Consider the following 57,671-nt stretch of genomic DNA (forward strand, 5'->3'; position numbering starts at 1 on the left):
GTCGTGATCGACCGTCGCCGTGGATACGCGGCCGTTCAAGAGATGGTTCGCGTACTGGAAATAAGTGTAGGTGAGTCGAAGATCGAGGTTCGCGAGCGCCTGTGCCGGGGGCGCCTCCGAGAGAAGGCCGTTCCGGTCCAGCCTCTTGATCCGGACCTCGAGCGTGTCGACGTCGTAGTCCTTTGGATTCAAGCCCTCCAGGGTGGCCGCGCGAAGGGCCTCCGCCAGCTCGTAGCTCTGCCGGTCCGGACCGCGGCCATCGCTCCACGCTGGCCGATAGGACCTCTTCCTATAAAATTCCGCTACGAGCGCCCAGTTGCGCGCCCGCTCGGATCCGTCCGACTTCGAAAATGAGAGCTCCCTCCGGTGCACGCGCTCCCGAATGAGATTGGCGACTTGGCCGAGCGGTGCCTGAGCTTCCCGGATTTTCAGCACGATCAGCGCGCAGATCCCGACGAGCAAAAGCGCCGCCACGAGCGACAGGACCGGTCGCTTCATCATGTTGCTCCCGTGGCATCCGCCCTGCGGGGTCGCCCCATCAGCGGAAGAAGGGCCAGGCAGACCAGTCCGAACGCCGCATCAAGGGCCAGGGTCACCGGGTAGCCCCAGCGCTGCAACGAGTGCCCCTGCCATGTGGACGTGTACGAGTAGACCAGGTTGCACATGGCCATGTAGGCGGTGAATTGGGTCGCGGCGACGGCTGGTGTGGTGACGTCCATGTAGATCGCGGTTCCCACTCCGTACATCAACCCCAGGAACACCGAATACGTCAGCGTCAGCGCCCAGAATACCGACACGAGATCCGCGGGCACGATCGGGCGGTGCGGCGCCTGCGGGCTGATCGGCATGATCCAGTGGAAGCGCTGCATCATGAACGCCATGACGAACGTCGCCACGGACATGCCGGTGATGAACAGGGCGAGCGTGCGGCGGCGGCCGAATCGATCGGAGAGCCAGCCTCCGAGAATACAGAAACCCGCCGCCAGGGAGGAGCTGCAGAGGCCGAGCACCCCGATCTGTCTGTCGGTGAGGCCCAGCTCGACCGCGAGATTGGACTGGAGCGAGAGCGAGAGCGCGTATCCGCCCATCGGGAGGAGAGCCAGGAAAATGGCGACGAACGCCGCGCGGCTCCCCGTGAAGGCGCGGCCCGTGTCGCGCACGAAGCGGCCGAGCTCGCTCCTGATGGCGGCGATGCGCGGACCGGTACGAACGGCCCGCGGCGGTCCGGGGGGTTCCCGCATGGGGACGGGCACGAGCAGGGTGACGAGCGCGATCGCCGCCGCGACGACGAGGAACGTGGTTCGAAACCCGATCAGAGGGGTGAGGAGCAGAACACCGGAGCCGCCGAGCGCGATGCCGACGTAGTTCCCCCCGTACATGAGCCCGTTGGCGAGGCCCCGCTCCTCGGCGCTGAGAACGTTCACGGCGAGCGCGTCGATGGCCACGTCCTGCGTCGCGCTAAACACGTTGTGGATCAGAATGACCGCGGTGAAGAGCCAGAGGTTGTTCTGAAAGCTCACCGGCATCGCCGCGAGAATGGTCACGACCATCATGGTCTGAGTCAGGAGGATCCACATGCGCCTCCGGCCCCATCGGTCGCTCGACAGCACGTCCACGAACGGACCGAACGCCCACTTGATCGCCCAGGGAATGTAGAGAATCCCGATGAACGACCCGATGGCGGCGGGCTCGAGCCCTTGGCGGCGCATCTGGGTCGCGACGGCAGTCCCCGTGAACCCGGAGGGCAGCCCCTCGGTGAGGTAGAGCAGGAAGAACGCGGCCAACCGTCCGCGCCGGGATGCCAAGAGATCGGGAAGGCGCATGGACCGCGAAACTGCGGGCCGTGCGGGGGGAAGTCAAGAGTGCGAGCTGCGGCGAAGGGACTAGATCAGCAGAGCGAGAGGCGCGGCTGCCAGCTTAGGAACCCTTCTTCAGCATCTCGATTTGCGCCCGCACGGCACCGGCGTGCTCACCCTGGGGGTCGAGCTCCAGGTAGCGCTCCCATGCCCGAATCGCGCCGGCGTTGTCCCCCAGAGTCGCGGCCACGACGCCGAGATTGAGCCACGCGTTCAGGTGGGTGGGCTTCTCGCGCGTCACGCGCTCCAGCTCCTTTCGCGCGATGTCATCCTGCCCGAGGCTGTGGATCGCGACCGCCATGTCGACGCGGACGTCCGCGTCCCCGGGCGATTTCTTGAGCGCGCGCTGGTAGTGGTCGATCGCCTTCTGCCACTGGCCGGAATCGAAGAGCAGATTGCCGAACCCGATATTCGCTTCGAGATCGTCGGGGTCCCTCGCGAGGGCCTGACGGTATTTCTGGACCATGGCGACCACTTGCGGCGGCATTTGTGGCGGCATCTGCCCGCCGCCCATCGCGGCGCCTCTCATGACATCGGACGGGCCCTTCGGCATTCCGCCTTGATCGCGTGGGCCGACCGCGCCATGGAGCGCGTAACCGACCGCCCCGCCGCAGGCGAGCCCGATCACGAGGAAGAGCCATGACGGGCCCGGCGACCCGCCCGGGGCCGTCTTTCGCGCACCGGGCAGCGCGCCGCCTCTCGTACCCTCGGGGCGCGATGAGGACGGCCCCGCCGCCGCAGGGGCGGCGACCAGATACGCTCCGCAGGCGTCACAGCGCGAAAATCCCGCGGGCAAACTCTCGCCGCAGCGGGGACAGGAAAACGTGTCCATCGAGGCAGGTGTCATGGGGCGGAGTCTACGCGCGCGCGGGGTCGAGTCAATACTTGACGCTGCATCCGTACGGTTGCGTCGCCGCGGTTTCGACCTTCTTCCCGGACATGGCCGAGTCCAGAGCCGCGACCAGATAGTTCTTAGCGGTGGCGATGTCGGCCTTGTCGGTCGACGGCGTATCGTCGATCGCCCCGTTGTAGACGATCGTTCCCTCCGGATCGATCACGAACATGTGGGGCGTGGTCTTCGCCCCGTACGCTTTTCCGGCGCTCCCCTTCGGGTCGAGCAGGAAGCGGGTCGGCGCCGCGCCCTTTGCCTCCAACAGCGTGTTGGCCTCCTGCCCGGTCACATACCCTTGCTTGCCCTGGGCCGAGGAGCAGATCGAGAGCCACACGACTCCCTTCTGGGTATAGGCCTTCTGCAGCTTCTGCATGTTTCCGCTGCCGTAGTGCTTGCCCACGAACGGACACTGGAAGTTCACCCATTCCAAAACGACGAACTTGCCCTTGAACGCCTCGAGCCGAACTACCTTGCCGTTGGAATCCTTCAGCTCGATCGGCGGCGCCTGCTTTCCGACGATCGCGGCTGCGTTCGCCGCGGAGGCCGACGCGAGAAGCACGATGCAGGCGAACGTTGCGAATCGAATCATGGACTCTCTCCTGTCTGATGAAGGTCCGGTGGAGCGGCGCCTGTGGTGCCCATATACCCCCGGGTCGTCCCCGGCGGTTCCTGCCCGGTACGACTCATGCCCGACGGAGCCTTGCCGCGATGCGCCAAAGGAGCACCAGGCCGACGCCCAGAAGGGCAAGCATCGCGACGTAGTAGGTCCTCGGGAGCGACCTTCGCTGCGGCTGCTTCGGTGCTGGTGCCGGGTCGCCAAGACTCACCGGGACGTCGACGCTCAGCGCGGTCCGCCGCGCCCTCGCCCCCACGCGATTGTCGAAGACAAGAACGCCGGTCAGGCGCTGCGGCGGCCGCTGCGCATTGGGGTCGGGCGTCATGGTGATCCGGCATCCGCCCGGGAAATGCTCGAAGCCATGGGGAGCCGCGAGGTCCACGACGAGCGGCTGGTCGACAAAGAAGTACGCCCCGCGTGACGAGAATCCGGCCGGCGTCCGAACCGAGAGAGAGATCGCGCGCGGCCCGGCCTCGGCGGAAAACGACCAGTCCGATAAGGTCCGAGACATTCGAGATCGGGTCTCGGCGAACAGGGACGCCGCGCGGCCGGGCCGCGGCGACCCCGACCGCACAGGGAGCGTGAGGTCGAGCTCCGCCGAGCCGGGGAGGCAGACGTCACTGCACTCGAGCCAGTCGAAGGTGCCCGCGATGGTGACGGAATCCGCGGCGATCCGGCTTGGCGGCGTAATGAGAATCGGGAGGAGAACCTCTCCCTCGTAGCCGTAGCTCATGACGGGTCCCGCCGGAATTCGCTCGGGTACCGGCCACTGGATCGGTCCCGCCGAAAAGCCGTCGGGCAGCCTCCACTTGATCCGGGGCGGCAGCCCGGCGTCGCCGGGATTCTTCCAGTACGTGTGCCAGCCCGCCCGCATCCTCATGACAAGGCCGACCGAGAACGGCCTGCCCGGCTGGATGTCGACCTCTTCGGACACGAGGACCACCTTGACGTTCCGGCTCGCGCCGGTCGGGCCGCCCCGCGCTGAAACCGCCACCGCGACCGCCACCGCGACCGCGACCGCGAGCAACCCGGCCACGAGGGCTCTCGACATCCATCGTGTCGATTTCAAGGGCGGGACCTCTTTCCGATCGCCATGCGCCGTGATGGTACATCACTGTCGCCGCTCCTCGCCCGGGCGCGCCGCGGGCAACCCCCATGAGCCACTACCCACGCCCGAACCGTCTTGCCGCGCTGACGCCGCTCGGCTAAACTTCGCGCATCGTCGACCAATCGCCACCCTTCCCTTCAAGCTGGATCGTCGCGCAGGTCTATGGCGCAAACGTGGAGCTCTGGGACGGGCACGCGATTCATGAGGCGATCCTGGCTCGCCACCTCAAGTCCGAGGCGGGGAGCCGGCACGCCAATCCGCTCGCGGTCGGCGATGAGGTCGAGGTCGAGCCGGGTGAGCCCGGCGGCCCCATGCGCGTTGTCTCGATCGCTCCCCGCCGTACGTTCCTGGAGCGCTCCACGGGCGATTCGCGGGGACGTACCCAGATTATCGCCGCCAACGCGACGCAGGCGGTGATCATCTCCTCGCTCGCCGAGCCGCCGTTTCGCCCGGGCCTGGTCGACCGCTGGGGGCTCTTGGCTCGCCGCGGAGGGCTCGTCCCGGTCCTCTGCCTCAACAAGGTCGACCTCGGCACCCACGAGGAGGCCGAGCGTGCGATCGCAGAGGCGGCGATCCCGCTCGAGGCGGTGACGGTGAGCGCGGAGAACGGCTCCGGGGTGGACCGGCTCTTGGAGCTCACGGCGGGGCGCGTATCGGTGTTCGTGGGGCATTCGGGGGTCGGGAAATCGTCGCTCTTGCGGCGTCTCATCCCGAACGCAGACGCCCTCGTCGGTACAGTCAGCGCGAAGAATCTGAAGGGACGGCACACGACGACCAGCTCGCGACTCTACCCGCTCCCGGGAGGCGGCATCGTGATCGATACGCCGGGCGTGCGGAGCGTTCAGCTCGGGCAAACCGACGTGGCCGAAGTGGCGGCGGTCTTCGACGAGATCGCGGAGGCGCCGCCGTGTCGCTTCCGGACCTGCACCCACCGCACGGAGCCCGGGTGCTCGATCCTGGCAGGCGTCCAGTCGGGCGTCGTTCCGAGCGCGATCTACGCGCGCTATCGAAAACTTCTCGAGGAGGCCGAGGTAAAGTGACGGACGTTGCCGACATCGAATCGCATCTTGGCGAGCTGATGATGGTGGGGCTGCCGGGCACCGAGTTGACATCGGAGCTCGCGGCGGACCTGCGCCGGATCCAGCCCTCCGGAGTGATCTTCTTCGCCCCCAACTTCCCCGACGCGGGCACGGCGGCGCGCTTCACAAGGGAAGTTCACGCGCGCGTCGGATCGGCGGACCTCCCGGCGCTCGTCGGCGTCGACGAAGAGGGCGGCATGGTTTCCCAGATTTCCGGCTTCTGGGAAGTTCCTCCGAGCGCCCGCGCGGTCGCGGCCTCGGGTGGGCCGCCGCTCGTCAAGGATCTCGCGCACCGCACGGCGCGCCGGCTTCTCGCGCTGGGCGTGAATCTGAATTTCGCCCCGGTCCTCGACATCCACTCCAACTCCGCGAATCCGGTGATCGGGATCCGCTCCTTCGGCACGACCGCATCGCAGGTGACCGCGTGCGGCCGGGCCGCGGTCGAGGGCATGCAGGCGGCGGGCGTCATCCCGGTCGTGAAGCACTTCCCCGGCCATGGGGACACGTCGGTCGATTCCCACATCGATCTGCCGCGGGTCGAGGTGCCGATCGCGACGCTCGCCCTTCGCGAGCTTCGCCCGTTCGAAGCCGCGATCCAGGCGAGCGTGCCGGTTGTGATGACCTGCCACGTCGTCGTCCCGGCGCTCGACCCGGATCCGGACCGGCCGGCGACGCTCTCGCGGCCCATCGTGACCGGGCTCCTCCGCGAGAAGATGGGGTTCGCGGGCGTCGTGGTCACGGACGCGCTGGAAATGGCGGCCGTCACCTCGCGAGGATCCTTCGGCGAGGTCGCGGTGCAGGCGATCGAGGCAGGATGTGACCTTCTTCTCTACTCCAAGCTCGCGCCGGGCCCCGACGAGGCGCTTCAGGCGATCCAAGCGGCGCTCGGCTCGGGACGGCTCACGCCGGAGCGGATCGGCGCCTCGATCGCGCGCATCCGTCGCCTCCGGTCGGGGGGCGCCGCGCGCCCGCGCGAGTGGAGCTCCGCTCTCGAGCGCGAGGCGCGCAATCTGATTCCCGAAGACGAATTGGAACGGGTCGCCGAGGGGGCGCTCCGGGTGCTTCGCCAGGGCGCGGGCGGTGTGCCGCTTCGCCCCCCGATCGACGTGCTCGAAGTGAACCGGCCCGAGTCGCGCGCCCCGATCGCCGACCTGATCCGCGCGCACGGCGTCACCGCGAAGGAATGGGGACCGGATCCGGCGACCTGGCCCCGGCGGATCGTGGGAAGCTCGCTCCTCACGGTGGCGGCCCGCGGTTCCTTGAGCGCGGAGCATGAGGATCTGGCGCGGAAGTGGCTTCAGCGCTTTCCCGAGACGGTAACCGTCGCTTCCCTGAACCCGCACGCGACGGACGGGTGGCCCGAGGCGCGGACGCTCCTCGTCACCTTCGACAACACGCTCGCCAGCCGTCGCGCGCTCGCGAAGCGCCTCTCCGTCTCCGCGGTGCCCGCGCGGAAATGAATCGGGCCCCCCGGCTTCCCGGGAGGCCCGTCTCGCTGTAACCGCGGATGCCGCCGATCGCGGCGCGCGGAGTCTTCCTTAGACCTTGTCCTTGCCCTTCGCGCAGCAGGCAACGCCCTTGTCGCCGGCGGCGATCGCCTTCGCGAACTGCGCCTGAACCTTGCTGCCCTCGCCCTTGTACGTGTTCTTGAATCCCGCCGCCGCGATCGCCTTGGCGATTTCCTTCTGGCTGACGTTCTTGTCGGCGATGATGTACGCGGTGTGGGTCGTGAGATCGACGTGCGCGCAAGCGACGCCGGCGTGTGCCATCGCGGCCTTCTGGACGCCCTCGATGCAGGCCTCGCAATGGGCCGTCGGCACCGCATAGCTGTAGATCGCCTGGTTCGCCTTCACGCCGCATTCCTTCGCGGCCGTGGCGTTCGTGTTCGTGTCCTTCGCGCTGCAGTGCGAGCCCGCGGAGGCGGACTTGGCGCCCTCCGACGAGCAGCTCTTTCCGCCGGCCCACGATGTGGCCGCGAGGCAGACGGCGAGGAGCGATAGGACGCTGATCTTGGCAAGGGTCTTCATGTCTTCATCTCTCCTTGTGCGGGTTCAACTGCGGTGTTGTCCGGCTGGCAAAAGGATACCCCGGCTCCGGCCTCCGGTGTCCAATCAATTCGAGTTCGCGCGGAGATGCTGGTTCTTATAAGTCTCGATGCCGTTGGCGAGTAGCTCGGCGAACTTGGCCTGGAACTGCGCGTCCCTGAGGATCGCGGCCTCCCGGGGGTTCGTGACGAACGCAGTCTCCACGAGCACCGAGGGAATCTCGGGCGCCTTGAGGACCACGAACCCGGCCTGCTTCACGCCGCGCGTCACGAGCCTCGAGTCGGCTCCCACCGCGTCGATCAGGACCTCCGCCAGCTCGCTGCTTCGCCGAATGGTGTCGTTCTGCCTCAGGTCGAAGAGAATCGAGAGGAGGTCGTCTCCCGTGTCGGGAGAGACGCCGCCCACGAGGTCGGCCGCGTTTTCCTTCTCCGCCACGTTGCGCGCCGCCTCGTCGGTCGCGCCGGTCAGGGAGAGGAAGTAGATCTCGGTACCCGTCGCGTCCCGATCCCGGCTCGCGTTGCAGTGGATGCTGATGAGGAGATCGGCCTGGTACCGGCGGGCGAGGTCGACGCGATTTCGAAGCGGGATGAAGTAGTCGCCGGAGCGCGTCAGGACGGCGCTCACGCCGGGCATGAGGTCGAGCTGGGCCTTGAGCTTCTTGGCGATCGAGAGGGTGATGTCGGCTTCCTGGAGCCTTCGGTGGCCGATGGCCCCGGGATCTTCGCCCCCATGCCCCGCGTCGATCGCGACGATCAACTTCTTCGACTGCTTGAGCTCCGTCACGCGCCGCGTGATCGCTTGCTCCACTTCCGGATTGACCGGCGCGGGAACGTCGATCACCAGCCGGTCGGGATTCCCGTCCACCGCGGCGAGGAAGAAGCCCAGCGGGGTCGTGGCGCGCTGGAGCCGGATCCGGATGGCGCAGCCCGAGTCCGAGACCGCCGGAAAGATGTCGGCCACGAGGCTATCGCCGACGAACTCGGTCGAGACGGCCGGCGATTTCCGGGTCATCGGGAGGTAGACCTCGAACGTCAGGGAATCGGCAAAGCGGTAGCGCGGTCCCCCGGCCGGGGGACCGGTCAGGTCGAAGACGAGCCGGGTGTGGTCGGGCGCGGTCCAGTAGCGTATCCGGGCCAGCTCCGGCGCCGGCCCCGACGGCTTCGAGGTCGTGGCGGCACGCCGGACCGGCGCGCTCGGCGCCAGCACGGCCGCGGCCACGATGCCCAAAACGATGAGGCCCGCCCGGGCCCCCGCCCGGCGGGGACCCGATCCGGGCCTCGGAGTTCGTTGCTCGCGCATGCCGCTCAACGGCGAGAGCTCATTCCTCAGGCTGAACCGCGATGAACTGGGTGCTGTCGCCCCGCTTGATCAGCAGGACGACCGGCTTCTTCGCGTTCTTGGTCCGGGCCTGCTCGAGCGCGTCATTGTATTCGAACACGTCCTTGACGGCCTTGTCGTTCACTTCCTTGATCACGTCGCCGCGCTGGAGCCCGGCGTCGTCGGCCCCGCTCCCGGGCGCCACCTCGACCACGACGACACCCTCCTTCTCACGGAGGTTGTTCTCCTTGGCGAAGTCGCCGTCCACGGGCTCGACGGCCATCCCGAGCCAGGTCGCAGGCGTCACTTCCTGCTTCCGCAGCACGTCATCGCCGGGCCGCTCGGCGAGCGTGACGTAGAGCTCGCGCGGCTGGCCGGCGCGGAGGATGTCGACTTTCACTCTCTTCTTCACGGGCGTGTCCGCGACGAGGAAGCGGAAGCGCTGCACGTCGTCCACGCGCTTGCCGTCGAAGGCGGTGATGACGTCCTTCACCTTGAAGCCCGCCTGCGAGGCCGGCGTGTCGTTCGAGACGCTGCCGACGAGAATGCCCTTCGAGTCCTTGATTCCCCACGTCTCCGCGAGCTCGGGCGTCAGCTCCTGCGGCATGATGCCGAGGTAGCCGCGGGTGACCTTGCCGCTCGCGATGAGCTGCTGCGAGATGTTCTTCGCCAGGTTGATCGGAATGGCGAACCCGATCCCCTCACCCGACGGGTTGATGGCGGTGTTGATCCCGATCGCCTCGCCCCGGATGTTGAGGAGCGGACCACCGCTGTTTCCGAAGTTGATCGATGCGTCGGTCTGGATGAAGTACTGATACGCGGGCGATCCGCCCACGATGGAGAGATTGCTGCGGCCCTTCGCGCTGATCACGCCCACCGTGAGGGTGCCGTCCAGCTCGCCCAGCGCGTTCCCGATCGCGATCGCCCAGTCGCCGATCCGGATCTCATCGGAGTCGCCCAGCGGGACCGAGGGCAGGGCGCCGGCGCCGTCGATCTTGATGATCGCGACGTCGGTGCTCGGATCGGCGCCGACGACCTTCGCCTTGAATTTGCGATGGTCGCTCAACGTGACCATGATATCGGACGCGTCGCGCACGACATGGTTGTTCGTGAGGATGTGCCCTTCCTTATCGATGATGAAGCCCGAGCCGCTGCTGGGGATCTTCATCTGCTGCGGCGCCTGCTGCTGTCCCCGCGGACCTTGAGGGGTCTCCGGGAAGAGGCGGCGGAAGAAGTCGCCGTACGGCCCCTCGAACTGATTTCCCTGGCCGGTTCCCGCGTCGACCCTCCGTTTGCTCTCGATGCTCACGACGCCAGGAAGCGTCCGGTCCGCGATCTGGGTGAACGGGCTTTCGAGCGCGGTGACGGCCTGCGTGCCGTTCTCCTTCGCGTTCGACTGGGGCGAGAGGTTCAGCTGGCCGGACAGGATGAATCCGACGACGATACCGACGATCAAGAGGCTCCCGGCCAGAAGCAGAACCTTGGCCGCACGTATTGTTTCCTTTGATTCCATTCTTCCCTCCACGAAATTCCACGGCGCCCCGACGTTACGGGGCCTATAAATCGATTGAGGCTGGCGTCCTTTGATCCGGGGCGGGGGCTTCCGCCGCTCCGCCTTGGCGCAGTCGCGCGAGCTCGGCTCGCTTCGTTTCGATCGCTTCCTCGACCGCGTCGATCCGGGTGCGGAGTCGAAGCGCCTCTTCGTCGGATTCGATCTCGGCCGCCGCGCTATTTCTCCAGAGCGTCAGGGCTCGCTCGCCGAGGCTGGCGAGCGCTTGGGATCGATCGCGACGCAGCGATATCAGATCGACGCGAATGACGCCGATCTGGACCGCGCGCTTGGCTCCCCGGCGCGTGCGATCGGAGACCGTGCGAACCTCGTCGGTCACCTTCGCCCAGAATCCGCTAGGACCAGCCATAAACCCTCGTCTGACAGGCACTTGTTGGAACCACTCTAGGAACCGCTCTTCAGGCCTGTCAAGCGGGTATTACCCGTTGATTCGAAGCAGGGTTCCGCGTGCTCCCGGCGGCCACTGTCTTGCGGCGGAGCCGAGCCCCCCTATACTGACGCTTCATGCCCCAACCAGGGTGCGCCTATTTCATCGCCGATGCTCATCTCGGCCAAGGGTCCGCAGACTCTAACCGAGCGCGAGAGCGCGACCTGCTGGCATTTTTCGACCGGGTGGCGTCGGAGCGGGCGGCCCTCTACGTGAACGGCGACCTGTTCGACTTCTGGTTCGAGTACGGCCACGCCATCCCGAAGCGCTTCGTGCGGGTGCTCCAGGCGTTGGGGGAGCTGCGGCGCCGGGCGGTCCCTGTTACGTATGTCGGCGGAAATCACGACTTCTGGATCGGGAACTACCTGGAGCGCGAGCTTGACGTCACGTTCGCCGACGAAGCGCTGACGCTGGAGCTCCAGGGACGCAGGATCTTCCTCGCCCACGGGGACGGCCTGGGTCCGGGCGACCACGGCTACAAGCTCTTGAAGCGCTTGCTTCGAAACCGGCTCGCCCGCGGCCTCTTCCGCTGGATCCACCCGGACGTGGGAATCCCTCTCGCCACCACCATATCGCACACGAGCCGCCACCACGCGCCCCGCGCCGCACAGACCGAGGCAGCGCTCGTGGAGCGGCTGGCGCGGCCCTGGTTCGGCCAGGGGTACGACGCGGTCGTCATGGGGCACTTTCACGTGCCGCTGCACCATCGGGGAGCCGACGGCGAATTTCTGATCCTGGGCGACTGGCTGGAGCGGAGGAGCTACGCCCGGCTCGAGGAGGGGAAGTTCTCTCTCTTAGAGTTCAAAGGGAGCGGCGCCTAGCGGGAGCGCGCGCTTCGGACGGCGCGGTCTAAAAGACGCCCGTGAGGGAGAAGAAGTGCGTCGTGCCGAGGTCGGAAGAGAGCGGCACGAGCGCGTAGTCGAAGTGGATCCAATCCTTCACGAGGCCGAGCCCGAAGCTCACGCTCTCGTCGTCGTAGCCGAACTTCCCCCCGACGCGAAGGGCCAAGCGATCGCGGTACGAGTACTCCGCCCCGGCGTGAACGTGGGTCTTGTCGTCCCTGGCCTTCCGGATCTCCGTGGTCAGGGTGCCGCGCCCCTGGAGGCTGGGAAGCTGTCGGCTCACCGCCGCGCCGGCCCGCCACGTGAGCGGGATCGGGAACGTCACCGAGATGAATTTCGCGTCGCTCCCAAGATTTTGTACCGCCGCGCCGAAGGAGACGCCCGTCTCGCCCAGCCGATACCTCGCTCCGACGTCGCCGGTGACCGCGGTGGCGTCCCACTGGTCGATCATCTCGCGGATATAGCGGACCGCCACGCCGGCATCGAGGCCCTCGTAGACGCGGGCGCCGTAGGCGCCGGTGACCGCGATGTCGTTGAATCCGTAGTGCCCCGTCAGGACCCCCGTGTCGTCGCGCCTCTCGAACTCGCTCGAGTAGAAGCCGGACATTCCCACCCCCAGTGCCCCCGGACCTAAGTGCCCCCCCACCGCCACGAATTCCTGGCGGAAGTCCTGGATCCACTCGTTGTGCATCGCCGTAACCTGGGTTCCCGAGATCGCGGCGAGGCCGGCCGGATTCCAATAGATCGCGGTCGGATCGTCTGCGAGGGCGACGTAGGCGCTCCCGAGCCCCATGGCGCGGGCTCCCACCCCGAGCTTTAGGAACGCAAATCCGGTCTCTCCCGGCGCCGCGAGCGCCGTTCCCGGCAGGGCAAGGATGAGGAGGGTTAGGGCGACCGCGGGCTCACGACGGCATCGGCGCATGAATCTCTCCTTGGGGCCGCTCATCGAACGACGGCCAGGCTCGCGAATTGGATTTCGGTTCCCTTGCTCGACCGCACTTCCACGCGGCAGAGGTACACACCGCTCGCGGCCGACCGGTGATCCCAGGGTACCGCGTGTTCGGCCGATCCGGCGAGATTTCCGGCGCCCACCGGCAACTCGGCGACCGTGGATCCCGTGGGGTCGAGGATGCGGATCGAGACCGACGTCGCCGCCTCGGCGAGCCGGTAGTGGATGGTCGTGGTCCCCGAGAGAGAGGGGTTTGGGTAACCGTACACCGCCGTTAGGTTTTGGGTCCCGCCGCCGGGGCCTGCCGGGCCCGTGGCCAGCACCGCATTCCGGGTCGCGGAGTTCCGGTACTGACTCCAGGCGAGCGCGGAGGCGGGGATCGCGATCGGGGTGTCCCGCACGGTAATCGTTGTTTGGGTCGGAGAGGCGTCGAACGACTCCATCCACTCCGCCGTTCCGTTCCCGTCGAGGTCGAGGAGCATCGGGGGCGAGCTCGCGCCGGTACTCCCCAGCTCCACGAACTCGCGGATCGGGGACCCGTCCGCGCGAAACGCGGGGCGGCGGCCGTCCGGGAGGATCGCGATCACGTCGCGGATCCCGTCGCCGTCCACGTCCGCGACGAGCGGCGGCCAGAATCCCGCGGTGTCGGCGGAGGCGAACGGAGCCGCGGCGCGCACCGGATACCCGGATCGAGGCGAGCCGCTGTAGTGGATTGCCGCGACACGGACATCATCCCCGGTCTGGAGCAGCTCCGGATAGCCGTCCTTCTCCAGGTCGCCGAGGGAGATCTCGGAGATCCGTCCCGATCCCTTGGGCGGCGTCGGCCACCCCGCGATCTCGGCGAAGCGGACATAGTCGGTCGGCGGATCGCCCGGACCGTGGGGGAGGAGGGTGAGCTGGATCGCGTGGAACGAGCCCAAACGATCGGCGAGCATGATCTCGAACTTGCCGTCCCGGTTCACGTCGGCGAGCACGGGAGCCGAGAGCGCGACTCCCGTATAGATCATGTAGTAGACGAAGTCATCCGGGGTCTTCGGCAGAGCGCTATCGTTCAGGATCTCCCAGTTCGCGATCGAGAGGCCGCTGGCCGCCCGGTCGCCGGAGCCAGTCGCGACGTTCGTGACGATCACCTCGGGGAGGCCATCCCCGTTCATATCGACGGCGGCCGGAGGTCCATCGGTCGAGCCGCCCATTGGGAGCGTGAATACCTGGCGAGAGCCGCCCGACACTTTGACCGCCCTTAGTGTGGACCCTCCCAATTGCGAAGGCGACGCCGTGGAGCCGGTCACGATTTCCATCGGGCCGTCGCCGTCCAGATCGACCAGGATCGGCTGGGCGCGCGTCGAGATCAGGGCGGACCCTGCGACGAGGATCCCGGTCGTGAGCGGGTCGCTGTCGCCGTCCATCACCTCAGTGCCGTTCGCGTGAAAGGCGTAGATCGCCCCGTTCAGTGTCTGGAACACGATCTCCGGACCGGCCACGCCGTCGATGTCCCCGACGCAGGGACTGGATGTCGGCGCGGACGCGGTCGTTGCGAACGCGGTCGGGATCGCGTCGCCGTCCAGGAAGTCGGTGCCGTCGGGCTCGAATACATAAATCGCCCCGGTATTGTTGAGGCGCTGCACCGGGACGATCAGCTCGAGCGTCCCGTTCCCGTCCAGATCGGCCGCGACGGTGGGCAGATTTCGGATGAGCGCGTTGCTCAGCGTCTTGGGCCATCCCGCCCGCGTATGGTCGAATGAAACGTTCAGCGTCATCACGCTATCGGGCACGCTGATCCCGGTAATGGAAATCCCCGTTCGCGCGTTGCCGTAGGCCGCGGTCGATGGCGTCGTGCTCGGTGTGACGTGATCCCGCCAGCCGGCACGCCACACATCGTCGGGGCTTCCCCCGCTCAGGCTCGTCGGCGGCACATCGAGATCCTCGATCCCGTCCGCCTCCACGACGTCGATTCCCTTCCGCTGCGTGTCGCCTTCCACGACATTGTCCGCGAGGCCGGCCTCGATCTTGGCGTCGTCGACGTGATAGATCAGGATGCCCGAGCCGCTCTGGTAGGTTCCGGCGTCGCACCCGGCGCCGCTCGGCGCCGTCATGTTCGCTGGGGTGAAGAAGTCGAACTCCGCGCCCGCGTAGCTGTCGGTGTAGAAGTCGAAACAGCCGTCCTGGTTCACGTCATCGAACGTAAACTTCCCGTTCTTGTCCGGATCGTGCTGGCGATTCTCGAGGAGGAAGTACTCGGACTGGGTGATCGGGATCTGCAAGATTCGCGGATCGCCTGTCACCGGGCGCTCCACCTCGCAGAGGGTCTGCGTTCCGTTGGCGGTCACCGGGGTCGGAGCGAGGAAGCCGAGCCAGAGTCGAGTCCACGCGCTGATCCCAGCCGGCACGAACCCGTTCGCGTTCCACACTCCGCCCGCCATGATGTCCCACGAGCCCAGCCCCTGCGAGTAGCCGCCTTCGTCGGGAGTGGTGTCGTAGAGATCCGGCATCGAGGATTGGCCCACGAGCCGGCCGAGCTGGTGGCCGAACTCATGGCAGAGAACGCCCGTCATCCCGAATGAGTATCCGTCCTGGCTCTCGGATTCGGGCACTTCCACCGCCTCCTTCAGCCGGTAGAAGACGCCGGGGCTGGTCGGGTCATTCGTCTTGATCCCGACCGCGCCGGTCGAATCGGGGAGGATCTGCTGGAAATCATCAGGCGTCACGAAGGCCGACCAGACCTGGGCCCGGCTGTTGTCGAGGACGTCCGCCTCCTGCCCCTGACCGCCATGGAAGATCACGACGGCCTGGTAGGGGCGGAAGTCGACGGTCGAGTCGGCCGCCGCGACCATGTCGCGAACCATGAAGACCAGCCGCTCCTGAAAGCGGTCGTCGTCCCCGTAGTAGCTCATCGGGTGCGGAAGCGTGAAGACCGAATCCCACAGGGTCGGCGTGATCGTGACCTGGCCATCCGACATCTGGTTCCAGTACTGATTCAGGAAGAAGAGCAGGCGGTCGTAGTAGGCGGTCGAGGAATCGATCGGCGTGTCCGTGAACGCCACGCGGATGGCCAGGACGTTGTAGCTCGCGGCGCCCAGGAGAGGCGCGCGGCTTTGGAGGGTCCGAAAGGTGGGCGGCGTCTGGCCGGCAGCGGTGGTGCTTGTGCGTCCGTAGCGAGGAGCTTGAGGGCCCTTCTTCCCCGGGACGGGCGGCGATGCGGCAACCGCGGAGGGCCCCATGAGAATAAGAAGAAGTAGGATGAGGGCCGGACGGAACGGAGGGCGCCGCGGCGGGGCCTGTCGCACCGGCTGAGTCTACCGGTCCCAGAGCGGAGCGGTCAACGAGAGCCGGTCAGCGTCCCCGATCTCTCCATCCGCCTTGATCCCTCTGCGAATTCCCCTGGTCCTGGCGATCCTGTCCGCGGTCCCGGCGATCCTGGCCGCTGTCCTGCTGATCCTGCCCGCGGTCCCGCTGTCCCCTGTCTCGGTCCTGTCCTTTGTCGCGCTCCTGCGGCTGCGGTCGTTCCCTTTCCTGTGGCCGGTCGCGCTCCTTGCCACGGTCCTGACCTTGGCCCCGGTCGCGACCCTGACCCTGATCTTGGCCCTGATCGCGTCCCTGCCCCCGATCCCGGTTCGGGCCCCTGCCGGGCTCCTGGGTTCTCCCGCGGTCCTTCTCTCCGCCGCGATCTTGCGGCTGCTCTCGCCCAACCCGAGCACGGTCTTTGCCGTCGCGCCGATCGGCGCCGGACGAAGGCCTTCCGCCACCCTCGCGCCGTTCCTTCTCCCACAACCTGAGCACCTCGTCCCTGCCCTGCCAGAGCCGGCCGGGGCGGCTGCGCCTCAGATCGCGGAACTCAGGCGGCTCGCGGCGATTCTTCATGTCGCGCGTTCGCACGGAACGCTGGCTCCGCTCGACGACGAACCGCGAGCGAAGGGTCGCTCCACCGTCGATCGATGACCAACGCTCCTTCCAGGCACGGTAGCGATTCGGCGCGGTGGGCCGGACCCAGTAGTAGTACCGCGGCCGGGCCGTCCTGACGCGCACGGGCGCGTACCGCACCCACGTGGCGTCGATCCGGATGTCGATCACGGGGCAAACGCTCAGATAGGGGTCGAAGCCGAACGCCGAGTAGTGGCAGTCGGCGCAGACGTAGCGCGGGTACTCCACGCGCCGGTCGATGTAGAAGTAGGTCTCGTTGGCGTCGGAATCGCCCTCGTTCTGTGAGGGAAGGATTCGCCGGTTGAGCCGCTCCATCCCGACGTACGGATCGCCGACGATGACCCCCGATTCCAGCTCGTCGTCCTGATCGCCGCGGTCGGCCGGCTCCGATTCGGGCGCGCCGCTCGTCAAATACCAGGGCAAATCCTGAAACGGGAACCTGCTCGCGACCGCGACAACGAATTCCATCCCAGGTGGCCCGTCGGCCACCAGGTCGTACGGGTCGTGCCGCTGCGGAATGATGTACGTGCGGCCCGCCTCGACGCGCATCGGATCGGCGGGCCCGTACGGGTAGACGAGGTGGATGTATCCCTCGGTGTCGATGTTGTAGACCAGTACGTAGGCATCCGCGTTGCTTCGGAAAAAGACGCGCATGCTCTCGCCCGGACGATAAACGCCGCCCTCTTCCTTGTTGATCCAGACGTCCGCCGTGAGTCCTTGGCCGCCTCCCGTCGCGCCACCTTCCGGCACGCGCGTCACGGCGCGCGCCGTCCCCGCCGGGACGAGCGCGAGGACGAGAAGAGCGAGGACGAACGCGCGCGGCCGCGTCACGGGGCCTTCCTCACGAGCTCGGGATTGTTCGGATCGATCTGGTACGCCCAGTCCATGTTCATGAGACTCGTGCTGCGCGAGACGACCTCGAACTTCGCGTAGTGGTTGTCCCTGGTCAGCACGATGTAGCTGTGCCCGGGAATGGCCTCCACGACGCCGTCCGCCGACCAGCCCGAAGGCGGCGCGAAGTCGACGTCCACGAGGGCGACGAACCCTGTGTCCTGAATCCTGGTGTCGGTAGGGACGTAGACGAGGAAGTGGCCGTTCGCCGCCGCGTAGTACATGTCGGTGCGCGTATCGGTGGACGGGCGCCGCGAGTAGGCTGAGAAGTCCCAGCCGCTCACCGTGCTGTCCGCGTTGTCGTTCGTAAGGTTGACGTTCACTCCTTCGGGCCGAGGCGTGTCGAATACGTTCTCGAAGCTAAGCTCCGGGCTCTCCTGGCCCGACCGATCCACTGCCGCGACGGCGTAGTAATACGTCGTCCCATTGATGACGCTTCTATCCTCGAAATGCGTGTCGCCGGTTGTGCCGATGAGCGTGAAGGTACCGGTCGGCGCGAAGTTCCGATAGACCTTGTAGTGGTCGATGTCCGATTCCTGATTGGCACGCCAGTACACGGTCACCAGCCCGTCGCCGGTCACGCTGTACACGCCGTCCACGCGGAACGGCGGCGAATCGGGCGCCACGAGCGTGTCGTTGCTGTGGCACCCCGCGGCTCCCAAAAGCCCCGCGATCGCGAGCACTTTACCCCAGGTTCCAACCACGAAGCCCACCTCCTTCGAGTCCGTCACTTCGTTCGATTCAAGTCCCCGCCGGCTGCAAGGCCCGACGGCGCACGACCTAGACCGCAAGCCGTGTGCCAAGGGTGGCGGCCCTGGAAGCATGGGCGTAAGTAGTTGCAAACAAATATCTTGATGGAGTGTTGCTTTGCGGCCGACCGGGGGCGGAAGAGGGCGTCGCCGAGACACTGTGACTAGGGCGCTACAGGGTCCTTGACGGCGCTTGAGCCCTCCCGCGGCGGCCACGGCCGAAGATGTCAATAGGTGTTCCGGGGCTCAAGGCGACCACCTTGCTTACCGATATATGGGGAAGTCATTTGCGAGGGGATTAGGAGGCGAAATCCGTCCATGAAGCGAATAATCCGAACACTCCTACCCTTGGCATGTCTCGCCTCGATTCTCCTCGCTGCTCCCGCCGAAGCGCAGATCGGGCTGACGGCGTCGGCGTCGCAGAGCCCGGCGACCGTACGTCCGGGACAAGCGAACGTCGCCTACTTCAGGCTTCAGATCAGCACCTCGGTAGGGAGTGGCACGCTCACCTCCCTCACGCTAACGAACGCTACGACCGGCCCCGGAGACCAGACGCAGCGCGACTCGGAGCTAGGGAGTCTCCGCCTCTACATCGATGACGGGGACCGAAATCCGGACCCGACCAAAGACACCCTCGTCCCAGTCGCGCCGACCGTCGTGGCGGGGAAGATCCGATTCGCTGGGTTGAACGTCCCGATTCAGGACGGAATATTCGGGGCCACCAACTACTTCCACGTGGTAGGGAACGTGCCGCTGCTCGTTAGAGACGGCGACGCACTGGACCTCATGATCCAGGCCGCGTCGGACATGACATTCCAGTCCGGGAACACCGCGGGGGGCACGTACCCTCTGAATCCGGCGGGCAACTTCCCGATCGACGGGATGGTCGCGGCCCAAATGACGGTCAACCCGGTCCCGGCCGGCACCGTCCTCGCGGGAACCCAGAACGCTCGCGTGCTCGAGCTGGTCCTGCCCGCTAACGGATACGAGGCGGACCAACTTCAAGACCTGAGGCTGCTCAATGAAGGGACTGCCGCGGCGGGCTCCGACATCACGAGCCTCCGCGCCTGGGTCGACGGCGGCGACGGCATCTTCGACCCCCAATCGGATCGGCTGCTTGGGTCCCTCGCATTCTCGAGCGGCCTCTGGCGCCTGACCGGGCTCACCGAGCCGGTTCCCGCAGGCGGGATCCGGCTCTTTTTCGGCGTCGATATCGGAGATCTGGCCTCGGAGGGTAGGACGATCCGGCTCAGCCTCCCGGCAACCAGTCCCTTCGGCGTCGGCATGATCAGCGCCAATGACGGGCCGATCGACGCGGTGGTCCGAAACCCCAACTTCCAAACGATCAGCGCTGCGGACCGCGTCACGCTCACGACGAGCGCCGTGGGAGCGTCGGTCGTCAATCCGGGCGATACCAAGGTCCAAATCCTGCATGTCCTCGCCAAGAACACCTACTCGACGGCCAAGACCCTCTCGACACTCACGGTCACGAACACCACATCCGGCTCCGGATCTCAGGATGATCGAGACGGGGAGATGAGCGTCACCCTGCGCGGCGACGGGAACAATAACGGGGTCCTCAACAACAGTCCGAGCCAAGACCCCATCCTCGCGACCGCTGTTTTTCATAACGGTAAGGCCACCTTCAGCGGGTTCGCATGGCCGTGGACCCCCGGCCAGACGCGGCACCTCTTCGTGACCGCCGACGTCTCCATGACGGGCGCGAAGGACCCGGACGTGCTGTCCCTCAACGTCTCGGGATCTCTTGACGTCGATTTCGGCGAGCCGACGCGCGTCGTGGCGGTCTGGCCACTTGATTCGGGCGCGCGCCTGACGGTCGACGGAATGCTCGCCGCCCAGGTAACCAATGTCGGGGCTCCGGTCGCGACGGTGGGGCCGGGCGACGGGCCAATTCTCGTGCTCGACGTGAAAGTGCCGCGGAACGGCTACGCCTTGGATCTCCTGGACAGCTTGATCGTGGAAAACCGCGGCGACGCGGTCACGAGCGACATCGCCGCGCTCCGGCTCTGGCGCGACGGGGGCGACGGCACCTTCTCGGCCGGATCTGGCGACGACCGGGACCTCGGCCCCCTGACGTTCTCCGGCGGCCGGTGGCGGAGCGCGCTCCTCGCCGATACGCTCGCGGGAGTCGACCCATCGGCCAGCCACTATTTCGTTGGCCTCACCGTCTCTGCGTCCCCCCGGGATTCCGCAACCGTCCGCCTCGCGATCCCGGTCGGCGGCATCGTGGTTCGCTCAACCAACGACGGACCCATCGACGCCCGGATCACGAATCCCCAAACCATTACGATCAGCAACGCTCCCATCCTCGTGACAATGCAGATCGATCCGGCTGCTAGCACGGTCGGGCAGCAGGTGGGCGTGCTCATGGTCGCGCGCAACGTCGGCGGCGAGTCGGTGAACGGCGTCGTGCCGACCGCGCTCGCCGCCTCCGGCGCCGGCGCGCTCACGCTCGCGAGCGGCCCGAGCCCCGCGTCCTTCAGCCTCGCTCCGGCCGCGTCGGACACGTTCCGTTGGACCTACACGGCTTCGGGCCCGGGCGACGTGATGCTCACCGGACACGCGCAGGGGATCGGAGCTACAAGCGGACTCGTCCGCCGATCCGTCGACGCGACGTCCAATACGCACCAGGTTTTCCAGAGCGTCTCGAGCATCGATTACACGGCCACCTCCTCGATGCCCGCGACGGTCAGCCGCGGCCAGACCGACGTGATTCCGCTGAGCCTGACGTTCACCAACAACGGTGGCGCGCAGGCGGCGTCAGTCCGATTGTCCGCGCTTCGGATTCGGGTCGAGGACGGGACCGGGGCCGGCATCGTCCCCTCCGATCTCTTGACCGCGGTCACCGTGGGCATGGGAACCACCGTCCTGCTCCGGAAAACCACGCTCGAGAATGCCGGCGCGGAAGTGCAGCTCACCCTCGCCTCACCGGTCACGGTGGATGCGGCTCAGAGCGCCACGTTGAGCCTGCGACTCGACATTTCCTCGTCGGCCACAGCGTCCGACTTTCGCGTGGTGATCTCGGACAGCACGTGGTTCGCGGCCAGCGACGTCAACAGCGGTGCGCCGGTGAACGCTCGGCTCCAAGGATCGACCTATCCGGTCCGGTCCGGGCTGGCGCGGCTGGTAAGCCCGGCGCTGAACCTGGACGTGGCGGCGGTGCCGGCCCCTCCCGCGCGAGTGGGACGCGGCCAGGCCGGCGTCCCGCTTCTGACCCTCCGTGTCGAGAACCCTGGGCAGACCGGGTTCACCTCGGACGTCCGGATCTCATCATTTGAGGTCACGGTGAGCGATACGAACGGCGTGGCCGTACCGCGGGCGTCGGACTACCTGGGTCGAATCCGCGTCAGAACCGCCCTGCAGACCCTTCTTAGTGACCGGATCGTCTATGCGACCGACGGCTCCACGCTTACGCTGGTCCTGAGCCCACCCCTTACCGTCCCGGTGAACACGCCCCTCGACGTCTTCTTGACCGGCGACGTCGCGACCAGCGCCCAATTGGGCGCGTTTCAGATCCTGCTCGGCGACTCCGCGACGTTCGCCGTCACCGACGCGAGCACCGGCGAGAGGGTACCGGCCCTTTACGCCACGCCTACGATCGTCGGGCCGACGATCACGGTCGAAGCCGCGGCCGACACGCTCGCGGCAAGCGGGACGCCTCGATTCCCGCCGCAGGTCACCGTCGGGAAACCCGATGTCGCGGCGCTCACGGCGAAGCTCCGTCATCCGGATGCTCCGGGCGCGGCGCGTATCCGCGTCGACTCGCTCTACGTGCAGTGCCGCGACGAGCTGCGGCGGCCGTTGACCCCGTCCGCCTATCTGGACGCGTTGCGGGTCCTATGGAACGGAGTCCAGATCGCCAGCGTTCCGAATCCACCCTCGACCGGCGGAACCGTGGGCGTGGCGCTCCCCAGCCCCGTGCTGGAGCCGGGCGACACCGACTCCCTGGACATCCGCGTCGACATCTCGGCGGCAGCGCCCGCCGGTTATATAGAGCTGGCTGTGTTCGCGGGCGGGATTCGCGCGGCGGACGCGAACACGGGCGTGGCGACGGCGGTCGTGCCCGAATCCGGCACGGAATTCCCGCTCACCTCAGGCTTGACGCATCTCGTAGCCCCGGCGCGCGACCTCGTCGTGGGCCTGGAAAGCCGCATGCCCGCGACGCTGGCAGCGGACGGCGACACCATCACGGTCGGAAGGCTCACGCTCCGCAACGTGGCGGCGGCAAGCTCCGACTCGATCTTCCTGGATCACCTGACCCTTCGCGCGGGCGATCGGGACTTCGGCACGGTCGCGTTCGGCGCGGCCGCCTCCGGCGCCGTCGCCTATGTCTCCGGCGTCCCTTGGGCGCAGAGCGCCGCGCTCACGGCGGATTCCACGCAGGCGACGCTCGTGGCCGGATCCCCGATCGGGGTTCCGCCGAGCGGGAGCGTCGTCGTGGAATTGCGCACGGTGCTCCGTCCAGGCGCCACGCCCCCGACGTTCCGCGTCGGCTGCGACGCCGCCGGGATCGGCGTGGTTCAGCCGTCCAGCGCCCTCCTCCAAGTCCAGGTTCAGCCCGCCCCCGGCTCAACCTTCCCGATGTGGACGGAGGCGGGTAGCTTCGGCGGGCTCACCCTAGGCGAGAGCTACTCGAACTACCCGAACCCGTTCGCGGGCGGCCGGCAATCGACCACCTTCGCCTTCTACCTGCGCCAGGCCGGCCGCGTGACGCTCCGGATCGTCACGCCGAGCGGCGACGGGGTGGCCACGCTCCTCGATAACGCGGCGCGTCCATCGGGAATGAACCAGAGCGACCTTTGGGATGGACGGAACGGTGTCGGGCGCGTGGTCCGAAACGGCGTCTACATCGCCGAGCTGACCGTCAAGTTCGACAGCGGCTCCCACGACCGGGTAATCCGAAAGGTCGCGGTCGTCCGATGATGTCCGCCCGACCGTCAGCCGCCCTCATCTGCGCCCTGGCGCTCATCGCGTGCGTCTCCCCCGCCCACGCCGCGGACGACGGCGGAACCCGATCGGTGTTCGCATCGGGCGCGGGCAATCGCGCCCTCGCCTTGGGAGGCGCGTTCGTCGGCCTCGCGGACGACGCGAGCGCGATGATCTGGAATCCGGCCGGCCTCGGCATCCGCCAAAGATTCGAGATCCTGGCCACCCACGCCGAGTACGCGGACCTGGGATCGCAGCAGGATTTCGTCGCTGTCGTGCTCCCGAACTGGCGCTGGGGCACGGCGGGCATCTCGATCCTCCACTTCGGCATCGGGGGCGTCGAGCAGCGCGACGATCGGAACCTCCTCCTCGACGGCGGCCTCTCCGATTCGCAGACCGAGATCGCGCTCGGCTTCGGACGCTCTCTGGGCGACGCCGTGAGCGTCGGGGGAACGGTGAAGCTCCAGCGTCAGAGCCTGGCGGGATTCAGCGGCAGCGGTCTGGGTCTCGACGCCGGCGTTCTCCTGCGCGCGGGCGCGCTGCTTCGCACCAACGCCGATTGGGCGAGTCGCCTGACGTGGGGACTCTCGGTGCGCAACCTGATCCCTCCCTCGATCCGCCTCGACCAGGAGAGCGTGCCCGACCCCGCCGTGCTCCGATCCGGAATCGGCTTTCGCGCGCCGGCCCCTGGCGGGCGGTCCGCGCTTGTCCTCCTCGACTTCGAGAAGTCCGCGGGCGTGGCGACGAAGCTTCATGCGGGGATGGAATTGCAGCTCCACCCGCTTCTCGGCATTCGCGGCGGGTTCAATTCGGGCCGGCTCACCGCGGGCACGGCCGTCGCCTGGCGCGGCTTCTCCGTGGACTACACCTACGAGGACGGCGACATCACGGGCGTCCATCGATTCGGAATCTCCCGGGCCCTGGGCATGACGGTGTCCGAGCAGCGGGAGGCGGCCTCGCAAGCGAAGGAAAAAGACCTCCAGGCAAGGCTCGACGATGCGTTCCAGAAACGGCAGGCGAAGCAGGTCGAGGATCTCCTGGCTCGCGTGCAAGCCTCCGAGGCCCGCGGCGAGTACGAGTCGGCGCTCGACCTGCTCGGGACGGTCGACCTTCTCTATCCCAATCATCCCCAGGCAGCGGCGCTCCAGGCGGCCGCCCTGCGCGGTCGAGGAAAGCAGCTCGAGGACGCGTCCGATTACGCCGCGGCCGCGCTCGTCTACGGTCGGGCTCTCGCGATCGCCCCAGGGGACTCCGCCGCGACCGCCGGCCAGCGCCGCTGCCGCGAGGCGGGCGACCGTCGGGCTGCTCGCACCGAGAGCATCCGCCGGAAGTTCGCCGAAGCTTCCGACGCGTTCGCGGCGGACTCGCTTCCGGCGGCGCGGATCGGCTTCGCCGGCATCCTTGCGGTCGACCCGAAGGACGCGGACGCCGCCCTCATGCTCCGCCGAACCGAGCAGGCGATCGCCCGCCGGGCTGCGAGCCTCATCAAGCAGGCACGGCAGAGTATCGAGGCCCAGCTTCCTGACGAGGCCGAGGGGCCCCTGGCCGAGGCGAGAAATCTGGATCCGCAGGCCGACGGGCTCCGAGACGCCGCCGCGGCGCTGGCACGTGCTAGGGCAGCCGCGGCCGGGGTCGCCGCGGTCGTGAAAACGGAGAAACCGCAGCCGCCCAGCCCGGAACAGGACCGCGAGGTGGAGGCCCTCTATCGGGGCGGCCAGACCGCGATGCAGGAGCGCCGGCTCGACGACGCGCTCCGCTACTGGGAGCTCGTCTGGTCCATCCGGCCCGGGTACAAGCGCGTCGACGAATACTTGAAGCGCGAGTACCTGATGCGCGGCATGGAATTCTTCGCGTCGGGAAAACTGGATGAAGCGGTGAGCTGCTGGCAGCGGGTGCTCCAGGTCGACCCCAAGGATTCACGCGCGGCCGGGTACATCGCGCGCGCCCGCACGCAGCAGGCCCGGACCCGAGAGATCCTGGGAGAGGGTCGATGACGCCGATTCTTCCGCGCCGGACGGTTTGGAGCATCCGCTGGATCGTCGCGTGCGCCGCGGTCGTGCTCACGACGCTCATCGTGCTCGGCGTGACCTCGTTCATGGAGAAGAGGACGCGAAACGTCCTCGCGCGGGAGATCGAGAGCCGCCTGATGCTCCAGGCTCGGAACCTCGCCCTCACGAGCTCGGGCGCCATCGTGACCGATTACCCCGAGCTGACCCTGGCGCCGCTCGCCCGGGAGATGCAGGCGCGCCAGCCCGAGCTGGCCCTCGTGGTGGTCCTGGACCGCCACGGCAACATCCAGGGCCACCCGGACGTCCGCCTCTTGAGCGGCCCCTACACACCGCCCCCGGGGCTCGTCCCCGTCCCGACCACGGCGCCCCTCGGGCCGCACGAATCGATCACGGGGAACCGGCAGATGCTGGTGGCGTCGGCTCCGATTCTCAATTCGCGCGGCGAGATCCTCGGCAGCGCCCTCGTGGGTCTCAACCGGGCCTACGTCGAGCAGGCGATGGGGCAGATCCGCAGGCAGCAGTTCCTGATCCTGGGAGCGTTTCTCCTCGCCGGGGCCGCGCTGTCGTTCGGGCTGATGTCGCTCCTCCTCCGGCCCATCGGAGCGCTCCGCACCGGCATCGAGCGGATCGGGCGCGGGGATCTGAGCACGCCGATTCGGCTCGCGAATCGGACCGAGTTCGGTCTCTTGGCGGAAGAGGTCAACAGCATGGCCTCCGCGCTGATGAAGGCGCAGACCGAGATGGTGGAGCGCGAGCGTCTCGCCCGCGAGATGGAGCTGGCGCAGCAGATCCAGCGCTCGATCCTTCCCTCGGGCCAGACCGTCGCCGGCGAGTTCGTGGTTCACGGCGGGCACTGGGCGGCGGCCGAGGTCGGAGGCGACTACTACGACGTGATCCCCCTCCCCGACGGGAAGATCGCGCTGGCCGTCGCGGACGTCTCGGGGAAGGGCCTCGCGGGCTGCCTCATCACGGCGATGATCTTCTCGCTCCTCCGGGCCCTGCGCTCGATCCATCACTCCCCGGCCGAGCTTCTCGCCGTCCTCGACGAGCGTCTCGGCGAGACGCTCCAGCGGGGAAGCTTCGTCACGATGTTCTACGGCGAGCTCGATTCCAAGACCGGACGATTGGTCTACTCCTCCGCGGGACACAATCCGATTCTGGTCTACCGGGGACAAACGCGCCGCACGGAGTGGCACCGGTCGAAGGGAATCCCGCTCGGAGCGATCCGGGGCGGAGCGATCCGCCGGACCCTCGAGGACCAAGTCATCGACCTCGCCCCGGGCGACTCCCTCGTCCAATTCACGGACGGGATCAACGAGACGAGCGATCCTCTCGGGCAGGAATTCGGATTCGACCGGATGGAGACGATCGTTTCGGTCGCGGGACCGTCGGGCGCGCGAGGGATTCTCGACCAGCTCCACCACGCGGTCGAGAAGTGGCGGGGCGACGGATTGCCCATGGACGACGAAACGGTGCTCGTCGTCAGCCGGGACCCCGGCGCCCGACCCGGCCCCGGAGCGTTCTCCGTGGACGGATCCACCCTCGCCCTTCCCGACGCGGAGCGTTTCGAGGCCGCGCGGAAGCGCGGCACGAGCATCCAGCTTCCCGCGACCCTGGACTCCCTCGTGGGGATCCGCGAGTGGCTGGACCGATCGGGCGCGGCGCGAGGTCTCTCGAGCGGCGGGGCCGACATGCTCGATCTGGTCCTCTACGAGGTGTGCGCGAACGTCGTGGAGCACGGATACGGAAAGGACCCTGCGCGGACGCTCGAGCTCTGGTGGCTGCCCGGCGCGGGTCTCGCGGCCGGTCCGGGTTCCGCGGCCGGTCCGGCCACGCGGGGTTGCTTCGTCCTCCGGGATGAGGGGCGCCCGTTCCGGCCCGACCGGGCGAAGAAGACGGACTACGAGGACCCCGCGGTTCGGAAACGCGGGCGTGGGTTCGGGCTCGACATCATCTACAGGACGATGAGCGCGGTCGTCTATCACCCCGGGACAAACGTGGGAAACATCACGGTCCTCGAGTGGGACCCGCTGAAGCTCGAGCAGCAGGACGAGGTGCCGAATGCGTAATCCGCTCAAGGCCCTCAAACAAGCGATCGCGGCGCCGGCGGCGCCGGCGGTAGACCCATCCGACGTCACGGTTCGCGCCTTCATGGAAATGAGCCACCTGCTCACGCTGCGTCAACCTCATGGGGCAATTGAAGACCACTCGGGCCTGCCTCTGGCTGGTTCCGGAGGGAGGCGCCAGCTTCCCGGTGCTCGTCAAGTCTCACGGGGTGGACGAGGCGCAGGCACGGCTTGTGATCGAGCAGGGCGCCGCGACGCTGATGGAGCGATCCCGCGCGAGGCCGAACCCGCTCGTGGTCGCGGACCTGGCTGCGGGGACGGACGGATCGATGCGAGACGTCGCCGACCGGGCTGGGCTCCGATTCTTCGCCCCGATCTGGGTTCGAGGAGAGATGCTCGGCATCCTCGCGCTCGGGGCGCGCTCGGACGGGGCCCCCTATTCCGACCACGACATCCGGGCCCTGCAGGCATCCCTCGCCATCGCCGGCGTCGCGATGCAGAACGAGAGGTTCTACGGGCGGCTCCTGGAGCGAAACCGCGAGCTCCGAATGGCCAACAATCGACTCAAAGAGTTGGATCGGTTGAAGTCCGAGTTCATCGCAAACGTGAACCACGAGCTTCGAACGCCCCTGACGGCCATCATCGCCTCCCTGGACTGCGTCGCCCGCGCCGAAGAGAGTGGCGTGACCGACGGCAACGCTTCCGGGCGCCAGCTGCTCCACTACGCCGGCAACCAATCGCGGAAACTGCTGTCGATGATCGAGAACCTGCTCACGTTCTCGGAGGCGGAGCAGGATTCCCTTCGCCCCGATTTCGTGACCGGAGACGTGGTCGCCGCGGTTTCCGACTACTACCTCGAGCGCGTCCCGGGCGTTTCGTCGGAATTGAGGGAATTCACCTGCGTGCGCGAAGCGAACGTATTGCAGGGGAAATTCGACGAGCAGCTCCTGAGGCAGATCCTGGACACCCTGATCGACAACGCGGTGAAGTTCACCGCGGCGGGCGCGCGGATCCAGCTCCGCGTGCGCCGGGTCGCGCAGGACGGTGGGGAGTGGATCGGGATCGACGTCGTCGATGACGGGCCCGGCATCCCGGCGGACCGGCTCTCCGCTCTCTTCGAGCCGTTCCAGCAGCTGGACGGCTCCATGACCCGTCTCGTCGGCGGCATGGGCTTGGGGCTTTCCCTCGCCCGGCGGCTCGCCGAGGGGCTCGGCGGTCACCTGACCGCAACGAGCGAGCCGGGCAAGGGTTGCATCTTCACGTTGCTACTGCCTGCGGTCGTACAGCTCGACGGCAATTCTGCCGATAGTCCAGATGGGAGGAGGCTCGCCATGACCAACGAATTGGAGATCTCGAAACCGGAGGATCGCGGTGAAGCGGTGCTTCTGCGGGTCAAGGGCCGCCTCGACGTCAAGACGTCTCCCATCCTGTTGCAGCGGGTCGCCGAGATCCAGGCTAACGGTCAGAATCTGGTGCTGAACCTGTCCGAGGTCTCGTTCATGGGCTCGAGCGGCATCGGCGCTTTGCTGGTGTTGGTGGAGCAGTTTCAGGAACAGGGCGGGAGCGTGCGGTTCGCCTCTCTCTCGCCCGCGGTCGACTCGGTCGTCAAGCTCTTGAACCTCGACCGGTTCTTGAGCATCGACGCGACCGAGACCGCATCGTTCGCGGCGCTCGGAGCCTGAGCGGAGACGATCCATGAGCACCGGAAATCGACAGATCGATTCGGGCACCCGCGCTCCGCGCGCCTCCACCAAGGGCGCGGAGGCGGCCTCGCGGCTCGCCGCGATTCAGGATCTCTCCGACGACGCGATCGTGGCCATCGACCTGGATGGAATCATCACCGGCTGGAGCCGCGGCGCCGAGCGGATCTACGGATATCCCGCGGAAGTGATCCTCGGCAATTCGATCTCCGTTCTGGTCCCGATGGACCGGCGCGACGAATGGCCCCAGATGATCACGAGCATCAAGCTTGGGGACCAGGTCCACCACCTGGAGACCGTCCGGCTCCGAAGCGACGGCGCTCCGATCGACGTGTCCCTCTCGGTCGCTCCCACGCGCGACGACGCGGGGCGCGTGACCGGCGGCGTGGCGATCGCGCGTGACATCACGGCGGTCCAGCAAGCGCTGGATCAGGCTGAGCGGAGCAGCGAGAAATTGAGCGAGCGGGAAAAGGCGCTCCGCCAGGCGCTGGCGGCGCTCCGCAAGTCGCACGAAGAGGTCAAGACCGCCCAGCTCCAGCTGGTCCAGGCGGCGAAGCTCGAATCGATCGGGCGTCTCGCCGCCGGGGTCGCCCACGAGGTGAAAAATCCGCTCGCGATCATCCTCTCGGCGGTGGAGTTCCTCTCGCAGGCGGTTCCGAACCCCGACCCCGACGTCACGATGGCCATGGCCGACGTGCAAGAGGCCGTGCGGCGCGCGGACCACGTCATACGCGGTTTGCTCGATTTTTCGCACGCCACCGAGTTCTCGCTGGAGGACGGAAATCTGAACGAGATCCTCAAGAAGTCGGCCGGTCTGGTCCGCCACTCGCTCTCCAAGGCCCACGTCACGCTGGTCAATGAGTTGGGGAGCGACCTCCCGAACATCATGCTGGACGCCTCGAAGATCGAGCAGGTCTTCGTGAACCTCATGATCAACGCGATCGACGCGATGCCCTCGGGCGGCACGTTGACCGTGAGGACCTCGCGGCGACGAATGACGGTGGGGCCGCACGTCGGAATCCGACGGACGGACCAATTCCGTATCGGGCAGAGCGTCCTCGTCGTCGAGATCGAGGACACGGGCACCGGCGTCGACGAAGCAACCCGGATCAGGCTCTTCGATCCGTTCTTCACCACCAAGCCGACCGGCAAGGGAACGGGGCTCGGCCTCGCGATGAGCAAGACGATCATCGCGCTCCACGGCGGCACGATTCAAATCGCCAACCGTGAGAACGGCGGTGCCCGCGCCACCGTCGTCTTCCACATTCAGAGCTCTTAAGGGAGGGATGCTCCAATGGAAAAGATTCGCATACTCCTGATTGACGATGAGCCGAGCTTCACGCGGATGCTGAAGCTGAACCTCGAGCGGACCGGTGCGTTCAAGGTCCACTGCGAGAACAAGTGTTCTTGGACGTCATCATGCCTGACGTCGACGGGGGCGAGGTCGCGGCGCAGATCCATGCCGACCCCAACCTCAAGGACACGCCGATCGTGTTTCTGACCGCAGGCGTCTCGAAGGAGACGACGCGCGCGAAGCCGGTCATCGGCGGGCGAACGTTCCTCGCGAAGCCCGTGAGCACGGATGAAGTGCTCCGCTGCATCGAGAAGCAGCTCGGCAGGAAGGTCGGGGATTCGTCTGGAACCTCAACGGCCGGCGCCTAGTCCTCGGACATTGTGGCTGAGCAGGGTCTCGACGGTGCGGAGAAGCTCGCCCGAGGTGACCGGCTTGGTCAGATAGGCGTCCGCGCCGTGCCCGAAGCCGAGCAGGCGGTGCTTCGGTGAGTTGAGCGCTGTGAGCATCAAGACCGGCAGGTGCCACGGGCGGTAGAGACGTCGAAGCTCGGTGCAGACTTCGTATCCGCTGATATCCGGCAGGATCAGATCGAGGAGCACCAGGTCCGGCCAATGCTCCGCGACAACCACCAGCCCCGCCTTCCCGGTGTGCTCCATTCGAACTTCGTAGCCCGCCCGCTGCAGATGGCATCTCAGGTGTCTCGCCAGCGCCTCCTCATCTTCCACAATGAGGATTCGTCCGTGGCTCGCTGCCGCCTTCCCTGCTTCGCTGTCGGCCAACGACGGGCTCTCCGAACGGGACCGGCTCTACCCAAGGGCGGAGGCGCAAGCGCGCGAGCCTGTCCGGGTTGATGCCGCTTGGAAGATATCGGCCGATTCGGGAAAACGATGAGCGAGAGGCGGGCGTGTAACCGCTTACGCGGGTGAGGATTGCGGAAGGATAAAAAAATTGAGCCCCGGCCTTGCCAGCTCTCTTCGGGTTACGCCGCTTCTTCCGAGGCCGGTGCTCGAATTGGCGGCTAACCCATGGTCTAACGCTGGCTAGGCCTGCGGGCTCTTTGGAGGTCCCCCCCTCCGGGCACTTTGCATTGCATCCCGCGTGCCAAGATTTTGCAGGTCCGAAACAAGTGAACTCGCGAGCGCGTAACAGGATGTTAATTTGATGGTTAGCTCATTGTTTGAATCGTCGCCGATGGGTAGCTTGGAGGGTTGGGGCACGCCGGAAGTGGGGTCTAATTTGACAGTGAAACCAAGCGGAGTCGGAAGTTGGTTTATTCACATATACTTACGACTATTAAGTAGTTTAATAACTACTTTTAAGCCTTTTGACGACTTGGGATCCTTCGATCGAGGCGGAAGAGCTTTATCTTCTGCAATAGCGTCGGGTAGGAGAGCGAGAGCTCCTTGGCGGCCTGAAGCTTGTTCCAATTGTGACGCTCGAGAGCCTGCGAGATGAGCCGGCGCTCCACCTTGGCAACCTCGGCCCGGAGCGTGGACGGCGAATCGCCGTTCTCCTCCTCTTGCTTGAGAAGGTCGCGGGGCAACAGCTCGATCGACAGCGTGTCCCCGTCGTTGGCCATGACGACGAGGCGCTTCACGACCTTCTCCAGCTCGCGCACATTCCCCCGCCATGGAAGGCCGGCCAGGAGGGAAATCAATTCCTGGTCCGCGCCGCGGATCTCTTTCCCCATCTCGGTCGCGAAGCGCCGGCAGTAGTGCTCGACCAAGGGCGGCACGTCCTCCGGCCGCTCGCGGAGCGGCGGGACGCGGAAGCAGATGTCGTTCAGCCGGTAGTAGAGGTCCTCGAGAAATTCGCCGCGCGCGATCCGCGCGTTGAGATTCACGATTCACGTTGGTGGCGCAGACGACGCGGACATCCACCTTCGTCGACTTGTTCCCGCCCACCGGACGCACTTCGCGGTTGTCAAGGACCTGTAGGAGTTTCCCCTGGATCGTGATCGTCGTTTTGTCCACCTCGTCGAGGAAGAGGGTCCCGCCGTTCGCCTCGACGAAGAGGCCCACCTTTTCCCGCACGGCGCCGGTGAAGGCGCCCTGCACGTGGCCGAACAACTCGCTCTCGAGCAGCTGCTCGGGGAGGGCCGCGCAGTTGACCTGGATGAGCGGCTTCGTCGCGCGGGCGCTGGACGCGTGGATCGCGCGCGCCAGGAGGCCCTTGCCGCTCCCCGTCTCGCCCTCGATCAGGATCGTCGCGTCGCTCGGGCCGACCCGCTCCAGCAGGGAGAGAATCTCGAGCAGCTCGGGGCTTCGCGTGACGATGCCGTGGTCGTTGGCCGATCCCATGAGGCGCCCCCGGAGCGCGGAATTCTCGCGCGCGAGCCGTTGGCGCGATAGCTCGAGGATCGCCACGGCGACATGGTTCGCGAGCATGGCGATCAGATTGATCTCCCGCTGCTTGAAGGCGCCAAGCGCGCTCTCCTCCGGGCGGTCCAGGTAGAGGTAGCCCGGAAGCCCCGACGGGAGCGAGAGCGGCATGATCGCGATGCTTGTGCGCGGGCTCAAGTGGGTGGTGCCCGGCATGTCGCGGAAGCGTGCATCGGCGCCCGCCCGGCTCGAGACCACGGGGGCCGAGGCGAGGCGCGCCGCCCCGATCCGGCGCTCGAGCTCGCTCAGGAGATCCTGCGCGACGCGATACGACATTCCCACCGACGCGACGATCTCGATCCCGCCGTGGACGGCGGGCGCGGCCACGCAGCCGCGCGCGGCGGTCACGCGGCGCGCGGTAACGGCCAGCACATCCTGAACCGCCGACTCGGCGTCGACGCCCCGGAGCACGCTCCGGATTTCCTCGAATGCCGAGAACTCGTTGCTCTGGGCGGAAGTCCCTTCGATCAAACCCTGCTCGATCTCGGCGCGGAACTCCTCGATCTCGCGCGCGAGGGCCGGGTCGTCTTCCGGCGAGAGCAACGAGGAGGCGTGATCCAAATGAAGCACCGCCTCGTCGACCTGGCCCCGCATCAGCTCGCTCCGCGACAGCTCGAGCAGGGCACGCGCCGTCAACGTGGGCAGCGCCAGGCTCTCGTATGCCGCCACCGCGCGGCGGAGGAACCCGATCGATTCGTCGAGAATGCCCCGAGACTTGCCCTTCCGCGCTCGCCGCCGCCACGCAAGGCCGGCGCCGAGGTTCAAGCGCGCGAGCTCGTAGCGCTTGCCGATCGAGAGGAGAATGCGGCTCGCCTCGCCAAGGCGCTCCTGAGCCGACGGCAGATCGCCCGCCTCGGCAGCCGTCAGGCCGAGGAGCCGGAGCGAGCAGGCCTCCTCGATGCGGTCACCCAGGCGGCGCGCGATCGCAAGTGCCCTCTCGCCGCTCCGCTTCGCGCCCTCGATCTCGCCCATCCGAAGCTGCGCGTCCCCGAGGCGGCGGACCAGCTCGACGGTGAGGTCGGAATCGGGGGCGATCTGGTCGGCCATCGCGAGGCCGGTTTCGTACTCGGCCCGCGCTTCGGGGAGCATGTCGCGGTCGGCGTAGAGATCGCCGAGCGTCTCTCGCGAAAGAATCGTCTCCCGTGGGAACCCTCGCTCGACCGACAGGGCGAGCGCCTGCCGGATCAGGTTCTCGGCGGTGGCGAAGTCGCGGCGCTTGCGGCGCAAATTGCCCAGGCAGAAGAGGGCCCGCGCCTTCCCAACGGGGTTTCCCACCTCGGTGTTCATCTGGAGCCCGCGGCGGTAGTGATCCTCGGCTAGGTCCCATTCGCCCATCTTCTCGTGCACGATGCCGAGGTTGTGGACGTAGGTCGCCGAGTCGTGAAAGAGACCCGAGCGCTCGCCGATCCGGAGCGCCTGCTCGAGGAACCGCGCCGCCTCCTTGAAGCGGCAGTGGTTCTTGTGAAGGAGGCCGAGGCTGTTGTACGCCGAGGCCATCCCCGCGTCGTATCCGGCGCGCCGGTAGGTCGCGATCGCGCTCTCGAAATACTCGCGGGCCGCGTTCCAGTCCCCGGTGCGGAGGGCGATGACCCCGAAAATCATCTCGGTGCGCCCGATATCGAGGTTCAGGGTCGTGTCGCGGAGGAGGCGATACGCGAGGGTCGCCGCGCGCTGCGCGGGGCGATACCGGCCACGCTCGAAGAGGAGCAGCGCGAGGCTGGCCGCGAGGCGCCCCGCCTGCTCGCGAGTGACATGCGGGCGGAGGCGGCGGTGTAGATCGTGGAGCGAGTCGACGGCTTCGTTCAGGTCGCCGCGATGCCGCAGACACTCGACGATTTGCGTCCCGATCCGGAGCAGATCGTCGCCATTTTGTGGACTGCCGTTTTTCGGATCCGCCTCTAGAGCTCGGCGGTAGTACTCGAGCGCGACGACGTAGTTATCCGCCGCGAAGTAGAGATCTCCGAGCTCCTGAGCCTTGTGCTCCCCGTACGACCCCGCGTCTGTCGACGCTCGAGCCGGCGAGGCGCCAGAGGTTCGGTGCGGAATGTCCGATCGGTCTTTGGGGACAAGTCCGTCCATTCCGGCCCTCGAATTCTTCCATACTACGGAGCGCGGTCAGGCTTTTGACCTGGCCACGCATCGCCCGCGCCGCGGGAGATGCTACCAATACCAGCGCAGGCCGTAGCCCATGCGAATCAGCCGGAGGTAGTTCCTGACGGTACTTCCGACCGACAACCGATGACCACTCGTTACCGTCGCGTAGGAGATGCCAATCTGCATGGTGGCACCCTTCACGATCGTTCCATCACCGTCGCCCTTGGGTGGGGGCGGATTTTCATCCCCCAAATCTTTGAACGGTCTGGGAAGGGCGAACGCGGATGGCGAGATGGCCGGAGTCAGGCAGAGCACGGCGAGGAGAACACCTAACCGGATGAAACGGCGTGGAACCAGGACCCTCATTCCCTTGCTCCTCGAAGGTGAAGCGGCACCCGGCGCATCAGCCACTTCCCTTGACTGTTTCGGGCAGCTCGTCAGTGAGCGTCTTAGCCGCGATCGCCTTACCGCTGGCCGAGAGGGATGCCCCCGCGCAGGAGGCAGGCACCCTCTGACGAACACTACCTCTAACTAATGAAGATAACTTCGTATGGCGGCGTGGTCAAGCGATTTGTCGCGCGGAACGCACTTTGCGGTCGAAGGTCAGCTGATTTTGGGGAAACCGGAGCGACTCCCGGAAAGGGGCAGCTAGGCCCGGGCCGACTGGCCGGCGCCTCGGACCGCTTTCCGAGCCTCGCTCAGGACCAAACCGTAGCGAAGTCCCCTGGTCGATACGGAAACGCCGTTCACCGCGAATCGCGCCACGAATTCGCAGAGGATGATCGCCCCCGCTGGGATGATGTCGGCGCGCCCGCGGCTCACGCCCGCGAGGTCCCGTCTCTGGGAGAGTGGGATCGCGCATAATTGCTTCCCGATGCTCGAGATGCGCTCGCGGGTCAGGTGGTGATTCTCGATCCTGGAGGGATCGTACTTGACGAGGCCAAGGTCCAGCGCGCCGAACGCCGTCACGGTACCACCCACGCCGATCGCGCGCTCGATTCCATTGACGTCGAACGCCCCAAGCTTCTCCGCGAACACGTCCAGGACGTGGCCCCTGATCTTCTCGAGCTCCGCCTCCGATGGGGGGTCGCTGCGGACCATCCGCTCGGTCAGCCGGACGCAGCCTAATTCCAGGCTTATCACCTGGGTGCCGGTCTCACCCTCACCGCTGATGATCTCCGTGCTCCCACCCCCGATGTCGACGACGATGGAGTGGCCGCGGGAGTGATTGAGCCCGCTCAGGACCGCGAGGAAGACCAGCCGAGCCTCTTCCTCGCCGGATAGGATCTCGACCGGATACCCAATTCGCTCGGAGAAACGCGCGGCCAGCTCGGGACCATTTCGGGCGACGCGGAAGGCGTTGGTACCGGCGACTCGGATGCGGCTCGCGCCGCTGTACTCGGCCTCGTGGACGAAGCGCTCGAGGCACTCGAGAGTGCGCGCGGCCGCGCCATCGTCAATGGCGCCGGTGCGATCGAGGCCCTCGCCCAGCCGGGAGATTTCGCCCATTCGATGGGCGGTGCGCAGGCGCTCCCTCTCATCGACGTCGGCGACAAGCAGCCGGACGGAATTGGTGCCGATATCGACGGCACCGATCCTAACGGTGGACTCGGTCGAGGTTAGAACGGGACCCTCGGAAAAGCGACGGACGGTTGCGCGGCATGCCCCCTTCGGTTGACTCCGCGATCCAATCGACCGTACCATATGTAACTATGGTTGTAAAGACGGAAACCGTTATCAGACCACAAAATGGCCGCATCACTCCGCCACGGGACGGGCGCGAGAGTCTCCTCGGGCTGACCCATGAGGAGCTGGCGCGGGTTCTCATTGCCATGGGCGAGAAGCCGTTCCGGGGCCGTCAGATCGCGGAATGGATCTATGCCCGCGGTGCGTCGGATTTCGCAGCCATGACCAACCTTCCGGCGAAGCTGCGGGAGCGCCTGAATGAGGAGTTCCGCATCGGAACGCTGGCCGAGCAGGGACGGCGGGAGACGGCGGACCGCCGCACCCGCAAGGTGGCCCTCTCACTCGAGGACCGCGGCGTCATCGAATCGGTCTACATGTCCACGCCGCGGCGCGTGACCTTCTGCCTTTCCTCGCAGCACGGCTGCGGCTTCGCCTGCCGCTTCTGCGCCACGGGCCGCATGGGACGCGGCAGGAACCTTTCGACGGGCGAAATCCTGGAACAAGCCATCCGCCTCCGGCGCGAGCTGCCCGAGGGAGAACACGATTTCAATGTCGTCATGATGGGGATGGGCGAGCCGCTGGAGAACTACGACGCGGTGTTGGGAGCGCTGGGAATCTTGACCGACCCGAACGGGATGGGCGTTCCGTCCAAGCGGATCACGATCTCCACGGTCGGCCTCGTGCCCCAGGTCCTCCGCCTGGCCGACGAGGGGCGGCGCTACCGGCTGGCGGTCTCGCTGCACGCCGCGAGCGACGAGCTTCGCTCGAAGCTCATGCCGGTGAACCGGCGCTACCCGCTCGAGCAGCTCATGCGCGCCGTCCGGATCCACATCGAGAAGGTTCGGCAGCGGGTCACGTTCGAGTACATCCTGATCGAGGAGATCAATGACACGATGGCCGAGGCGGCGCGGCTCGTCCGCCTGGTGGGGCAGCTCCCGTGCCGGGTGAATCTGATTCCCTACAATCCGATCGGCCCGGGCCGCTTCCGCCGTCCTTCCGCCGAGCGGATCCAGCGGTTCGTCGACTACCTGGCGCCCCGCGTCGCCGCGGTGACCGTGCGGTACAGCCAGGGCGTGGAGATCGGCGCGGCGTGCGGCCAGCTGGCGGGCGAAGCGGAAGGCGCGCTCCCCTGACGCGGCGGAGCGGCGGCGGGAAATGATCGGCACGCTTCGAGGGCGACTCCTGGCCCTCTTTTTTCTGGTCTCCCTCATCCCCTCGCTGGGGCTCACTTTCTTCGTCACACAGTATCTGGCGCGGAGCCTGGCGGCGCTCAAGAACCCGGAGACGGAGCGTGCGCTCACCCAGTCGCTCGAGGTCATTCGCGGCGGCATCGAGCGCTTGGCCAGCGACGCGCGCCAGCATGCCGAGGCGATGGTGCAGGAACCGGAGGCGGCGGCGCTCCTCCCCGCCAATCGGAGCGGCGACCTGGAGCGCTTCCTCCGTGACGAAGCGAGAAGCCGTGGCCTCGACTATGTCTGTCTCTACCGGATTCGTGGCGGCGTCGAGCGCGTATTCGGCGCGCGGCTCGGCCCCCGCATCACCCTTCCCCAACCGGACCGGGAGTCGATCCTCGACGCGCTCCAGCACGGGGGGCTCGTCTCGGGAGACGACGCGCCCCGGCAGGTGAGCGGCATCGCCGCGGTCGGGAGCGACAGGGCGATCCTGACCGGGTACCAGCTCGATCCCGAGATCTCCTCGGAGATCGTGGCGCTGCAGAGGAACCTCTCGATGTACAAGCGCCTCGGCGTCTACACGTGGCTCTCGCAGCGGAGCCTCTGGATCTTCGCCGGCCTCTGGAGCCTGGTGCTCGGGGCCGTGAGCTTCGGCCTCGCCTACCTCGTATCGAAGGGGATCGCGAAGCCGATCGTCGCGCTCCGCGAGGGCATGGCGCAGGCCTCGCAGGGAGATCTGTCCCATCGCGTGAAGCCGTCCGGAACGAGCGAGGTCCGCTTCCTCGCCGCATCGTTCAACCGGATGGTGGAGGAGATTCAATCGTCGCGTCGCGCGCTCCTCCGGGCGGAGCGCCTCGCCGCGTGGCGCGAGGTCGCGCGCGCGGTCGCGCACGAGATCCGAAATCCCCTCACGCCGATCCAGTTCGCGCTCCAGAGACTCCGGGACGAGGCGCGGCGCGGCGAGCCACCCCGCGCGGAGGTGGTCGCGGAGAACACCGAGGCGATCCTGCGCGAGGTCCACTCGCTCCAGGAGTTCGCGACGGCATTCTCCGCGGTCGCCCAGCTTCCCGAGCCGAAGTTCGCGCCGTGCGACCTCGCCGCTCTCGTCGAGGACGCGGCGAAGCTCTACGACGGCTCCTCTCCGGTCGAGTTCCGCGTTGAGGTGGAGCGTCCCGTTCCCTTAGCCTGGGCGGATGCGGGCCAAATCCAGCGGGTCATCGTGAATCTGATCAAGAACGCGACCGACGTCGTGGGAGATCGCGGCGTCGTCACGCTGCGCGTTCGCCGCGAGTCGAATGGCGGCGGCGGGGTCGCGCTGGAATGCGAGGACAACGGCCCGGGCATGGACGCGGCCACCCTCGAGCGGGCGACGCACCCCGGATTCACCACGAAATCGACCGGGAGCGGCCTCGGGCTCACCTTGGTCCAGCGGATCGTGGAGCAGCACGGGGGAAGATTCGGCCTCGATTCGAGCCCCGGCGTCGGAACGCGGGCGTGGCTCACGGTGCCGGCCGCTTCGGGTTCCCACGAGGAAACCGGGTGAGCCCCGCGGCCGGATCGAAGACCCGCATCCTGATCGTCGACGACGAGCCGTCGGTCCTCCTCGAGACCGCGGCGAGCCTGAAGCGCCACTACGACCCGGTGACCGCGCCGAGCGCCGAAGAGGCGGAGCGGATCCTGTCCCTTGAGCGCGTCGATCTCCTTCTGACCGACCTGAAGCTCCCAGGCAAGGACGGCCTCGCCCTCCTGGAGATCGCCAAGGCGGCGAACCCCGATCTCCCCGTCGTGGTGATGTCGGGCCATGGGTCGATCGAGGACGCGGTGAAGGCGATTCGCCTCGGCGCCGCCGATTTCGTCGAGAAGCCGTTCGGGCCCGACCGCCTCCACCTCACGGTCGAGCGCGCCCTCGAGATCCGCGCGCTTCAGCGGGAGAACGAGCGGCTGCGCGCGATGACCGGCGCGGGCGACCAGATGGTCGGCAAGAGCGCCGGCCTGGAACAAATTCGCGCCGAGATCGCGAAGGTCGCGCGCACGGACGCGAAGGTCCTGATCACCGGCGAGAGCGGCACGGGCAAGGAGCTGGTCGCGCGCGCGATCCACAAGGCGAGCGCCCGGGCGCGGGGGCCGTTCGAGAAGCTCAATTGCGCGGCGCTCCCCAAGGACCTCGTCGAGAGCGAGCTCTTCGGATACGAGAAGGGCGCCTTCACGGGCGCGACCCAGATGAAGCGCGGCCGCCTCGAAGCCGCCGACGAGGGCACGCTCTTCTTGGACGAGGTCGGCGACATGAGCCTGGATACCCAGGCCAAGTTCCTGCGCGCGATCGAGACCGGCGAGATCGAGCGCCTCGGAGGAACCCGCACGATTTCGGTCGACACCCGGATCGTGGCGGCGACGAACAAGGATCTTCCCGCGGAGATCCAGGCGGGACGATTCCGGGAGGATCTCTTCTATCGCTTGAACGTCGTCCCCATCGATCTTCCGTCACTTCGCCAGCGGCGCGAGGACATCCCGCTCCTGCTCGCCCACTTCGTCGCTCAGCTCGGGGCGGAGCACGGACGCCCACCGCGCGCCTTCTCGAAGGAGGCCATCGATCGTCTCACCAAGTACTCCTGGCCCGGGAACATCCGCGAGCTTCGGAATCTGATCGAGCGGATCCTCATCATGACCGACGGTGAGACCGTGGGCCTCGGCGAGGTCGAGGAGGTGCTCCCCTCCGAATCCGACGACGACCCGCCGAGCGAGATCAAGGCCGCGCGCGACAAGGCGGAGCGCGACACCATTCTCTCGACGTTGAAGCAGTGCCAGTGGAACGTGACGGAGGCGTCGCGGCGCCTGGGGATGGATCGCGGCTATCTCCACCGGAAGATCAAGCGGTATGGGCTGGCGCGCGAGACCGCCGGCTCTTAGCGCGGCATCCGCGATCGCGGCGGCCGGGATGGCCGCGGTGGCCGCGGCGTGGCTGCTTTCGGGGGCGCCTGCTCTAGCTGGGACGGCGGCTCCCGCCGATTCCGCGGCCCCGGCGCCCGGATTCCGTCCGGCGGATTGGGAGACCCTATACACCGGCCTTCCCGAGGCCACGCACTTAACCCCGCTCGTCCGCATTCGGTACAACCGCGTGGACGGCCCGGCCCTCCACCTGGGCGGCGCGGTCGTGAACGAGCGGGAGCTCCGCCCTCTCCTCTACGCGGCGGTCGGATACGCGTTCTCCCGCGAGGGATTCCTCTACGACGTAGGATTCGACGCTCCCCTCGGCGATCGAAGGCGCTTTCGCATCAATGGTTCGGCCTACCGGCGCACCGCGACCGAGGACGGATGGATCGTGGACGAGACCGAGAACACGTTCTTCGCGCTCTTCGCGCGGACCGATTACCGGGATCTCTACGAGGCGGAGGGAATCGACGGATCCGTGCGCTGGGAGCCGGGCCGGGACTTCGCCCTCGGCGTCGGCGCCGTCACGGAGGACGTGCGATCGCTCGCCAACGAGACGAAATTCTCGATCTTCGGGAAGGACGACGAATTTCGCCCCAATCCCCCCATCCAAGACGGGAAGGAAGGCGTCCTCTCGATCTTCGGGCGGATAGGCCCTTCGCCGCTCCCGTTCACCGGAGGAACCAACGGAGAGCTCACGTATGAACGCGCGGGGTCGCCCATCGACGGGGACTCGGAGTATGGGCGGCTTCGGGGCGCGGCCCACACGCGCCTCCGGCTGAGCCCCCGCCAGGAAGCCCGCATCCGGGCGATCGGCGGCTCGACCATCGACGGCGATCTCCCCCCGCAGAAGCTATGGCACGTCGGCGGGATCGGGACGCTGCGCGGGCACGAATACAAACGATTCGGCGGCGACCAGCTCCTCCTCGCGAACGCGGAGTACTACCTCCTGGCGAGGAAGAACGTCTGGACGTTCGCGTTTCTCGACTGGGGCGCCGCCTGGTCCGGCCGCGACAACCTCCCCCGCCAGCATTTCGCTCTCGACGGGGGACTCGGGATCCGGTTGGGCGAGGGACCGGTCGCCGTCACGGCCGCGCGGAATCTTCAGCGCTCGGACGCTCCCGTCCTGGTCGGCGTCCGCCTCGGCGGGAGCTTCTAGGAGCGACGATGAGATCCCGGTACCGCTCGGCGGTTCTCCTTGCTGCGGCGGCGATCCTCGCGGCCATCGCACCCGATGCGGTCTTCGCCGACGACGACATGGATCTCCGGGTCGGGCCCATCGAGTCGATCTCGGGCGCGATCTGCGTGAGCTACGAGGTCGGCAGTCCGTTCACGCCGCGACTGGAGGAAACGCTTCTCCAGGGGATGCCGGCCACGGTGTCCTTCGAGGTCGGGCTTTGGAAGCGGCGCTCGTTCTGGTTCGACAAGCTCGTGCTCGCCTTGAGGAGCGAACACAAGATCGTCTACGACGATTGGGCCAAGTCGTTCCGGATCCGCTCGGGGCAGAGCCCGCCGCAGAATCGCACGGCGCACGGCCTCGATTCGCTCCGGAATTTGCTCTTTTCCGCGCGGCGAATTCCGATCGCCGCGGGGGCGATGCTCGACTCGACGGGGTCGTACTACGTTTCGGTTCGGGTGACGATCCGTCCCGTTGCGGTCGAGGACCTGGGTGAGATCGAAAGCTGGCTGGCCGGCGAATCGCCTGGCCCCGATCGGGCCCAGGGAGGCATCCCGCGCTACCTGCTCGGCCTCGCGGTCAACCTCTCGGGCCTCGGGGATAGAACCGCCATCAGGAAGAGCGAGCGGTTCGCTCCGGCTCGTCTGGAGGGGGCAAGCGGCGCGTCACGGTAGCCGGCCAGACGGGTAGCCGGCGACACGGGATCGCCGCTGCGGCTGCGCGCCGTTACGGCGCGTCCGAGCTGCCCCCGGCCGGCGGCGCGGCCGTCGGAGCCGCGGGAGCGGCGGGAGCGGCGGGACCACTCGACGAAGGCCACCACTGCGAGCCCACGGCACCCGCCCCGCGCGGTCCGATGCCGAAGCGGGTCAGGAGCATCGCTCCGAATCCCGAGGTCGTCACGATCGCGGCGAGCGCCCCGGCCGCGATGCCCAACGCGATCGAGAACGGGTGGAAGAACAGGAGCCCGATCAGCTGCAACAGCTCGCCGGCCAGGCGGAGCACGAAGAGGAGCACGAGGCCGACCAGGACCGCCACGATCGGCTTGCCCGCGCGCGCCGCGTTCTTGGCCAGGATGCGACGACCCAGGTACATCGCGCCGTTCAGGAATCCCACGAACACCGCGACCAGCGCGCCCACGCAGATGCCGACGATCCCGATCACCAGCGCGACCGCGAGCAGGATCGCCAGGGGAATGCCGATGATCGTGATCGCGAGGATGGCGATCGCGATGACGCCGACGAGGACCAGAAGGACGATCCCGGCGGGAATCGCGACGACCATCGCCGCCCAGCCGAGGAGTCCCCATAGGAACGACTTCCCGAACCGCTGGCTCATCACGTCGACCGCATGGGTCATGCGGTTGCCTATGAAGAGGAGCGCGAGCCACGCGAAGAATCCCGTGAGCAGGAGCTTGACGATGCTCGTCACGATTCCCAAGATGCCGGTCCCGACCGCTCCGAATAGTCCGAGCATCGGCCAGGGGCAGGAGCCCATGTGGAAGCCCCCGAGGGAGACGTTGCTGCCGGCCACGGTGCCCGAGTCGCTCGTCGTGACGCCGCCCCCCATCGAGACGGCGTCCCCTTCCACGATGCCCTTGCCCTTGATGTGAACGGTGCCGCCGATCGCGGTGACGTCCCCTTTCACGCGGCCAAGGACCGTCACCGATCCGCCGATCGCCACGACGTTGCCGTCGATCACCTTGTCCTCGGGGATCGTGATGTCCTCCCCGAATCGGACGACGTCGTTGTCGCTGTTGTCGAACTTGATGTGCTCCGGAACGTCCGGTTTATCCGGTTGATCGGGCGGCTCGGGAGGTACCGGGACCCGCGAGGCGCGCGCTTCCGCGCGGGCGCGTCGCGCCTCTTCCTTGGCCCGCTCGAGCGCGTATCGCGCGGCCTCGACCTTGGAGGTGCCTCCCTCTTCCCGAACCCGCACCCTGAATCCGCCGTCGGTCGCCGTGGAATCCGACGCCGCGGTCTTCGCGGTGGGCGTGGCTCCCGATGCCGGACTCCAATAAAGAGCCAGGGCGAACCAGAAGGCGACGAACGTCAATGGAATCCAGATCCGTACCGCCACGGTCAGCGCCCGTGTCCTAGAGCGAGAGGCATGCATGGCCGATACCTCCTTCACGGGTGCGGGACGGGCGGAGGGCCAGGAAGAGCGCGACCCCCAGCGAAATCGTGACAGCGACCATGAATTGCGCTTCCGGCGTGCGAAGCGCGAGCAGCGCCACCCGGGGAAGCGTCTCCAGCGCGGAGACCGCGACCCACAGCTTCCGCGCGAGCGGCTCGTAGAACGCCGCGTCGCCCGCAAGGCGCTTCGCCACCGAAATGACTCCATCCAGAGCGGTCCGAAGCCCCACAACCGGCCAGGTCGCCGGATCGGGAAGCCCCCACTGGCGCGCGAGCGCGGGCAGATGGGCGATGAGGCCGACCGTGGCGGCGAACGAGAGGGCTGCCGCCGCGGCGAATCCGCGCGACCAGAATCGGCGCGCCCGCGCCCTTCCAGTGATCGAGTCGAGAACGCGCTTCTCGATCCACGCGGGCGCCGCGATTTCGGGCAGCTCGGCGAGACGAGACGAGATTTCGCGATAGGCCTCGAGACGCGCGCCGCACCGGGCACACGATTCGACGTGGGACTCGAGCGCGCGCGCGATCGCCGGATGGAGCGCGCCGTCCAGATAGGCGCAGAGCTCCAGCTCGCAGGTCCCGCACGTCAGGTTCGTCTTCACGTTTCCGTCCCTCTCGCGATCAGCTTCCGTCTCAAGATCTCGTGCGCCCTGTGGAGCCGCACTTTCACGGTTCCCAGAGGCACCCCCATCGTCTCGGCGATCTCCTCGTACGCGAGCTCCTCCTTGTACCGGAGGAAGAGAATCGCCTGGTAATGCTCCGGCAGCTCCCGCACCAGCGAGTCGAAGCGGGCGTCCGAGCGATCGAGCCTTAGCCCCTCCTCGGGGCCCGGTCCTGGATCGGCCGGATCGATCGGCGGCCCTTCCTCGGTCGCCAGGTCCTCGAGCGCCATCGGCCGCCGCTTGCGCCGGCGGATCACGTCGAGCGCCAGGTTCGACGCGATCTTGAACAGCCACGTTCGAAACGGCCGTTCGGGATCGTACGCCGAGAGCGACCGAAGGACCCGGATAAATGTCTCTTGGGCCACTTCCGCCGCGTCGTCCGCGTTCCCGGTGATCCGCCACGCCAGGTTCACGACCGCGCCTTGGTAGCCGCGGATCAATTCCCGGTAGGCGCGTTCGTCGCGGTCCAGGCACCGCCGAACCAGGTCCCGCTCATCGGGCTGCATCCTACAGCGGACTCTTCACGGGACCTTCATGCTCTCTACGTCCAAGCAGGCGGCCAAGTTTCGTCGATCCCCGGGGTCCCAAGCCCGTTCGGGTAGGTTGGCTTCCACGGGCGGCTTGGGCCGGCACCGTAGGGGCGCGATCCGGCCCCAGTCAAGGCTTTTCCCTTGACTCGCCTATCGCGCAAGCCATAGCGTGCGTTGCGCCTATGACCGATATCGAATCCGTTTTCGCGCGGGAGATCCTGGACTCGCGGGGCCAGCCGACTCTGGAGGTCGAGGTGGCCCTGTCCGGGGGCTCGATCGGCCGGGCGGCCGTGCCCTCCGGGGCATCGACCGGGTCCCGGGAAGCCCTCGAGCTCAGGGACGGCGACCCGAAGCGCTACCTTGGGAAGGGCGTCGCGCGGGCGATCGCCAACGTCAACGAGACGATCTCCGGCCACCTGGTGGGCGAGGACGCCGGCGATCAGGCCGCGATCGACCGCATCCTGATCGACCTCGACGGCACCCCGAGCAAGAAGAACCTCGGCGCGAACGCGATCCTGGGCGTCTCGATGGCGTGCGCCAAGGCCGCGGCGGACGAGCACGCGCTTCCCCTCTTCCGCTACCTGGGCGGCGCGAACGCGAAGACGCTCCCGGTTCCGCTCATGAACGTGGTGAACGGCGGCGCCCACGCGGACAACAACCTGGACATCCAGGAATTCATGATCGTGCCGGTCGGGATGACCTCGTTCGCCGAGGCGCTTCGAGCGGGCTCCGAGGTGTTTCATACCCTGAAGAAGCTCCTCCACGAAAAAGGGCTCGTCACGGCTGTCGGCGATGAGGGGGGATTCGCGCCGAATTTGAAGAGCAACGCCGAGGCGCTCGACTTTCTCCTCCGCGCGATCGAGAAGGCGGGTTATCGCCCGGGCGAGGATGTCGCGCTCGCGCTGGACGTCGCGGCCTCCGAGCTCTACGAGAACGGCGGATACAAGCTCGAGGGCAAGAAAGCCATCGACTCCGCCGGGATGATCGCGTATCTGAAAGATCTGGCCGGCCGCTACCCGATCGTCTCGATCGAGGACGGGCTCGCGGAGGCGGACTGGGAAGGGTGGAAACGGATGACCGCCTCGCTCGGGGGCACCGTTCAGCTCGTCGGGGACGACGTCTTCGTCACGAACCCCGAGATCCTTCGCCGCGGGATCGAGGACGGCATCGCGAACTCGATCCTGATCAAGCTGAACCAGATCGGGACCGTGACCGAGACGCTCGACGCGATCGAGATGGCGAAGCGCGCGGCCTACACGACGGTCATCTCGCACCGCTCCGGGGAGACCGAGGACACCACGATCGCGGACCTCGCCGTCGCGGTCAACGCGGGCCAGATCAAGGCCGGCTCGCTGTCGCGTAGCGACCGAACCGCGAAGTACAATCAGCTGATCCGGATCGAGGAGCTGCTGGCCGACCAGGCCGTCTACCCTGGAGCCGCCGCGTTCCGCAAATCGAGGGAGGCAATCGAGCAATGATGCGCTCGCCTTATGAGAGCCCCAAGAAGCCGCCCGCGCAGCGGTTTCTCCGCCGCCGTCCCACCGAGAAGGGCGACGGACGCAGGCTCCGCCTGATTCTGCTCGGTGCCGGAGCCGTCGCTGCGTACCTCGTCTACACATTCGCCCTGAGCGACACCGGCATCCTGCGCATCTCCGCGCTCAAGCGCGAGAACGAGACCCTGCGCGGACAGAAGATCGAGCTGGCGGTCCGAGTGAACGACCTCGAGCGCCGGCGGAAGGAGCAGGCGCGCGATCCGCTCCTCGAGGAGCGCGTCGCCCGCGAGCGCTTCCATCTCGTCAAGAAGGACGAGATCCTCTACCGCTACCAATCCGCCCCCGACTCCACCCGCTAGAAAACAGTCGCCGGTCCGCGCCCCCGCTAGTCGACCAGCTTCATCCGGCGCAGAAGATCGGTAAACCGCGGATCGGTCCGTAGCGGATCGAGGCGGGGAGCCACCTTGATCCACGCCATCCCCCGGTCCCGCTCGCGGAACGCGTCCTCGAGAAGCTCAAACGCCCGCTCGTGCTCTCCGAGCCCGACGTGGACGGCCGCGAGCGAGTACGACGATACGAAGCGCTGGCCCTGCTGGTCGGTGAGCTCCCGGAGCAGACGCCGCGCCTCGTCCCGGTTCCCGGAGACCGCGAAGGCGTGGGCAAGCAGACCCTTCGCCGACACGTCCTGCGGCGAGTGCACCATCGCCTTCTGGTACGCCTCGATCGCCTCCGCGTACATCCCCTTCTCCTCGTATGCGCCGCCCAGATTCCGAAGCGCGGGCGGGAAGTTCGGATCGAACTCGAGGGTCCCCCGCTGCTGCGCGATCGTGTCGTCGTAACGGCGGGCGTAGAAGAGGCAGGTGCCGATGCTCATGTTGATCGTCAGCGACAGGGGCTCGAGCGCATGGGCGCGCTGGATGGCCGCCAGCGCCTCCTCCGGCCGGCCCATCGCGGAGAGAAGGTCGCTATACCAGTGGTACGTGTCCGGATAATTCGGATCGAGAGCGAGCGCTTGGCGGTACTCCGACTCCGCCCCCTTCCAGTCCCAATCGTGCGTGAATCGGACGCCGCCCAGCGCCGTGTGCGCCTCCGGCAGCGACGCGTCCAGCTCGAGAGCCCGGTTCGCCGCCGCGGCGGCTTTCGCGAAGGCCTCCGAGGGAGGAAGGAAGTTGTAGGTGCCGAGCGTGTCGTACGCGCGCGAGAGGCCGGCGTACGCCTGGGCGTACAGCGGGTCCTTGGCGATCGCCTGCTGGAAGTATTCGATCCCCTTTCGAATCTCGGCGTCCGTACGCCGATTCCAGTGGTGGCGGCCGCGCAGGTAGGCCTCGTAGGCCTCGGGGTCGACGCGGCGGAGCGGCGCCATGCGGGCGCGCTCCTCCTGGCTCACCTGGACCTTGATCTCGTCCGCGATCGCCCGCGCGACCTCCCCCTGCAGCGCCATAACGTCGCTCATGTCGCGCTCGTAGCTCCGCGCCCAGAGGTGGCGATCGCTCGACGCCTCGATCAGCTGCGCCGTGATCCGCACGCGGTTTCCGAACCGGGCGACGGTCCCCTCCACGACGGCGTCCACGCGGAGCTCGCGCGCGATCTGGGGGAGCGGCTTCCGCGCGCCCTTGTACTGCATCGCCGAGGTCCGCGACACGACGCGCAGCGCTTGGATCTGCGCCAGGGTGGTGATGAGCGCCTCGGTCATCCCGTCGGCGAAGAACTCCTGGTCGGGATCGCGAGACAGGTTCTCGAGCGGCAGCACGGCGATCGACTCGACACCGCGAGGCGCGAACACCGCGGTCTCGACCTCAACCGAGCGGGAGGGAGGGGCCCCTTGGCCCTTCGCCCCCGTCTGGATCGCCCGCAGCGCGGCCTCCACCCGGGCGGCCGATCCGGGACGCCGCGTGGGGTCCTTCTCGAGCAGGGAGACCAGAAGGGCATCGAACGTCGGGGAGACCCGGACGCCGAGCGTGCCGGAGCGCGGCGCCGGCAGGTGAAGGATCTCGTTCACGAGCGCCGTATTGAGCGTGGCGCCGAACGGGAGCTTTCCGGTCGCCATTTCGTAGAGCAGAACGCCGAGCGAGTAGAGATCGCTCCGCTCGTCGCTCTCCTTTCCGAGGAGCTGCTCCGGGGACATGTAGGCGAGCGTGCCGACGACCTGTCCGAGATCGGTCAGGCTCCGCGTCTCGGGCGATGAGTCGCCGCCCGTGCAGAGGAGCGCGAGCCCGAAGTCGAGAAGCTTGACCTGCCCTTTCGGCGTGACGATGACGTTTCCCGGCTTCAGGTCGCGGTGGATGATCCCCTGCTCGTGCGCGGCGGCCAGCGCGGCGGCGATCTGCGCGCCGATCTCCGCGACCTCAATCTCCGGGATGGGGCCCGCCCGGAGGCGGTCTTGGAGCTTCTCACCTTCGACGAATTCCATTGCCATGAAGTCGATTCCGTCGTCGGAATCGAAGTCGAACACAGTGCTGATCGAGGGGTGGCTCAGCAGGGAAAGGGCGCGCGCCTCCCGGCGGAACCGCTTTCGGGCCGATTCGTCCATCCGGGCGCTCGAGCGGAGAATCTTGACCGCCACGTCGCGACCCAGATGCTCGTCGCGCGCGCGGTAGACGACGCCGATGCCGCCCCGGCCGACCTCCTCGAGGAGGCGATAGCGTGAAATCCGCTCCCGCATCACGACGTGGCTCCCCCGCGCGCGAGGCGTCCTGTTAGCTCCATTCGGCTCATCCTCTTATGATGCGCGGCGAGGGATCTTGGCGGCCTGCATTTTCGGGCGCGGCCGGACCGCAGGCCGCTACCAGAAAGCCCTTTACAGATCGGGAGTCTTCGCAGAATATCACGGTGCGGGGTGGAGCAGCCTGGTAGCTCGTCGGGCTCATAACCCGAAGGTCAGAGGTTCAAATCCTCTCCCCGCAACCAATGAAAGCCAAGGGGTCAGGGAGTGTTCCCTGACCCCTTTTTCGCGACCCTGCGTCGGACCGGGCGCACCGCAGCCGTGGCTGCGTCGCGTGCTTCCTATCGAAGCGCGCCGCTTCCCTCGCCTGAGCCGGCCAGCTGGTTCAGATAGCGCCGGACCAGCTCCCCTTCGCGCTCCCGCAGGCCGATGCAGTCGTTTCCGGCTTCGAGCACGCGGGCAAGCTCCGCCTCGGCGCCCGGCGGGCTGTGCTCCGGCATCGAGAAGAACGCGTTGGTCTTCTGGAGCTGCTCCTCGTCACAGCCCACGCCGGAATACGGGATGTAGACCGCATAGGCCGGTGGCATCTTCTTCGCGTAGGCGTCGTAATTCTTCGTCACCCACGCGTAGACCTGCTTCCGGAATTCGAGCGTCCCGGCCATCGTCTGCGGAATCGTGAAGAGCTCCTGGGGCCGCAGCGGTCCGTCGAGCACGTAGGCGAGCGCCGCCTCGCGGAGCTTTGTCTCGCGGAAGTTTCCCAGAGCCGAAAGGAGCGGCATGCGATCGGTCGGCGCCGTGGCCGCCTCGAAGCGCTTCTTGTATTCCTCGAAGAGCGCCGCGTCGCCTCGGACCGCGGACAGAACGAGCACCTGGCTCACAAGCGAGGGATCGATCGACCCGCGGTCGGCGAGGAACGACTTGGCGAGCTGCTCCGCGTGGGTGAGCGCCTCCTGGTCCCGCCCCTCGTCCGCAAGCCAGCCCAGGAGCTGGGGCCGGAAAATCGAGACCCCATCCTCCTCGCCGGGCGCCCGGTCGAGGCCAAAGCGCTTCTTGGAAGGGCCCAGGAGGCGTCGGACGTAGACCGCGAACGGCGTCTCGAGATCCTCGGTGACGAAGAACTCCTTGGCGCTCTGCAGGGATTCCAGTAGCACGCCCGCCACTTCCGGACGCGGCTCGTCCGCGAAGCCGGCGATGAGCTTCAGATACTGGTCGCCGTGGATGTCGCCCGCCGCGAGGAGCGCGTCGAGATTCTGGAGAAAGCCGATCCGCTGGTCTGCGGAGAGCACCTTGGGCGCTGCCTCGGCGAGCTTGGTGAGCGTCGCGGGGTCCACGCTCCAGCGGTAGTAGCCGCTCGCGCCGTTCGGGTGAACCCATGCGGGCGGCTTGCCCGCCAGCCCCGGGAGCGTCACCGTGGCCGTCGACTCGCTCAAGAGCAGCTGATGGCTCATCACCTTCGTCCCGTCGGAGTACTTGAGCGTTACCGGGACCTGCCAGAGAAGCCGCATGGGCGGCGTTACGCCGTAATGGAGGTACCGCTTCTGCGTGAGCCACACGCGGCCGTCCTTCAGGACGTCGGCGTGCACGAGCGGAACGCCGGGCTGATCCAGGAACGTGGACATCGGAGCGCGAAGGTCGCGGCCCGCCGCCTTGGAGAGCGCGCTCCAGAGATCGTCGGCCGTGGCGTTCCCCCACTCGTGCTGCTTGAGATAGGCAAGCACACCTTGGCGGAACGTCTCCGGCCCGATCCACTGCTCGAACATCGCGAGGGTCGCGTGCCCTTTGCTGTAGGCGAGCGGGTCCGCGGATTCGAGCAGGTTCGACATACTTTCAATCGGCTGGCGGATGACGCGCGTGGAGAGCTGCGCGTCCATTTTCATCGCCCGCTGCACCCCATCGAGCGCGTCCGCCTGCAGTTGGAGGTTGGGGTACACCTCCCCGGCTATCTTGAATCCGATCCAATCTGCGAACGATTCGTTGAGCCAGAGATCGTCCCACCACTTCATCGTCACGAGATCCCCGAACCACATATGGGCGATCTCGTGGGCGGTGAAATGGGCGAAGGTCCGCCGCTGCGACGTGCTCATCGTCTTGGGGTCGAAGAGGAGGTACCGGTCGCCGTACGTGATCGCGCCTGGGTTCTCCATCGCGCCGGGCGAGAACTCGGGCACGGCGATCAAGTCGAGCTTCTCGTAGGGATAGCGTCTCCCGAAGTACTTCTCGAGCGCCGCCATGATCGGCGGCGTCATCGTGACGGCGACCTGGGCGAGTGCCTTGCTTCCCTGCGGCACGACGACGCGGCCCGGGATCGACATGCCGGGGATCGGCACGAATTCCAGCGGTCCGGTGGCGATCGCGAGGAGGTAGGAGGGGAGCGGCTTGGTGCGGCGGAAGACGACGGTCTTCATGCCGTCCTTCACGGTCTGGCGCTCGACCGGGGTATTGGAGACGGCCTCGTGGGCTTGCGGAACGACCACGGTGATCTGGTACGGAAACTTGAACGCCGGCTCGTCCCAGCAGGGGAAGGCCAAACGCGCGTCCACCGCCTCGAACTGCGTGAAGGTGTAGGCGTGCCCCCCCGTTACAAGCCGGTAGAGGCTGGTCGCGCGCTGGTCGAACTCGTTCGAGAACGAGACGTCGAGCGCGTAGGGGCCGGGCGCGATCTCCGCCGCCGCCGTGGCGGTCACGAGGCCCTCCACGCCCTCCTGGGGCGTGAGCTCGCGGGAACCGCCCTTTCCAACGAGGACGACCCTGCCAAGCTTCATCTCCTGGGCGTGAAACAAGATCGACTTTGTCGGGTTCAGAATCTTGAGCTCCACGCGGACCGAGCCCGAGTAGTCCATCTTGTCCGCATCGAGGTTTAGCCGGATCGCCTCGAACGTGGGGATGATGTCGGTGGGCAGGCGCCCCACCGCGGCGCAGACAGGATCGGGCGCGGGCCCTACAAGGAGACCTGCCGTCGCCAGCGTGGCCAGAAGGAAGTGTCTGAGCGTCATGGATTCTCCTGGTGCCTCGTGGGTCAGCGAACGCCCAGGGGGCGGGATAAAAAATCGGATATCTGAGTTAGATATCTTATGAATTGCCCTAGTTGGAGTTTTTCCGGCAGAATTCCGTCCACGGGGGACGGTCGGCAAGAGTGTGCCATAACACTCTTGAGTTAGCACGTCCGAGCCCGGCAAGAGCTGAATCCCCCGCAGACCTGCCGCAACCAGACGTGGCCGAGAACGACATCGAGAAGGAGGACAAAGGCCATGTTCCGCATCGATTTAGCAGTCGCCTCTTTCAGTTCGCCCAGAACTTTCCTCGCGGGCGCGATTCTCCTGGCCGCAGCCGCCGGATGCAGCACGAACAAGGTGACCGGCCCTGCGAAGCCGGTCCCCCTGACCATCCAGGCGATTGGGGTGGGCGGGGCGAACCGAGCCGGCTCACCCTCCGCGGCCCTCGCGGCGGCCGTGGACGACACGGTGGACTTCACGAAGGCGCTCCTCGTGGTGCGCGACGTGCGGTTCAAGCTCACCGAAGGCGCGGAAGCCGACTCCACGGACGAGTCCGGCGACCTCGGCGACGCGGACGATCCGAGCGACTCCACAGGGGTGCACGACGGTGATGATGATGGGGAAGAGGGCGACGGCGCGGTGCTCTTCCGCGGCCCGTTCGTGATCGATCTCCTCGCGCAGAGCGCGGAGAGCCTCGACACCGAGATGGTTCCTCCGGGCGACTACCGGCGCGTCCAGGGCCACCTGCGGCCGCTTCTCGCCGGCGACTGGAACGCCTCCAAGTTCGACTTCCTGGTCGGGAGCACGGTGTACCTGGCCGGAACGGTCAAGGGAGACGGTGGCGGTCCGTTTACGTACCAGGCGCGAATCGACAACGAGTTCCAGATCCGCGGCAAGTTCACGGTGCATACCGGCACGCCAGCCACCGCGTTCATCGTCTTCGACCTCGCCCGCTGGCTTCGCGGGAGGGACGGAGCGTTCCTTGATCCCCGTCTCCCCGAGAACGACCAGGCGATCCGGTCCGCGATCCGCCACTCGATCAAGGTCGGGATGGACCGGGACCACGACGGCGAAATTGACGACGACATGCACGCCGAGGGGAGCTAGGCTTTAGTTAGTCTGGGGGCGGCGAACCCCCGCCGCCCCCCTTACCGCGCTACAGCCGGGTCCTCTGAGGGAGGAGCAGCATATGACCCCTCGAGCTACGATGCTGCGTTCACGCTTCGGCCTCCTTCGATTCATAGCGGCCGCATTCCTGGTGCTCGCCGGCGTCGTCCAACCCAGCGTGGGGTCCGCGACGCTGGGCTCGATCACGACGCGGCCCGGGGCCCCCACGACGTGCGATTCGGTCGGTCTCATCGTGGCGGGCACGATGCCGAGCACCTGCTACGAGCTGATCGGCGCGGTGCTCGAGGGACCGAGGATGCTCCCGACGATGGGGCCGCTACCGACGTTCGAGTTCCTCGTCCGGATGACCGTTCAGGAGCCAAACCCACTCCTCGAGAGGCCGTGCGCGGTGCTTCCGCCCTACGAGCGGGGCTTCCGAATGGGCTCGCTCCCGGCCGGCCGTTACCTCGTCCGGGGCGTTGAATATCTGGTCCCATACTCGCCCGACTCGACCGCGGCAGCGATCGACTCGAGCAAGCTGGATGCCGCGTTCGACGTGAGCTTCGTCTCGCCGTGCCCGCCAAAGGGCTGCGCCCTGCTCTCCTTCGGACCGGGCGATTCGACCCGGCTGGCCCGCTGCGACGCGACGGCGAAACCCGGATTTAACGCCTGCTTCGACGTGGTCCTCATGAACGACGTCCCGGTCGGAGGCCTCCAGACCGAGATCACCGTGACCGGCCCCAACAACAGCGCGGAGATGCCGGGGGAGCTGTTCCACCCGGTATCGGTTCTCGTCGCGCCCCACGCCGCCGGTTTCCAGGTGGCATGGTCCGCCGACGGCTCGCGCGCGAAGATCCTTCTCTTCTCCTCGACGAACTCATCGATCCCTGGGGCGCGGAACGATCCTCCACGTCTGCTATGCGGTGGCGCCGGAGGTTTCCGAGGGGCGCTACACGCTTCGCTACGCCAACACGGTCATCGCGGACCCGGCCGGTGGGGAGATTCCTCTCTGCCCGACGGTCGCCGAGATCGTGGGCTCCATCTGCGTTGCCATGACCGACGGCTGTGACCTGAACGGCGACGGCGCGTCGGACATCGTCGACATCATTCAGCTCGTGCGCTGCGCGCTGGCCGGACCCGGAGGCGCAAGCGACGCCTGCCCCGACAGCGTGAGAGCGAAGGCCGACTGCAACAGCGACGGCTTGGTCAACATCCGTGACGTGATCTGCTGCGTGCGGAAGGTCTTGGATGGCGGCGGATTCGGATCGGGCGGGGGCGCACCGGCCGACACGTCGGGCACGACGCAGATCGGATTTACAGGGCCGGTGCAATGGATCAGCCCGACCGAGGGCCGGGCGACGATCGAGATAACCCCCGGGACCGACTTCGCGGGGATCCAGTTCGGAATCGACGGAAGCACCTCGAGGGCGCGGATCCGGGACTTGAGCCTCTTCGATCCGACGGGCGCGTATCACCTCGAGACGAGCGTGGATCCCGGCGGCGGCAACGCGCGCGCCATGCTCTACCAGACGATGTACTTCCGGACCGGTCCAGGTTCCGGCCCGGTGCCCCGCTCCTCCCTCGCGGCGGTCCCGCCCTTCCGGATCGACGTGATTCTGGAGGCGGCGTCGGGCTCGACCGGCACCGGCGGGCTGGAGCTTGTCGGCCCGAGGAGCGCGAGCTTCTCCGCTCGGGCGATCGCTACGAAATCGATCGCGCCCACGGCGGAGGTTCCACAGAGCCCGGCGGCGGTGCCATCTCTGAGCGTGCCGGCGCCCAACCCGTTCGCGGTGGGAACGGAGATCGCGTACACGGTCCCGACCCAAAGGCGCGTGACGCTCCGGGTCTACAGCGTTTCCGGGCGCCTGATCCGGACGCTCGTCGACGCGTCGGTGCCCGCGGGCCTCCACCGCGCGCGGTGGGACGGCCGCGACTCCGAGGGCCGCGAGGCGCGCTCCGGGATCTACTTCTTCAAGTTCACGGCTGGGGACGTGGAACGGACCGCGCGGGTGATGAGGCTGCGGTAGACGGAGTCCGGGGCGGCTGGGTGCCGCGCCGTCGGCATGTTGTAAGATCGGGGCGATGGACCCTCACGACCCGGTCGTACTGTTCATCATTTTCGTGCTGCTCCTGCTCGCGCCGCTCTGGATGCTCGGCTGTTAGGCCGGGATCCGGGCGGCCCCGAGCGGGAGAGCCGGTGTCCGTCGGTCGCTACCGCCCGAGCCGGGGTCATTCTTCCAGATCGACCCACGTCCCCGTCTGATCGCTCTTCCGCGCCGCGTCCAACACCTTCTGAACCTCGAGAGCCTCGGCGAAGCTCGGGGTCGCGGCGGCGCCGTTCAGGATCGCCTCGCGCAGCATCGCGACCTTGACGCGGAACGGCGCCAGGAGCGGGATCTCGGGCGTCGGCTTTAGCTGGAGATCCTCGGGAATGGGTAGGTCGTCGAAGCCCCCCTTTTCATTCGGGCGCCCGATCCGATCGCCGTTCAGGACGACGAACGCGTCGTCGGACCCGAACGCCTCGTAACGTTCCTGGCGAACGCGCGATCCTCCGAAGGTGTCCACCAGACCCGTGGCGCCATTCGCGAACTCGATGAAGATCGTGTAGCAGTCCTCGGCGGAGATCGCCCGGTGGGCGGCGGTCACGCCCGGCGCGGTGGGGGCCAAGAGGCGGAGCCGGCAAAAGACCCGCCGAATCGGCCCACCCCAGAGGAGCAGCTGGTCCACGTCGTGGGAGCCAAGGGCGCCGAGGAACCCACCGCCCCGCTCCTTCTCCGTGAGCCAGGTCAGACGGCGGTTGGGATCGCGGCCCCACCCCGGCAGCCGCGTGCGCATCACGAGATGCTCGATCCGACCCAGCCGTCCCTCCTCGATCCAGCGCGTCAGCGTGGCGCGCCCGGGCTGGTGGCGGAACTCGTGGTTCACGACGGCGACCACGCCACGCGACTTCGCCAGGGCCGCGAGCTCCTTCGCCTGCGCGGCGTTGAGCGCGAACGGTTTCTCGAGGAGGACGTGCCTGTCCCGCTCCAGCGCCGCGCGCGCCATCGGATAGTGGAGGTCGACGGGAGTGGAGATCGAGACGAGGTCGGCCTCGACGTCGTCGAGGAGCTTCTTCCAATCGTCGGTCGCGTGGGGGATCGCGTGGGCGTCGGCGACCTTTTTGGCGTTTTCCAGGTGTCCGCTCGCGACACCCACGAGCCGAAATGCAGGGTCGGATGCGAATCCGGGCGCGTGGACCTTACTTCCGAAGCCGGTGCCGACGAGGAGGACGCGGATAGGACCCTGTACCGGCATAGCGGCGGATCCTATCAGGATTGGAGCTTCCGGCGCCAGACCTCGCGCAAAAGCTCGATGGAGCCGGGTGCGTGGCCGGCGTAGTGATTGTTGAAGTAGCCGTAGACGTCGACGTTCCGCTCGAGGATGGAGGCGAGGGCCGGAACCCAACGCTCCATTTCGGGCGTGCGGTCGACGATCACCCTGTCCCAGCGGTCGGTTTTCATCTCGATCCCCTTCCGATCCCCCAGCCAGCGCGCGTAGACGAAATCGGCCGTCACGACGTCGTGCTTTCGAACCAGCGCGTCTACCATCGGCATCCACGGAAGATCGATCAGCGCGAAGGCCACGCGGTGCCGGCGAAGGGCGGACAGGAGGGCATCTCCGACCCACGCCTTGTTTCTCACCTCGAGCGCGAAGGCGCGTTCCGAAGGAAGCGTCTCCAAAAACGGCTCCAGCCTGGTTAGGAACGCGGATGCCGAGGCGAACACGTCGGGGCGGAAATACGGGAACTGGATTAGGAGCGGTCCCAGCTTGTCCCCCAGCTCCTCCATCGAGCCCAGAAACTCCTTCAAGTCGTCCCCGGTGTCGACCAGGACCTTCTCGTGGGTGATCAGTTGGGGCACCTTCGCCGCGACCTTGAATCCGGCCGGCACCTTCGCCGCCCAACTTCGAGCTTGCGCGGCGGTGGGAATGCGGTAAAAGGTGGCGTCGATCTCGACCGTGTCGAACCGGCGCGCGTAGAGGCTCAGGAAATTCGCGGACTTCGCGCCGGCGGGGTAAAACGTACCGACCCAGCTTTCGTCGCTGAAGCTCGACGTGCCGATGTGAAGCCGGGGATGAATCGGATCCCAGGCGGTCCCTGCAGTCTCTTCAAAGGAGAACATGGCCGCAGACGTTACCCCCGCGACTTCGAGCGGACAAGAGCCGGGCCCCGCGGCGCGCCGTCCGAATCGGTTTCTTTGGGGCGCCGCCACGTCGGCGCACCAGACCGAAGGCGGGAACGACCGGAACGATTGGTGGGCCTGGGAAGCGATTCCCCGAAAGATCGCGGACGGAACCCGCTCGGGAGCGGCCTGTCTGAGCTGGGAGCGATGGGAGGAGGATCT

Annotated in this window: 41 protein-coding genes, 1 tRNA gene and 1 pseudogene (1 of these 43 cut by a window edge); 20 read left to right on the forward strand and 23 right to left on the reverse strand. The window is 67.2% G+C overall.

Annotated elements, in window-relative coordinates; genetic code table 11:
* Positions 1–497: 497 nt before the first annotated feature.
* The 4 genes from E6K79_00045 to E6K79_00060 form a co-directional block, all read right to left on the reverse strand.
* Positions 498–1,823, reverse strand: coding sequence for an MFS transporter (locus E6K79_00045; protein ID TMQ67340.1), 1,326 nt, complete (start codon positions 1,821–1,823; stop codon positions 498–500).
* A 94-nt stretch (positions 1,824–1,917) separates the two neighbouring features.
* Positions 1,918–2,703: a tetratricopeptide repeat protein gene (locus E6K79_00050; GenBank protein TMQ67341.1), complete on the reverse strand. Its 786-nt coding sequence runs from the start codon at positions 2,701–2,703 to the stop codon at positions 1,918–1,920.
* A 31-nt stretch (positions 2,704–2,734) separates the two neighbouring features.
* Entirely contained in the window at positions 2,735–3,337 is a 603-nt protein-coding gene (locus tag E6K79_00055) for a redoxin domain-containing protein (GenBank protein TMQ67342.1), read from the reverse strand.
* A gap of 94 nt (positions 3,338–3,431) precedes the next feature.
* Positions 3,432–4,433 (reverse strand): hypothetical protein, encoded by a 1,002-nt coding sequence (locus E6K79_00060; protein ID TMQ67343.1) that lies wholly within the window; start codon positions 4,431–4,433, stop codon positions 3,432–3,434.
* A 149-nt stretch (positions 4,434–4,582) separates the two neighbouring features.
* On the opposite strand from E6K79_00060, the gene rsgA reads away from it, so the two are divergent.
* Positions 4,583–5,512, forward strand: coding sequence for a ribosome small subunit-dependent GTPase A (rsgA, locus tag E6K79_00065; GenBank protein TMQ67344.1), 930 nt, complete (start codon positions 4,583–4,585; stop codon positions 5,510–5,512).
* Positions 5,509–7,011, forward strand: a complete 1,503-nt coding sequence (locus E6K79_00070) for a hypothetical protein (protein ID TMQ67345.1) — start codon at positions 5,509–5,511, stop codon at positions 7,009–7,011. Before rsgA ends, E6K79_00070 begins: the two co-directional genes overlap by 4 nt.
* A gap of 78 nt (positions 7,012–7,089) precedes the next feature.
* On the opposite strand, the gene E6K79_00075 is transcribed toward E6K79_00070, so the two are convergent.
* The 4 genes from E6K79_00075 to E6K79_00090 form a co-directional block, all read right to left on the reverse strand.
* Positions 7,090–7,578: a heavy-metal-associated domain-containing protein gene (locus E6K79_00075; GenBank protein ID TMQ67346.1), complete on the reverse strand. Its 489-nt coding sequence runs from the start codon at positions 7,576–7,578 to the stop codon at positions 7,090–7,092.
* A gap of 84 nt (positions 7,579–7,662) precedes the next feature.
* Complete coding sequence (locus E6K79_00080) at positions 7,663–8,895, reverse strand: N-acetylmuramoyl-L-alanine amidase (GenBank protein TMQ67347.1); 1,233 nt, start codon at positions 8,893–8,895, stop codon at positions 7,663–7,665.
* Between the two features lie 19 nt (positions 8,896–8,914).
* On the reverse strand, positions 8,915–10,426 hold the full coding sequence (locus E6K79_00085; GenBank protein ID TMQ67348.1) for a Do family serine endopeptidase: 1,512 nt from the start codon (positions 10,424–10,426) through the stop codon (positions 8,915–8,917).
* A gap of 43 nt (positions 10,427–10,469) precedes the next feature.
* On the reverse strand, positions 10,470–10,832 hold the full coding sequence (locus E6K79_00090; protein ID TMQ67349.1) for a hypothetical protein: 363 nt from the start codon (positions 10,830–10,832) through the stop codon (positions 10,470–10,472).
* A 155-nt stretch (positions 10,833–10,987) separates the two neighbouring features.
* Between E6K79_00090 and E6K79_00095 the strand changes: the two genes are divergently transcribed.
* A complete protein-coding gene (locus E6K79_00095; GenBank protein ID TMQ67350.1) occupies positions 10,988–11,731 on the forward strand; it encodes a UDP-2,3-diacylglucosamine diphosphatase in 744 nt (247 codons plus the stop codon).
* Positions 11,732–11,759: 28 nt separating this feature from the next.
* Here E6K79_00095 and E6K79_00100 read toward each other — a convergent pair whose 3' ends face one another.
* Genes E6K79_00100 through E6K79_00115 form a run of 4 tightly spaced genes read right to left on the reverse strand, consistent with a single transcriptional unit; the run spans position 11,760 to position 18,241 of the window.
* Positions 11,760–12,698, reverse strand: coding sequence for a UPF0164 family protein (locus E6K79_00100; protein ID TMQ67351.1), 939 nt, complete (start codon positions 12,696–12,698; stop codon positions 11,760–11,762).
* Positions 12,695–15,985: a M6 family metalloprotease domain-containing protein gene (locus E6K79_00105; GenBank protein TMQ67352.1), complete on the reverse strand. Its 3,291-nt coding sequence runs from the start codon at positions 15,983–15,985 to the stop codon at positions 12,695–12,697. The genes E6K79_00100 and E6K79_00105 overlap by 4 nt, the downstream gene beginning before the upstream one ends.
* Positions 15,986–16,031: 46 nt before the next feature.
* Positions 16,032–17,450, reverse strand: coding sequence for a DUF4384 domain-containing protein (locus E6K79_00110; protein ID TMQ67353.1), 1,419 nt, complete (start codon positions 17,448–17,450; stop codon positions 16,032–16,034).
* The gene (locus E6K79_00115) at positions 17,447–18,241 is read right to left on the reverse strand and encodes a hypothetical protein (GenBank protein ID TMQ67354.1); all 795 of its coding nucleotides are present in this window, start codon (positions 18,239–18,241) and stop codon (positions 17,447–17,449) included. Before E6K79_00115 ends, E6K79_00110 begins: the two co-directional genes overlap by 4 nt.
* A gap of 336 nt (positions 18,242–18,577) precedes the next feature.
* Here E6K79_00115 and E6K79_00120 point away from each other — a divergent pair, with 336 nt between their 5' ends.
* The 6 genes and pseudogenes from E6K79_00120 (at position 18,578) to E6K79_00145 (ending at position 30,643) form a co-directional block, all read left to right on the forward strand.
* Entirely contained in the window at positions 18,578–23,203 is a 4,626-nt protein-coding gene (locus E6K79_00120; GenBank protein ID TMQ67355.1) for a hypothetical protein, read from the forward strand.
* A complete protein-coding gene (locus E6K79_00125) occupies positions 23,200–25,200 on the forward strand; it encodes a hypothetical protein (GenBank protein ID TMQ67356.1) in 2,001 nt (666 codons plus the stop codon). Before E6K79_00120 ends, E6K79_00125 begins: the two co-directional genes overlap by 4 nt.
* Entirely contained in the window at positions 25,197–27,284 is a 2,088-nt protein-coding gene (locus E6K79_00130; protein ID TMQ67357.1) for a HAMP domain-containing protein, read from the forward strand. Before E6K79_00125 ends, E6K79_00130 begins: the two co-directional genes overlap by 4 nt.
* A 119-nt stretch (positions 27,285–27,403) precedes the next feature.
* Positions 27,404–28,963: an anti-sigma factor antagonist gene (locus E6K79_00135; protein TMQ67358.1), complete on the forward strand. Its 1,560-nt coding sequence runs from the start codon at positions 27,404–27,406 to the stop codon at positions 28,961–28,963.
* A gap of 13 nt (positions 28,964–28,976) precedes the next feature.
* On the forward strand, positions 28,977–30,260 hold the full coding sequence (locus tag E6K79_00140) for a PAS domain S-box protein (GenBank protein ID TMQ67359.1): 1,284 nt from the start codon (positions 28,977–28,979) through the stop codon (positions 30,258–30,260).
* 15 nt (positions 30,261–30,275) lie between these two features.
* A pseudogene (locus tag E6K79_00145) lies at positions 30,276–30,643 on the forward strand (response regulator).
* Here the strand turns inward: E6K79_00145 and E6K79_00150 are convergent.
* The 4 genes from E6K79_00150 to E6K79_00165 all read right to left on the reverse strand — a co-directional run bounded on the left by E6K79_00150 (position 30,626) and on the right by E6K79_00165 (position 36,454).
* Positions 30,626–31,054, reverse strand: coding sequence for a response regulator (locus E6K79_00150; GenBank protein TMQ67360.1), 429 nt, complete (start codon positions 31,052–31,054; stop codon positions 30,626–30,628). The pseudogene E6K79_00145 and the gene E6K79_00150 sit on opposite strands and share 18 nt — an antisense overlap.
* A gap of 495 nt (positions 31,055–31,549) precedes the next feature.
* Entirely contained in the window at positions 31,550–34,735 is a 3,186-nt protein-coding gene (locus E6K79_00155) for a tetratricopeptide repeat protein (protein TMQ67361.1), read from the reverse strand.
* Between the two features lie 81 nt (positions 34,736–34,816).
* Positions 34,817–35,116: a hypothetical protein gene (locus E6K79_00160; GenBank protein ID TMQ67362.1), complete on the reverse strand. Its 300-nt coding sequence runs from the start codon at positions 35,114–35,116 to the stop codon at positions 34,817–34,819.
* A gap of 282 nt (positions 35,117–35,398) precedes the next feature.
* Entirely contained in the window at positions 35,399–36,454 is a 1,056-nt protein-coding gene (locus E6K79_00165; GenBank protein TMQ67363.1) for a Ppx/GppA family phosphatase, read from the reverse strand.
* On the opposite strand from E6K79_00165, the gene rlmN reads away from it, so the two are divergent.
* Genes rlmN through E6K79_00190 form a run of 5 tightly spaced genes read left to right on the forward strand, consistent with a single transcriptional unit; the run spans position 36,412 to position 42,387 of the window.
* Positions 36,412–37,569, forward strand: coding sequence for a 23S rRNA (adenine(2503)-C(2))-methyltransferase RlmN (gene rlmN, locus E6K79_00170; protein TMQ67364.1), 1,158 nt, complete (start codon positions 36,412–36,414; stop codon positions 37,567–37,569). The genes E6K79_00165 and rlmN overlap by 43 nt on opposite strands.
* 22 nt (positions 37,570–37,591) lie before the next feature.
* Positions 37,592–39,151, forward strand: a complete 1,560-nt coding sequence (locus tag E6K79_00175; GenBank protein TMQ67365.1) for a HAMP domain-containing protein — start codon at positions 37,592–37,594, stop codon at positions 39,149–39,151.
* Positions 39,148–40,515 carry a sigma-54-dependent Fis family transcriptional regulator gene (locus E6K79_00180; protein ID TMQ67366.1) on the forward strand — a complete coding sequence of 456 codons (1,368 nt, stop codon included), beginning with the start codon at positions 39,148–39,150 and terminating at the stop codon, positions 40,513–40,515. The genes E6K79_00175 and E6K79_00180 overlap by 4 nt, the downstream gene beginning before the upstream one ends.
* Positions 40,484–41,695: a hypothetical protein gene (locus tag E6K79_00185; GenBank protein TMQ67367.1), complete on the forward strand. Its 1,212-nt coding sequence runs from the start codon at positions 40,484–40,486 to the stop codon at positions 41,693–41,695. The genes E6K79_00180 and E6K79_00185 overlap by 32 nt, the downstream gene beginning before the upstream one ends.
* A gap of 8 nt (positions 41,696–41,703) precedes the next feature.
* Positions 41,704–42,387: a DUF4390 domain-containing protein gene (locus tag E6K79_00190; protein TMQ67368.1), complete on the forward strand. Its 684-nt coding sequence runs from the start codon at positions 41,704–41,706 to the stop codon at positions 42,385–42,387.
* A 52-nt stretch (positions 42,388–42,439) separates the two neighbouring features.
* On the opposite strand, the gene E6K79_00195 is transcribed toward E6K79_00190, so the two are convergent.
* Genes E6K79_00195 through E6K79_00205 form a run of 3 tightly spaced genes read right to left on the reverse strand, consistent with a single transcriptional unit; the run spans position 42,440 to position 45,010 of the window.
* The gene (locus tag E6K79_00195; GenBank protein ID TMQ67369.1) at positions 42,440–43,789 is read right to left on the reverse strand and encodes a polymer-forming cytoskeletal protein; all 1,350 of its coding nucleotides are present in this window, start codon (positions 43,787–43,789) and stop codon (positions 42,440–42,442) included.
* 16 nt (positions 43,790–43,805) lie between these two features.
* The gene (locus tag E6K79_00200; protein TMQ67370.1) at positions 43,806–44,444 is read right to left on the reverse strand and encodes a hypothetical protein; all 639 of its coding nucleotides are present in this window, start codon (positions 44,442–44,444) and stop codon (positions 43,806–43,808) included.
* A complete protein-coding gene (locus tag E6K79_00205; protein ID TMQ67371.1) occupies positions 44,441–45,010 on the reverse strand; it encodes a sigma-70 family RNA polymerase sigma factor in 570 nt (189 codons plus the stop codon). Before E6K79_00205 ends, E6K79_00200 begins: the two co-directional genes overlap by 4 nt.
* A 206-nt stretch (positions 45,011–45,216) precedes the next feature.
* Here E6K79_00205 and E6K79_00210 point away from each other — a divergent pair, with 206 nt between their 5' ends.
* Positions 45,217–46,512: a phosphopyruvate hydratase gene (locus tag E6K79_00210; protein TMQ67372.1), complete on the forward strand. Its 1,296-nt coding sequence runs from the start codon at positions 45,217–45,219 to the stop codon at positions 46,510–46,512.
* Positions 46,509–46,886: a hypothetical protein gene (locus tag E6K79_00215; protein ID TMQ67373.1), complete on the forward strand. Its 378-nt coding sequence runs from the start codon at positions 46,509–46,511 to the stop codon at positions 46,884–46,886. Before E6K79_00210 ends, E6K79_00215 begins: the two co-directional genes overlap by 4 nt.
* 26 nt (positions 46,887–46,912) lie before the next feature.
* Here E6K79_00215 and E6K79_00220 read toward each other — a convergent pair whose 3' ends face one another.
* Complete coding sequence (locus tag E6K79_00220) at positions 46,913–49,192, reverse strand: tetratricopeptide repeat protein (GenBank protein ID TMQ67374.1); 2,280 nt, start codon at positions 49,190–49,192, stop codon at positions 46,913–46,915.
* Positions 49,193–49,357: 165 nt separating this feature from the next.
* On the opposite strand from E6K79_00220, the gene E6K79_00225 reads away from it, so the two are divergent.
* A tRNA-Met gene (locus E6K79_00225) sits at positions 49,358–49,434 on the forward strand.
* Positions 49,435–49,530: 96 nt separating this feature from the next.
* Here E6K79_00225 and E6K79_00230 read toward each other — a convergent pair.
* Positions 49,531–52,182, reverse strand: coding sequence for a hypothetical protein (locus E6K79_00230; protein ID TMQ67375.1), 2,652 nt, complete (start codon positions 52,180–52,182; stop codon positions 49,531–49,533).
* 255 nt (positions 52,183–52,437) lie between these two features.
* Here E6K79_00230 and E6K79_00235 point away from each other — a divergent pair, with 255 nt between their 5' ends.
* Positions 52,438–53,289 carry a hypothetical protein gene (locus E6K79_00235; GenBank protein ID TMQ67376.1) on the forward strand — a complete coding sequence of 284 codons (852 nt, stop codon included), beginning with the start codon at positions 52,438–52,440 and terminating at the stop codon, positions 53,287–53,289.
* A 923-nt stretch (positions 53,290–54,212) separates the two neighbouring features.
* The gene (locus tag E6K79_00240) at positions 54,213–55,316 is read left to right on the forward strand and encodes a T9SS type A sorting domain-containing protein (protein ID TMQ67377.1); all 1,104 of its coding nucleotides are present in this window, start codon (positions 54,213–54,215) and stop codon (positions 55,314–55,316) included.
* Positions 55,317–55,518: 202 nt separating this feature from the next.
* Here the strand turns inward: E6K79_00240 and E6K79_00245 are convergent, their stop codons facing one another.
* Positions 55,519–56,583, reverse strand: a complete 1,065-nt coding sequence (locus tag E6K79_00245; protein ID TMQ67378.1) for a Gfo/Idh/MocA family oxidoreductase — start codon at positions 56,581–56,583, stop codon at positions 55,519–55,521.
* Between the two features lie 14 nt (positions 56,584–56,597).
* Complete coding sequence (locus E6K79_00250) at positions 56,598–57,449, reverse strand: DUF72 domain-containing protein (GenBank protein ID TMQ67379.1); 852 nt, start codon at positions 57,447–57,449, stop codon at positions 56,598–56,600.
* Here E6K79_00250 and E6K79_00255 point away from each other — a divergent pair.
* A protein-coding gene (locus tag E6K79_00255) for a glycoside hydrolase family 1 protein (protein ID TMQ67380.1) crosses the window boundary here: on the forward strand, positions 57,448–57,671 show its beginning. 1,105 nt of this gene lie beyond the right edge of the window; only the first 224 of its 1,329 coding nucleotides appear in the window; it begins with the start codon at positions 57,448–57,450; its stop codon lies beyond the right edge, outside the window. The genes E6K79_00250 and E6K79_00255 overlap by 2 nt on opposite strands.

The sequence above is a fragment of the Candidatus Eisenbacteria bacterium genome (assembly GCA_005893305.1).
In the GTDB taxonomy this organism is placed as follows: domain Bacteria; phylum Eisenbacteria; class RBG-16-71-46; order SZUA-252; family SZUA-252; genus WS-9.

Coding starts and splice junctions, on each gene's coding strand:
- E6K79_00155 (TMQ67361.1), bottom strand. CDS start 34,735: ATGGACGGACTTGTCCCCAAAGACCGATCGGACATTCCGCACCGAACC.
- E6K79_00080 (TMQ67347.1), bottom strand. CDS start 8,895: ATGCGCGAGCAACGAACTCCGAGGCCCGGATCGGGTCCCCGCCGGGCG.
- E6K79_00090 (TMQ67349.1), bottom strand. CDS start 10,832: ATGGCTGGTCCTAGCGGATTCTGGGCGAAGGTGACCGACGAGGTTCGC.
- E6K79_00250 (TMQ67379.1), bottom strand. CDS start 57,449: ATGTTCTCCTTTGAAGAGACTGCAGGGACCGCCTGGGATCCGATTCAT.
- E6K79_00175 (TMQ67365.1), top strand. CDS start 37,592: ATGATCGGCACGCTTCGAGGGCGACTCCTGGCCCTCTTTTTTCTGGTC.
- E6K79_00235 (TMQ67376.1), top strand. CDS start 52,438: ATGTTCCGCATCGATTTAGCAGTCGCCTCTTTCAGTTCGCCCAGAACT.
- E6K79_00075 (TMQ67346.1), bottom strand. CDS start 7,578: ATGAAGACCCTTGCCAAGATCAGCGTCCTATCGCTCCTCGCCGTCTGC.
- E6K79_00165 (TMQ67363.1), bottom strand. CDS start 36,454: ATGGTACGGTCGATTGGATCGCGGAGTCAACCGAAGGGGGCATGCCGC.
- E6K79_00120 (TMQ67355.1), top strand. CDS start 18,578: ATGAAGCGAATAATCCGAACACTCCTACCCTTGGCATGTCTCGCCTCG.
- E6K79_00190 (TMQ67368.1), top strand. CDS start 41,704: ATGAGATCCCGGTACCGCTCGGCGGTTCTCCTTGCTGCGGCGGCGATC.
- E6K79_00050 (TMQ67341.1), bottom strand. CDS start 2,703: ATGACACCTGCCTCGATGGACACGTTTTCCTGTCCCCGCTGCGGCGAG.
- E6K79_00245 (TMQ67378.1), bottom strand. CDS start 56,583: ATGCCGGTACAGGGTCCTATCCGCGTCCTCCTCGTCGGCACCGGCTTC.
- E6K79_00160 (TMQ67362.1), bottom strand. CDS start 35,116: ATGAGGGTCCTGGTTCCACGCCGTTTCATCCGGTTAGGTGTTCTCCTC.
- E6K79_00230 (TMQ67375.1), bottom strand. CDS start 52,182: ATGACGCTCAGACACTTCCTTCTGGCCACGCTGGCGACGGCAGGTCTC.
- E6K79_00210 (TMQ67372.1), top strand. CDS start 45,217: ATGACCGATATCGAATCCGTTTTCGCGCGGGAGATCCTGGACTCGCGG.
- E6K79_00095 (TMQ67350.1), top strand. CDS start 10,988: ATGCCCCAACCAGGGTGCGCCTATTTCATCGCCGATGCTCATCTCGGC.
- E6K79_00130 (TMQ67357.1), top strand. CDS start 25,197: ATGACGCCGATTCTTCCGCGCCGGACGGTTTGGAGCATCCGCTGGATC.
- rlmN (TMQ67364.1), top strand. CDS start 36,412: ATGCCCCCTTCGGTTGACTCCGCGATCCAATCGACCGTACCATATGTA.
- E6K79_00125 (TMQ67356.1), top strand. CDS start 23,200: ATGATGTCCGCCCGACCGTCAGCCGCCCTCATCTGCGCCCTGGCGCTC.
- E6K79_00100 (TMQ67351.1), bottom strand. CDS start 12,698: ATGAGCGGCCCCAAGGAGAGATTCATGCGCCGATGCCGTCGTGAGCCC.
- E6K79_00140 (TMQ67359.1), top strand. CDS start 28,977: ATGAGCACCGGAAATCGACAGATCGATTCGGGCACCCGCGCTCCGCGC.
- E6K79_00185 (TMQ67367.1), top strand. CDS start 40,484: ATGGGCTGGCGCGCGAGACCGCCGGCTCTTAGCGCGGCATCCGCGATC.
- E6K79_00085 (TMQ67348.1), bottom strand. CDS start 10,426: ATGGAATCAAAGGAAACAATACGTGCGGCCAAGGTTCTGCTTCTGGCC.
- E6K79_00205 (TMQ67371.1), bottom strand. CDS start 45,010: ATGCAGCCCGATGAGCGGGACCTGGTTCGGCGGTGCCTGGACCGCGAC.
- E6K79_00135 (TMQ67358.1), top strand. CDS start 27,404: ATGGGGCAATTGAAGACCACTCGGGCCTGCCTCTGGCTGGTTCCGGAG.
- E6K79_00215 (TMQ67373.1), top strand. CDS start 46,509: ATGATGCGCTCGCCTTATGAGAGCCCCAAGAAGCCGCCCGCGCAGCGG.
- E6K79_00045 (TMQ67340.1), bottom strand. CDS start 1,823: ATGCGCCTTCCCGATCTCTTGGCATCCCGGCGCGGACGGTTGGCCGCG.
- E6K79_00055 (TMQ67342.1), bottom strand. CDS start 3,337: ATGATTCGATTCGCAACGTTCGCCTGCATCGTGCTTCTCGCGTCGGCC.